The following is a 54,917-nucleotide window of genomic DNA, read 5'->3' on the forward strand; positions in this document are numbered from 1 at the left end:
CTGTGTTCACTTTGGGCGTTCAACCCGAAGTTGGCCCCCCCGCTGATCACCGCCAGGTCGGCCACTTCGGCCACGGTCTTGTTGGCCACCACGTTCACGCCCACCGACGCACCGACGCCCACTTTGGCGCTGTCGCCCGTGCCCTGAACCTCGGCGCCAGCGGTCACCGTGCTCGTCGAAGCGTTGCCCGCTTCGATCAGGATGTCGCCCGTTCCGGCGTCCACGCTCGCACCTGTGCCACCGCTGTCGCTGTCGCCCTGGATCAAGGCGGTGGTCGTGTTGGCCAGCGTGTTGATCGCCAGCGAGCCGGCCACGCCCACGTTGGCCGCCCCGGCGCCGCTCTTGCTGCTGGTCACGAAGGTGTTCGACTCGCCTGCGGGCACTGTGGCCTGCAAGGTCAGCCCGTTGGCCTGGACCTGGGCGTTGTCGCCGATCAGGGCCGTGTTGGTCAGCGCGCCGATATTGAGCGCAAAAGCGGCGCCAATACCGACATCCGCGCCGTCGCCCACCGTGCTGCCATCGGCATCCACGGTTGAAGCGTTGCTGGACACGCTGGACACCGTGGCCAGCCCGGTGGTGTTTTGCAGGGCGCTGGATCCAATCGAAGCCTGAGTCTGGCTGTTGAGACTGGCGATCGCCACGGCAGCGGCCACGTCGACGCTGCCCCCCGATGTCGACCCTTCGACCTTGTAGTCGTCGAGCGCCTTTTCGGTCTCGCTCGGGCCGTCCGCCACCTTCTCGGCCTCTGTCTGCTTGGTGGCCCCCTTGGCCGCTGCCTTGGACGTGTTGACCACCGTGTTCTTCGAAGCGGCGCTCACGTTCAGCGACGCCGAGCTGGTTTGTGCCGCGTCTTCGATCGACGCCTTGGTCACCGACGTCAGCACCGTCACGGCCACCGTGCCCCCCACGGCCGCGGAACCGCCCGACGTGGCATCGGCCACCGTCTCGGCGTTGACCTCGTTGGTGGCCGACAGGCTGAGCGAGCCGGTGGCGTCCACCTGCGATGTGCCGCCCACGCGGACGGTGGACGTGCTGCTGATCGTGGAAATCGCCACGGCGGCGTCCGCAGGCAAGGGAATGGCCGGGATGCCACCCGGCTTGACCGTGGCGTTGACCACCGACCCGGCGGTCAGGCTGGCGTCGCCACCCGAGCTCAGCGCCGATGTGCCACCAACATCGACGGTGGCGCTGGCATTGGCCACGCTGGTACCCAGGGGCGAGTTGCTGGCGGTGGTGGTGTCGATCGAGGCCTTGGAGCCGATGGTCAGCGGACCGCTGGCGGTGATCTGCGTATCGGTCAGGCTGATCGAAGCCGTGGCGGTCGGCAACGTGACCGGCGAGGGCAGCACGGCCGCCGAGTCGTCGTAGGTCGACTCGGCGCTGAGGGATACCGCAGCGCCCTGGATGGTCGCGCCGGTGGCGGTGATGCCAGCAGCGCCGCCACCCGAGGTCGGAATGCCCAGCACCGAACCCGGCGCCCGGGTGGCATTGATCGTGATGTCACCGCCGCTGAAGCCGTTGTCGGCAGATGCAATCAACGTGCTGCCGGTGTTGAGCGTGATGCTGCCGGCCTGCAGGTTCAGGCTACCGGAGTGGCCCACTGATGCAGCGGTGGTCTGATTGGCGGTATCACCCCCGTCCACATTCCGGGTCGACACCACCACGCCGGCGTTCACCGTGATCGTGTTGTCCGCCACGATGCTGTGGTTGGCGCCACCGGAGTAGTAGTCGGCGCTGACCGTGACCGTTTCCGGGTCGATCAGCACGGTGCCCATCGTTCCGGTGGTGGAAAGTGCGCGGAACTGGCCACCGGCCAGTTCGACATTCTTCCTGGCGCTGAACTCGATCGCGCCGCCATCGCCCGTCGCACCGGCCGACGTGTTGACCAGTGCGCCGGTCTGTGCCACGGCGCTGTTGGCGGCCATCATGTAGACGGACCCACCGCTGGAGTTGTTGCCCAGCCCGGCCGCAGAGATGTTGGCGCCCGATTCCAGCGTGATGTTGTTGCCGGCCTGGATGGCGATCTGGCCGCCGCTGACACCCTCGCTGCCCTCGTTCCGGATCACGCCCGACACCGATACGTCCTGGCTGGCCTGGATGTCGACGCTGCCGGTTGTGTTCTCGCTGTCCTCTTCGGTGGCGGACGCCACAGGAGCGGCGGCCGCTGCCGGATCGTCTTCGGCCACCACCTGGATCCGGCCATCCACCTCGACGATCTTGGTCCCTGCGGCCAGCCCGTTGACGTTGACCACATCGCTGAAATCGGGCGCCAGTCCGACGAACTTCGCGCCGCGATAGACCGTGCCGCTTATCCGGACACTGCCGCCCCGGAACTTCACGCCACCCATGGCATTGACCGTGCCATCGATCGTGATGGCGCCGCCTTCGTCCGGTGCGGAGCCATCCAGCAGCGCCCCGACGGACAGGGCATCGATGTCACCCGTGTCGGTAAAAAAGGTGTCGAGGAAAGAGCGTGTCGGCGTCGACACCGTGAGACTGCCCACGTTGACCACCCCGCCCGACCCCACCAGGAAGCCATGGGGGCTGGCGAAGAAGACGTTGCCACCGACCTTGTTGCCCTTGATCGAGTTGAGCATGCCATTGATCGTCACGCGCGAATCGGTGACCATGTTGATCAGGTTGGCGCTGCCCCCCGGGAGGTGCAAGTTGACCACCTGCCCGCCCCCCACCGAAAAAGTAGAAAACGAGTTGAAGGCGTTGGACCCGCTGGTGGTCGAGGTGTGTACGCTGGTTGCGCCCCCGCTGGAGCTGACCGTGGTCTGGGTCCGTCCGTCGGGCTGGATGTTGTTGGGGCCGGCTGTCGCGGGTGGCCCGAGCACGAAGCCCGCGTTGAGCGCCAGCAGCGCCGTCATCCTTCTGCGTCCGGTGCCCGATTTGCCTCGCCCTCTCGCGATCTCGGCGACCGCGGTCCAGATCATGAGGGCATCGTTCCAGACAAGGCGGTACAGACGGTTGACAGACGAATGGCGGTGCATGACTGGTTCCTTCAGATGCACCGGAGTGCCGTAATTTACATTTGGAGACAAAGCTCACGCTTTTGTTGCCCGCAGGATACATACCTTGGTCCTACGGCACAAGCACAACATCCCTCAAAAGAATGAACATTTGACGAATTGGCTTGTAACACCAGTCACATTCAGGTACGTGACGGCGGCGGAGGCACTCGGTGGGTTGGGCGATCAGATTGCAGGCGGCACGGCATAATTTGTCCCGTCCTGACCTGCGGTGACAATCAGGCAGGAACCCTCTTCCGATCGCCGGATGGCCGTGCCGGAACTCAAAGGGGGATGCCACTGGAAGTGGCACATGGACGCAGCGATTGCGAAACGGCGTCCTTTCGGCTTCGTGAAATCCCCAGGCCCCTTCAGGGCCACAACGGGGTCTGCCTCATGAAGCACCCAAACACCCCGCCAGGGACTGGCAGATATTTTTGTTGGATGAGCGGCGTTGATGCGCGAAAGCAAGAAACCTGAAGGAGACGGCGCAGCGCCATCCCAACACACCCCCATGATGCAGCAGTACCTCGCCATCAAGGCCGGGTACCCGCACACGCTGGTTTTCTACCGCATGGGTGACTTCTACGAGCTGTTTTTTGGCGACGCCGAGAAGGCCGCGCGCCTGCTCGATATCACGCTCACGCAACGCGGCCAGTCGGCCGGCGAGCCGGTGGTGATGGCTGGTGTGCCGTTCCACTCCATCGACAACTACCTCGCGCGGCTCATCAAGCTCGGTGAATCCGCCGCCATCTGCGAGCAGGTGGGCGACGTGGCCACGGCCAAGGGCCCGGTCGAGCGCAAGGTGGTGCGCGTGGTCACGCCCGGCACGCTGACCGACAGCGAGCTGCTCTCCGACAAGACCGAAGCCGTGCTCATGGCCGTGCACCCGGGTGCGCGCACCGGCGTCGGCCTGGCCTGGATGTCGGTCACGCAGGGCATCGTGTTCCTGGCCCAGTGCGCGAGCGACGGACTGGCCGACTGGATCGCCCGCATCGCACCCGGCGAACTGCTCTACAGCGCCGAAGTCACCCCCGCGTTTGAAAAAAGCGTGCAGGCGCTCGCGGCCCAGCCACTGGCCAGCGGCCAGCGGACCGTGGCCGTGCTGCGCCCGGCCTGGGCCTTTGACGGCACCCTGGGCGAACGCAAACTGCTCGAACAACTGGGTGCCGCGAGTCTGGCCGCCTGGGATGCGCAGGGCCTGACGGATGCGCACGCCGCTGCCGCCGCCCTGCTCGACTACGCCGAACACACGCAGGGTCGCGCGCTCAGCCACGTGAAGAGCCTGCACGTGGCGCGCAGCAACGAGCTGATCGACCTGCCGATCACCACGCGGCGCAACCTCGAACTCACCCACACCCTGCGCGGCGAAACCAGCCCCACGCTGTTCTCGCTGCTCGACGTCTGCCAGACCGGCATGGGCAGCCGTGCGCTGCGCAGCTGGCTGCTGGAACCGAAACGCGAGCGCTCGGAGGCGCGCGCACGGCTCGACGCCATCGGCCTGCTGCGCAGCGGTTTCGCCAACAGCCTGCGCAGCGCGCTCAAGGGCGCCAGCGACGTGGAACGCATCACCGCGCGCACCGCCCTGCGCCAGGTGCGCCCGCGCGAACTCGTCGGCCTGGGCCAGACGCTGGGCCGCGCACAGCAACTCGCCCAGGCCCTGCACCACGGCCTGCCCGCCGGTGGCCCGGCGCAGCTGCAGCAGATCGCCGCCGACCTGACACCGCCCGCCGGCTGCGCCGATCTGCTGCTGGCCGCGCTGCTGCCCGAGCCGGCCGCGCTGGTGCGCGACGGCGGGGTGATCAACGACGGCTTCGACGCCGATCTGGACGAGCTGCGCGGCATCCAGACCAACTGCGACGGCTTCCTGATTGACCTCGAAACACGCGAACGCGCGCGCACCGGCATCGCCAACCTGCGCGTGCAGTTCAACAAGGTGCACGGCTTCTACATCGAAGTCACGCAGGGCCAGGTGGACAAGGTGCCCGACGACTACCGCCGACGCCAGACGCTGAAGAACGCCGAGCGCTTCATCACCCCCGAGCTCAAGGCCTTCGAAGACAAGGCGCTGAGTGCCCAGGAGCGCGCGCTGGCGCGCGAGAAGTGGCTCTACGAACACCTGCTCGACGAGCTGCAGGCTTACATCGACCCGCTCACCCGCCTGGCCCGCGCACTGGCCGCTCTGGATGCGCTCTGCGCCCTGGCCGAACGCTCGCTCACGCTCAACTGGAGCGTGCCCCAGTTTGTGGCCGAGCCCTGCATCGAGATTCGCGGCGGTCGCCACCCGGTGGTGGAAGCGCGCCTGAATGAGACCACCGGCGGCAGCTTCATCGCCAACGACACCGTCATGGGACCCAAGCAGCGCATGCAGGTCATCACCGGCCCCAACATGGGCGGCAAGAGCACCTACATGCGCCAGGTCGCGGTGATCGTGCTGCTCGCCAGCATGGGCAGCTACGTGCCGGCCCAGGCCTGCAGGCTCGGCCCGATCGACGCCATCCACACCCGCATCGGCGCCGCCGACGACCTGGCCAACGCGCAATCGACCTTCATGGTCGAGATGACCGAGGCCGCGCAGATATTGAACGCTGCGACGCCCCAGAGCCTGGTGCTGATGGACGAGATCGGCCGCGGCACCTCCACCTTCGACGGCCTGGCGCTGGCCGGCGGCATCGCCGCGCACCTGCACGACAAGGCCAAGGCCTTCACCCTCTTCGCCACCCACTACTTCGAGCTCACCGAGTTCCCGGCCGGCCACCACGCGGCGGTGAACGTGCACGTGAGTGCGGTCGAAGGCGGTGGCAAGAGCGGCATCGTGTTCCTGCACCAGATCGAACCCGGTCCGGCCAGCCGCAGCTACGGCATACAAGTTGCAAGGCTCGCCGGCGTGCCGGCGGCGGTGGTGCAGCACGCGCGCCACGCGCTGGCCGCACTGGAAAGCCAGAGCGAACAGAGCCGCAGCCAGGTGGACCTGTTTGCGCCACCGCCGCCGAGCGCCGAACCCGAAACCCATCCCTTGCTGACCGCCCTGCGGGGCATCGACCCCGACGCTCTGAGCCCGCGCGAAGCGCTGGACCAGCTCTACCAACTCAAGAAACTCAGCCTGCAACCATGACTTATTGCGTCGCCGTCAAACTCAACGCCGGACTGGTCTTCCTGTCCGACTCGCGCACCAACGCGGGCCTGGACCAGATCAGCACCTTCCGCAAGATGATCGTCTACGAAAAGCCGGGCGAGCGCTTCATGTGCCTGCTCTCCGCCGGCAACCTGAGCATTTCGCAATCGGTGCGCGAGATCCTGCAGGTGGAACAGGTGGAGGACATCGACGGCGGTAAGCCTATCACCATCTGGAACGCCAGGAGCATGTTCGACGCCGCTCGCGTGCTGGGTTCGGCCGTGCGCCACGTGTACGAACGCGACGGCGAATCGCTCAAACGCGCCGGTGTGGAGTTCAACGTCTCCATGATCTTCGGCGGACAGATCCTGGGCGAGGGCATGCGCCTGTTCCAGGTCTATTCGGCGGGCAACTTCATCGAGGCCACGGCCGAAACGCCGTTCTTCCAGGTCGGGGAATCCAAATACGGCAAGCCGGTGCTGGACCGCGTGATCACACCCGAGACCCCACTGGACGAGGCCGCCAAGTGCGTGCTGGTGTCCATGGACTCCACGCTCAAGTCCAACCTCTCGGTGGGGCTGCCGCTGGACCTCGCGGTGTACGAGGTCGACAAGCTGCAGAGCGACAAGATCACCTGCATCGACGAAAACAACCCCTACTTCCGCATGGTGCACAACACCTGGGGCCAGAAGCTGCGCGAGGTGTTCGACAGCATCGAACACCCCACCTGGGACGGCGCCCACACCGAAGTGCCCCTGCTTTGCAGCAGCGCGCGCAACCAGCCGCTGAAGAAGATCTCCAACTCAAAAGAGAAACTTATCTAACCCCCGCGCCGCCTTCGGCGTCACCCCCTTCCAGGGGGCGACACTGACCGTCCGGCAAAGCCGGCCCGGCGGTGTCCTTGGTTGGACAATTCGCGCCGGTTGATCGGCGCTGAACACCTCTTCCAGATGTCCCTCATCATCTTCTCCCACGCCAACAGCTTCCCCGCCAGCACCTACGGCGTGCTGTTCAAGTCGCTGCGGGCGCGCGGCTTTTCCGTGCGTGCGCCCGAGAAGTTCGGTCACGACCCGGCCTACCCGGTCAGCAGCAACTGGCCGCACCTGGTGCAGCAGCTCGCCGATTTCGCGGCCCCGGAGATTGAACGCCACGGCCAGCCGGCCTGGCTGGTCGGTCATTCACTGGGCGGGTTCCTGAGCCTCATGTGTGCCGCGCGCCACCCGGCACTCGGCGGTCATGGCGTCAAAGGGGTGTTGCTGCTGGACTCGCCGGTGCTGGGCGGCTGGCGCGCCCGGGCGCTGGAGCTGGCCAAGCGCACGCAGCTGGTGGGCTCGATCTCGCCCGGCAAGATCAGCCGCAAGCGCCGCAACGCCTGGCCCGATGCACAAGCCGCGTTCGACCACTTCGCCCACAAGAAGGCCTTCGCCCGCTGGGAACCGCAGGTGTTGCGCGACTACATTGCCCACGCCACACACGACGAGACCACCGCGCAAGGCACGCGCCGGGTGCTGGGTTTCGAGCGCGATGTCGAAACCGCGATCTACAACACCTTGCCCCACAACCTCGACCGGCTGCTGCGCCGCCACCCCCTGCAGTGCCCGGTGGCCTTCATCGGCGGAACCGAATCGCTGGAGATGAAACAGGTCGGCATGGCCATGACGCACAGGCTGGTGGGGCGGAACCACCCCGAGCGCCTGCTCATGGTGGAAGGCAGCCACCTGTTTCCGATGGAAAAGCCCCAGGAAACGGCGGCGACCATCGACGCCGCCCTGCGCAGCCTGGGCGCCTGATTAGGGCCTGTTCACACTATTTTTCCAAGTGCGAATGGGCTGAAAACAGCGCCAATCTAGGCGCGCGACGACGGCCAGACTGGGCGTCTGGCCTAGGAGTGCAACAACGAGTGGCGCTGTTTTCAGCCCATTCCCTTCGGGTTGCGGCCAAAAAGGCCATGCGCGGCGTTGCGAAGCCTTGCCGGGGGGCGACCCCGGCTGCGTTTCGCGCCTTGCGCATGGCTTTTTTGATCCGCAACGCATCTTGGAACAATAGTGTGAACAGGCCCTGGGACAAACGGCGAAACTGCACCGGGTTTCCCCTGCTGTACCCGTCACCGTCCAAGCCCCGGCTCCGATATATATTGGACAGGCGTGTACCGCACGCTGGCACAGGCACACTCCACCCACTTCATGACGACCCCTGCGTCAAGCGCCACACCGCCCATCGCTGCCCTGCCGTGGCAGCGCCTGCTCGATTGGGACCCCCAATCCCGCAGCGCCTGGCAACGCTTCACGGTGGCCATCCTGCTCACCCTGCTGGCGGCCTGGCTGCGTGTTGCCCTGGCACCGGCGGAGTCGGGCGGGCGCTTCATCACGCTCTCGCTGGCCGCGGCACTGGCCGCGCTCTATGGCGGATTCGCCGCCGGCATGCTCAGCACCCTGCTGGGCATGGTGCTGGTCAATTTTTTCCTCGTCAAACCCTACCTGGCGTTCGCGTTCGACAACCCGGGCGAAGCCTTCTGGCTCAACCTCTGGCACCTGCTGACCCAGCTGGTCGTCGTGGGCGCCATCTGGCTCATGCAGCAGAGAAACCAGCATCTGCGGGAAGCCAGCGAGCTGGCCCGCATCAGCCAGCAGCGCTTTCTCGACACCTTCGAACACGCTTCCGCCGGCATCTCGCACGTGGCACTGGACGGCCGGCTGTTGCGGGTGAACGAGACCTTTTGCCGGATGGTCGGCTACACCGCCGACGAACTGTTGTCCCTGCGGTTCCAGGACCTCACCTACCCCGGCGACATCGACCCGGATGAAAAATTCATCAAACAGGCATTGGCAGGCACACGGGACAGCTACGCGCTGGAAAAGCGCTACATCCACAAAGACGGCCACACCGTGTGGGCACACCTGACCGTGGCGCTGATGCGCCAGAAGGCCGGACTGCCGGACTATTTCATCTCCGTGGTGCAGGACATCTCCAGTGTCAAGGCCGCCGATGAGGCCGTTCGAAAGAACGAGCGCCTGATGCGCCAGGCGCAGGCCCTGGCGGGTTTCGCCAGCTGGGAGGCAGACATCGCCGCCGACCGCTTCCGCGCGCTGAGCGGTTCGTTCCAGCGCCTGGGCCTGCCCGTTGCGGAGCTCAGTGGCGCGGAGCTGCACAGCTTCACCCACCCCAAAGACCAGCAGCGCCTGGTCCAGGAGTGGATGGACGCGGTTAAAAACACGGGGGCCTACAACTCGACCTACCGCGCCCGCATCGACGGCGCAGACCGCTGGTTCAGCGTGCGTGCCGAATTCGAGCGCGACGTTGAGGGCCGGGCCGTGCGTGCCTTTGGCGTCACGCAGGACATCACCGAGCGCAAGCGCGCCGAACAACAGGTGCGTCGCCTCAACGCTTCGCTGGAGCAACGCATCCAGGAGCGCACGCGCGATCTCAAGGCTGCCTACGACGAACTGGAGAGCTACTCCTACGCCGTCGCCCACGACCTGCGTTCGCCGCTGCGCATCATCAACGGTTTCGCCCAGGCGTTGGGCGAAGACAATCCCGGGCTCGATGCCGCCAGCCACAACCACCTGCAGCGCATCATGGGAGCCAGCAAAAAGATGGGCCTGCTCATCGACGGCCTGCTGCAACTCTCGCAGATCGGGCGCGGTGAAGTGCAGCACCAACCGGTCAACCTCAGCGCCATCGCCACGCGTCTGCTGGAAGAACTGGCCGCCGAATCACCGCAGCGATCGGTCACATGGGCGGTGGAACCCGATCTGCACGCCTCGGCCGATCCCTCGTTGATCGATGCCCTGCTGCAGAACCTGCTGCACAACGCCTGGAAATACACCGTGGTCACACCGCAGGCGCACATCCGGGTGTTCGCCCGCGAGATGGAGGGTCAGACCCATTTCTGTGTGAGCGACAACGGAGCGGGTTTCGACATGGCCCGCGCTGAAAAGTTGTTCCAGCCCTTCCAGCGCCTGCACCAGCCGCACGAGTTTGAGGGTCTGGGCATCGGGCTGGCCACCGCACAACGCATCGTGCTGCGCCACGGCGGGCGGCTGCAGGCCAAGGCCTCGCCCGGCGAAGGCGCCACCTTCTGCTTCACCCTGCCACCGCCCGAAGCCTCCGACCCCTATCCGCCGGGCTGAAGACCGCGAGACGGCGCACGGGTTGCCCCGTTCAACCGCCCGAATCCCGCCGGTCGTGCGCTGCTTCGGTGCCGTCATCGGCGGGCCGTGCATCCGCGGCCGCCGGGGCATCGGCCAGGCTGCGCGGGTCCATCTGCAGCACGGCCTGCGAACCGCCCCCCATCAGCACAAAGCTGGCCTTGTCTTCGGTCGGCACGGCCGACGCCGCCGGCAGCCGCTTGAGCGTGTAGAGCGCCAACGCGCCGAGCACCGCCGCAAAATACAGCATGAGGCTCGAAGAACCGGCCACGTCCATCACCACCCCGGCCAGCGTCGGGCCGAGCGCGGCCCCGATGCCATGGATCAACAGCAGCCCGCCCGTGAACTCGACCAGCCGGGTCGAGTCGATCACGTCGTTCACGTGGGCCACCGCCAGGCCGTACACCGCAAAGATCAGGCCGCCAAACACCAGGGCCAGGGGCACCAGCGCATCGCCCGAAAACTGCGCCAGCGCGTAGCCCAGCCCGGCCACCCCCGCGCCCAACAGGCAAACCCAGAACAGCACCAGGCGGCGGTCGTGGCTGTCCGAGTAGTGGCCCACCGGCCACTGGAACAACGCGCCACCCAGGATCGCCGCCGCCATGAACGTCGCCACCGAGCCGTCCGCCAGCCCCACGCCCTGGGCGAACGCCGCCGCCAGGCCGTAGAAGGCGCCCGTGATCAGGCCCGAGGCCAGCGCGGCGGCCATGCCCATGGGCGATGCCTCGTACAGGTTGCGCAGGCTCAGGCGCGGCGCATCGACCGGCTCGGGCTCGTCCACCGGCGTCATGGTGATCGGCAGCAGCGCAAACGAGAACATCACAGACACCATGGCAAACGGCACAAAGCCGAGCCGGTCGCCCACCAGGATCAGCCACTGCCCGAGCGCCAGCGCCACGAAGTTGACTGCCATGTACACCGCAAACAACCGACCGCGGTGTTCATTTGGCGCGAGCGCGTTGAGCCAGCTCTCCACCACGATGTAGAGCCCCACCATGCACACGCCCGTGACCAGCCGCAGCAGCCCCCAGAACCATGGATCGACCCACAGCGCGTGCAGGATCGGCATGGTCGAAGCCAGCGAGGCCATGGCGGCAAAGGCGCGGATGTGGCCCACGCGCCGGATCACCGCCGGGCAGAAGAAGGTGCCCACCACGAAGCCGGCGAAATAGGCCGAGGTCACCAGCCCCAGCGTGAGACTGGAGAACTCGGCCAGACCGGCGCGCAGGCCGAGCACGGAAAACAGCAGGCCCACGCCCACCACCAGCAGACCCACGCCACTGAGCAGGGTGGACAGGCGCCAGAGCAGCGGTCCCATGCGGGCTTTCTATCGCCGAAAGTGGCGGAGCGTCAACCGCGTCATGCCACCCAGTCGACCCAGCCGAAATGGGCGGTCAGCAGGATCAGCGCACCGAAGGCGATGCGGTACCAGGCGAACGGCACGAAGCTGTGGCTGGCCACATAACGCAGCAGCCAGCGGATACAGACCCAGGCGCTCAGAAACGCAAACAGCAGGCCCACGGCAAACAGCGGCAGATCGGCCATCGAAAGCATGTCGCGCGCCTTGTAGAGGCTGTAGGCGCCGGCGCCGATCAGGATCGGAATGCCCAGGAAGAAGCTGAAATCGGTCGCCACCTTGCGCGACAGGCCGAACAGCATGCCGCCGATGATGGTGGAGCCTGAACGGCTGGTGCCGGGGATCAGGCCGAAACACTGCGCCAGTCCCACCTTCAGCGCGTCCAGCGCGGTGAGATCGTCCAGATCGTGCACACGCACGCTGGCCTGCTGGCGCCGCTCCGCCCAGAGGATGACGAAGGCCCCCAGGATGAACGCGGTGGCCACCACGGTCGGGGTGAACAGGTGGGCCTTGATGGCCTTGCCGAGCAACAGGCCCAGCACGACCGCGGGCACACAGCCAATGACCACGTTCAGCGTGAAGCGCTGCGCCGTGGGCTGCGAGGTCAGGCCCAGCAGCGTGGCGCGCAGGCGTTGCCAGTACACGATGATCACCGCGAAGATCGCGCCGGTCTGGATCGCGATCTCGAACACCTTGGCCCGCTCGTCGTGAAAGCCCAGCAGGCTGCCCGCCAGGATCAGGTGACCGGTGGAAGAAATCGGCAGGAATTCGGTCAGGCCCTCCACAATGCCCATCAGGGCGGCCTTGATCAGCAACACAACATCCATACACGCCCGCGCTTGCGCGGCCCACAAAAAAAGAACAGGCCAACCGCTGGCCTGTTCCGGTCTGTCAATCGTACCCGCTGGCGCTGCGGCGTCCGTGCGTCAGCGCGGCAAGGGATCGAGCTGCAGTTCCAGCCCGCCGGGCACCACGCGCAGCGCACCAGGCTGGTAGCCCCGGCGCCCGACCGCCTCCAGGTCTTCGGGCTTGAGCCGGTGGACCACCAGATCGGGCAGCAGTCCCTCGACCAGCGCGCCGCCCAGGCGCTTGAAACGCGCCGCATGGGTCGGTGCCATATCGGACAGGAGCATGTTCTCCAGGCGCACATCGGTGAGCCGCACCGTGTTGTCACCCGGCTCCAGACGCAGCCCGTAGCTCAGGCTGAGCGTGCCCCGCTGTGTGCGCGTTTCAACCAGCGGCATGCCCACGGTGAAATCCAGCTGGGTGCCGATGCGGTTCTCCGCCGGCATCAGCCGCAGCCGGGGCGTGTCCAGCGTGACGTCGAACAGCTCCAGGTAACGGTTGCTGCGCGGGAACTGGCGCGCGATCGCCTCCATCAGCTTCTTCTCGGAAATCTTGACGGTGCGCGGGCCGGTTGGCAGTGCCGCGCAGCCGGTCAGTGCCCAGGCAGACAGCGCACCGGCCACGAGCACGCCGGTTTGAAGCAGGTGTCGTCGGGCGGTGTCGGGCATGCGATGTTCCTTTGCAATGGATGGGTCGCGCCCATTGTAGAAACACCACAGCCCGCCCCCGAACCGGTCGCGCGGCACCGTCGCGCCACGGGCCCTGCAACGACCGGTCAACCCAGGAGCCCCCCATGAGCGCCAGCACCCCTTTCTCGCTCTCGCCCGACCAGGAGCACCTCGCTCACCGGCGCGTCAAGGCCCGACTGGGCTGGTACACCCACGCCTATATTTCAATGCCTGTGTCATCAGCGGCCTGACCGTGCCGGGCTGGTGGCAAGGTTGCCTGTGGCACCGGCCCAGTGAAACGCACACCAGCAAACTCACGGGAAAGGAAAAGAACGAAGCAGACTAAAAACTGCCGGTAAACCGGTACCGCGCCGCTGGGTGCCACATCGCCGCCACCGACGCCACCTGGCCCTGCGAATGGGTCTGCCGACGCAGCACCAGACAAGGCTCCTCGGGTGCCATGTGCAGCATCTCGGCCACGTCGCGCGGCGGCAGGCAGGCCTCGATGACGAAACGCACGCCCTGTAGCGGCGCCACGCGCATCAGGTAGGCATTGGGCGTCTGGCTCGCGAAGTCTTGCCCAAGGTAATCGGGCGCCACCGACGGGTTGACGTAGCGGTCTTCCACCTGGATCGGCTCGCCGTCCTCGAAGTGCACCACCACCGAATGGAACAGTGGCTGCTCGGCCTTCAGCCCGAACTGCCGCCCCAGCGCCTCGCCGGCCTTGGTGCGTTCGAGCTTGTGCAGCTCGCTGCGGTGCACGTGGCCGCGCGCGGCGATCTCCTCGGCGATGTTGCGGATCTCGACCAGCGTGGCCTGGTACTTCTGCTGCGCCACGTAGGTGCCCGAGCCCTGCACCCGCTCCACGATCTGCTCGTCGCTCAGCTCACGGATCGCGCGGTTCACCGTCATGCGCGACACGCCGAAGGCGCGTGCCAGCGCCTCTTCGCCCGGGATCGCCTCGCCCTCCTGCCAGGTGCCGCTCTGGATCTGCGCCAGCACATGCTGCTTCACCCGCAGATAGGCGGGCTTGCGGTCGTCGGCGGGCGCGGCGGGCAAGGGGGTGGAACCGTTGGTCATAGGGTTTCTACCGAGGTGCAAACCGATGAAGTGGTATTGACAGGTGGGATTATGGCCAGATAAAGTTGTATATACATTTCGAAGACAACAATTTCGATATGTACAGACATACCATCGAAACCGCCCCGAGGAAACCGCCCATGAACACCCGCACCGCCACGGCGTCCAGCCCGCCCGTCCCCGCCGCCGCCTTCCTGCGCCTGCTGGCCTACAGCAGCATCGGGCTGGTGATGTTTTTCCTGCCGCTGGAGATCGCCGGCAAGACCACCATCCTGTTCGACCACGCCGCCACCTACCTCGCGCAGCAGCAGCGCAGCCTGTCGATCGCGCTGGTGCTGGCGCTCATGGCCTGGGGCGCGGCCGCGCCCTTCGTCAAGGGCAGCTGGCGTGCGAACACCACCACCGCCGTGTTCAGCGTGCTCAAGGTCCTGGGCCTGGTGCTGGCGCTGATGTATCTGTTGAAACTCGGGCCCGCACCGCTGTTCGAAAAAGACATGCTGCCCTTCCTGTTCGACAAGCTCGCGCTCACCGTCGGCCTGATCGTGCCGCTGGGCGCGGTGGCGCTGGCCTTCCTGGTGGGCTTCGGTCTGCTGGAGCTGGTGGGCGTGCTGATGCAGCCGGTCATGCGGCCGATCTGGCGCACGCCGGGCCACTCCGCCATCGACGCCGTCGCCTCCTTCGTCGGCAGCTACTCGGTCGGCCTGCTGATCACCAACCGCGTCTACGGCGAAGGCAAATACACGGCGCGCGAAGCCGCCATCATCGCCACCGGCTTCTCCACCGTCTCGGCCGCCTTCATGGTCATCGTCGCCAAGACGCTGGGGTTGATGGAAGCCTGGAACTTCTACTTCTGGTCCACCTTCGTGATCGCGTTCGCCGTCACCGCCATCACCACCTGGCTGCCGCCGATCTCGCGCATGGACAACACCGGCGGCGTGAGCGGCGCCCTGCCCACCGGCCGCAACCGCTGGCAAGCCGCCTGGGACGCCGGCCTCGTCCAGGCCAGCAACGCGCCTCCGCTGTGGCGCGTGCTGCGCGACAACCTGCGCGATGGCCTGGCCATGGCCAGCGCGGTGGTACCCACCATCCTTGCCGTCGGTCTCATCGGCCTGCTGCTGGCGCGCTACACCCCGGTGTTCGACGTACTGGGCCTGTTGCTGCTGCCCTTCGTGTGGCTCGGCGGCCTGGCCGAACCGGTGGCCACCAGCAAGGCCCTGGCCTCGGGCCTGGCCGAGATGTTCCTGCCAGCCCTGATGCTCAAGGGCGCCGACCCGGTGGTGCGCTACGTCGCCGCCGTGGTCTCGGTCAGCTCGGTGCTGTTTTTCTCCGGATCGATTCCCTGCGTGCTGGCCACGCGCATCCCGATCTCGCTGCGCCAGATGGTCGGCGTCTGGTTCGTGCGCACGGCGCTGAGCATCCTGCTCGCCGCCGGCGCCGGCCACATCGCGTTTGCCCAAGGCTGGATCGCCTGACCTCGTTCCTTCTTCCCACCGATTTCTTCAAGGAGTTCCCCATGAACACCAACACCGACCCCCGCCTCGACCCCACCCGCGTCATCCGCGCCCCGCGCGGCAACACGCTGACCTGCAAGAACTGGATCGCCGAAGCCGCCTACCGCATGATCCAGAACAACCTCGACCCCGAGGTCGCCGAGAACCCGCAGCACCTCGTGGTCTACGGCGGCATCGGCCGCGCGGCGCGCGACTGGGCCTGTTTCGACCAGATCCTCGCGTCGCTGAAAGACCTGAACGACGACGAGACCCTGCTGGTGCAGTCGGGCAAGCCGGTCGGCGTGTTCAAGACCCACAGCAACGCCCCGCGCGTGCTGATCGCCAACAGCAACCTGGTGCCCAAGTGGGCCAACTGGGAACACTTCAACGAGCTCGACCGCAAGGGCCTGTTCATGTACGGCCAGATGACCGCCGGCAGCTGGATCTACATCGGCAGCCAGGGCATCGTGCAGGGCACGTTCGAGACCTTCGTCGAAGCCGGCAAGCAGCACTACAAGAACGATCTGTCCGGCCGCTGGATCCTCACTGCTGGCCTGGGCGGCATGGGCGGCGCGCAGCCCCTGGCCGCCACGCTGGCCGGCGCCTGCTCGCTCAACATCGAGTGCCAGCAGAGCAGCATCGACTTCCGCCTGCGCACGCGCTACGTGGACCAGCAGGCGCGCGACATCGACCACGCGCTGGAACTGATCAAAGAGCACACGGCCAAGAAGGAAGCCGTCTCCATCGCCCTGCTCGGCAACGCCGCCGAGGTGCTGCCCGAGCTGGTGAAGCGTGCGAAGGCCGGTGGCATCAAGCCCGACCTCGTGACCGACCAGACCTCGGCGCACGACCTCATCAACGGCTACCTGCCGGTGGGCTGGAGCGTGGCGCAGTGGAAGGCCGCGCAGAAGGACCCGGCGCAACACGCCCGCCTGAGCGCCGAGGCCGCCCAGGGCTGCGCGGTGCACGTGCAGGCCATGCTGGATTTCCAGGCCATGGGCATTCCCACGGTGGATTACGGCAACAACATCCGCCAGGTCGCATTCGACCAGGGCGTGAAGAACGCGTTTGACTTTCCCGGCTTCGTGCCGGCCTACATCCGCCCCATGTTCTGCGAGGGCAAGGGCCCGTTCCGCTGGGTCGCGCTCTCGGGCGACCCAGAGGACATCTACAAGACCGACGCCAAGATCAAGGAACTGTTCCCGAACAACCACCACACCCACCGCTGGCTCGACATGGCGCGCGAGCGCATCGCCTTCCAGGGCCTGCCCGCGCGCATCTGCTGGCTCGGCCTGGGCGAGCGCCACATCGCCGGCCTGGCCTTCAACGAGATGGTGAAGAACGGCGAGCTGAAAGCCCCGATCGTGATCGGCCGCGACCACCTCGACACCGGCTCGGTCGCCAGCCCCAACCGCGAGACCGAGGCCATGAAAGACGGCACCGATGCCGTGAGCGACTGGCCGCTGCTCAACGCCCTGCTCAACACCGCCGGCGGCGCCAGCTGGGTCAGCCTGCACCATGGGGGCGGTGTGGGCATGGGTTACTCGCAACACTCGGGCATGGTGATCGTGGCCGACGGCACCGACGCCGCCGCCGAGCGCCTGGCGCGTGTGCTGGTCAACGACTGCGGCTCGGGCGTGATGCGCCATGCCGATGCGGGCTACGAACTGGCGATCGCCACCGCAAAGAAGCAGGGCTTGAAGCTGCCCATGATCGCCTGACCCGGCGGCAGAGAGAGACACTCACCACATGACCACAACCCTCACCCTGCAACCCGGCCAGATGGGCCTGGCCGATCTGCGCACCGTCTGGCAACAGGCCGTGCGCGTCCAGCTCAGCGACGACGCGCAAGCCGGCATCGCGGCCTCGGCCGCGGCGATCCACGCCATCGTGCACAAAGGCGACGCCGCCTACGGCATCAACACCGGCTTCGGCAAGCTCGCCAAGACGCGCATCCCCGACGACCAGCTCGAGCTGCTGCAGCGCAACCTGATCCTGTCGCACTCGGTCGGCACCGGCGAACCCATGAGCGACGCCACCGTGCGCCTCGTGGTGCTGATGAAGGCCGCGAGTCTCGCGCGCGGTTATTCGGGCGTGCGCCCGGTCGTCATCGACACGCTGCTCGCCCTGCTCAACGCCGGCATCACGCCGCGCATCCCCGTCAAGGGCTCGGTCGGTGCCTCGGGCGACCTCGCGCCGCTGTCGCACATGACGCTGGCCCTGATGGGCGAAGGCGAGGTGCGCATGAACGGTGAATGGGTACCCGCCGCTGCGGCGCTCAAAGCCGCCGGCATCGCCCCGCTCACGCTCGCGGCCAAGGAAGGCCTGGCCCTGATCAACGGCACCCAGGTCTCCACCGCGCTCGCGCTGCATGGCCTGTTCATGGCCGAGCGCCTGCTCGAAGCCGGCACGGTGACCGGTGCGCTCAGCGTGGACGCGGCCAAGGGCAGCGACGCGCCCTTCGATCCGCGCATCCACGCGGTGCGCGGCCAGCCCGGCCAGGTCGCCGTGGCCGCCGCCACGCGCGCGTTGCTCTCGGGCAGCCAGATCCGCCTCTCGCACGTGGTGGACGACGAGCGCGTGCAAGATCCCTACAGCCTGCGCTGCCAGCCGCAGGTCATGGGCGCCTGCCGCGACCTCATCGCCAACGCCGCGCGCACCCTGCTCATCGAAGCCAACGCTGTCACCGACAACCCGCTGGTGTTCACCGACACCAACGAGGTGCTCTCAGGCGGCAACTTCCACGCCGAGCCGGTCGCCTTCGCGGCCGACACGCTGGCGCTGGCCATCGCCGAAATCGGCGCCATTTCGGAGCGCCGCATCGCGCTGCTGATCGACAGCACGCTCTCGGGCCTGCCGCCCTTCCTGGTGGACAACCCGGGCCTCAACAGCGGCTTCATGATCGCCCACGTGACGGCCGCCGCGCTGGCCTCTGAAAACAAGTCGCACGCGCATCCCGCCAGCGTCGACAGCCTGCCCACCAGCGCCAACCAGGAAGACCACGTGAGCATGGCCACCTACGCCGGGCGCCGCCTGGCCGAAATGGCCGACAACACCGCCACCATCCTCGGCATCGAGTGGCTGGCCGCCGCGCAGGGCGTGGACTTCCACCGCCCGCTCGCCACCTCGCCACGCCTGGCCCAGGCACACACCACGCTGCGCGCCGAGGTCCCGTTCTACGACAAGGACCGCCTGTTCGCGCCCGATATCGAGGCCGCCCGCCGGCTGGTGCTGGAGGGTGCGGCCGGTGCAGCGCACCAGGACCTCTTCGCTTCCGTCTGGGCGGGCTGAACACGCGATGACCTCCGCGCGCAGCATCACCGTGGACAGCGCCCCGGCCACGCCGTGGCGCAACGGCGGCGGTGTCACGCGCGAGCTGCTGGCCTGGCCGAGCCCGGGGGACTGGCGGCTGCGCATCAGCGTGGCCGACATCGCCGCCGACGGCCCGTTTTCGGCCTTTCCCGGCGTGCGCCGCTGGTTCACGCTGCTCTCGGGTAAAGGCGTCGTTCTCGACCTTCCGGACCACCCGTTGACGCTGTGCCCCGGCGATGCGCCGCTGGCCTTCGACGGCGTTGCGGCGCCCGACTGCCGCCTGCTGGGCGGCCCGGTGCGTGACCTCAACCTCATGATCCGTGGCGGCACGGGCGGCATGGTCACCGTGTCGCCCGGCACCGCCTGGTCGGCCCCCACCGGTGCGCAGGCCGGCTTGTTCGCGCACGTGGCCGGCCGCTGGCGCAACGGCGATCAGCAGCGCTCCCTGCCTGCCCTCAGCCTGCTCTGGTTCGACGCACCGCCGCCCGGCGACTGGCACTTCGAACCCGACATCCCTGCACCAACCGCCGGCTGGTGGCTGCACCACATTCCCGAAGGCCTGAGCCCATGACCACCACCCTCTGGCACAACGCCCGCATCGCCACGCTCGACCCCACCCACGGCGCCGACGGCTGGGGCCTGATCGAGGACGGCGCCGTGCTCACCGCAGGCGACCAGATCGCCTGGGTCGGCCGCAACCGCGCCCTGCCGTCCCACGCCCGGCCCACGCAAGACATCGACCTCGGCGGCGCGCTGCTCACCCCCGGACTGGTGGACTGTCACACCCACCTGGTCTACGGCGGCCAGCGCGCGGCCGAGTTCGAGCAACGCCTGCAGGGTGCGAGCTACGAAGCCATTGCGCGCGCGGGCGGCGGCATCCGCTCCACCGTCGCCGCCACCCGAAACGCGAGCGAGGACACCCTGCTGGCCAGCGCCACGCAACGCGCAAAAAGCCTCATGGCCGAAGGCGTGACCACGCTGGAAATCAAGTCGGGCTATGGCCTTTCGCTGGCGGCCGAAGCGCGTTGCCTGCGCGTGGCGCGCCGGCTCGGCGCTGAACAACACCTGGATGTGCGAACCACCTTCCTCGGCGCCCACGCCCTGCCGCCCGAATTCGAAGGCCGACCCGATGACTACATCGACGCCGTCTGCGCCTGGCTGCCCGAGTTGCACGCCCAGGGCCTGGTGGACGCGGTCGATGCCTTCTGCGAACACATCGGCTTCAGCCCCGCACAGACGCGCCGCGTCTTTGAAGCCGCCAAGGCCCTCGGCCTGCCCGTCAAGCTGCACGCCGAGCAACTGTCAGACCAGGGCGGCGCCGCGCTCGCGGCCTCGTTCGGCGCGCTCTCCTGCGACCACCTGGAACACCTGAGCGACGCCGGCATCGCGGCCATGAAGGTCGCCGGCACCGTGGCCGTGCTGCTGCCCGGCGCGTATTACTTCCTGCGCGAGACCAAGCTGCCGCCCATCGCTGCGCTGCGCGCGGCCGGCGTGCCCATGGCCGTGTCCACCGACCACAACCCCGGCACCTCGCCGGGCCTGTCGCTGCTGCTCATGGCCAGCATGGCCTGCACCCTGTTCCGGCTCACGCCGCTCGAAGCGGTGCAGGGCATCACGCTGCACGCTGCGCGCGCCCTCGGCCTGCGCGACCGCGGCCAGCTCGCCGCCGGCCAGCGCGCCGATTTCGTGGCCTGGGACCTCGACCACCCGAACGAACTGGCCTACTGGTTTGGCCGCAACCCCTGCCGCCGCGTGATCGCGGCGGGACTGGAGCGAACATGAATCCGAATCAAACCTTTGAATGGCGCGGCCGTGACGACGCCGAAGAAACCGGTGTCAGCACCCGCTGGCACCACCGCGTGCAGCCCGCCGCTGCACACAGCACCGGCGGCGTCACGTTGATCGGCTTTGCCGTGGACGAAGGCGTGCGCCGCAACGCCGGGCGCACCGGCGCCGCCGCCGGGCCGCTGGCACTGCGCGGTGCGCTGGCCAACCTGCCGGTGCTGGGCGAACCGGCGCTGTGGGACGCAGGCGATGTGGGCTGCGCCGGCAGCGCGCTCGAAACCGCACAGGCGCAACTGGGCGAGCGCGTGGCCGAGGCCATGGCGCGCGGCAGCCTGCCGCTGGTGCTCGGCGGTGGACATGAAATGGCCTGGGGCACCTTCCAGGGCATCGTGCAGGCCCGCCCCGACGCCAGCCGCGTGCTGGTGGTCAACCTCGACGCGCACTTCGACCTGCGCGTGGCCGCCCAGGCCAACTCGGGCACGCCGTTCCGCCAGATGCACGACTGGTGCGCCGAGCGCGGCCAGCCCTTCAACTACCGTGTCTTCGGCATCAGCCGCTTCGCCAACACCCAGGCCCTGTTCGACCGCGCCCACGCCATGGGCGTGCGCTACTGGCTCGACGACAGCCTGCAGGACGCCGCCGGCCTTCGCGACACGCAGCAGGCGCTGGCGATCGACCTCGCGCGCAGCGACGCGGTCTACCTCACGGTGTGTCTGGATGTCTTGCCCGGCGGGCAGGCCCCTGGCGTGTCGGCACCGGCGCCGCTGGGCGTGCCGCTCGCACAGGTGGAGCGGCTGATCGACCAGGTGCTGGCGTCGGGCCGCGTGGTGGCGGCCGACATCGCCGAACTCAACCCGTCGCTGGACCGCGACGGCCTCACCGCCCGGGTCGCGGCGCGGCTGGCGGCGCGCATCGCCCGCAGCCGCGGCGCCTGATCGACAGAAGCCGCTGGTATCTATTCAAGAAACGGAACCAAGCACATATATGAAGAGTGAAATATGATATTCACATATCTATTCACTTTTTCATTCAATGACCACCGGATCCCCGCCTGAAAACGCCGCACTCACCCGCCTGCGCGAACTCGGCGGCGTGGCCAGCAGCGCCGAGCTGCAGGCCCGGCTGGGCGTGAGCCAGGCCACCGTGTCGCGGCTGCTCGCGCCGCTGCTGCGCAGTGGCCGGGTGCTGAAAGTGGGGGCCGCGCGCTCGCAACGCTACCTGCTGCCGCGCGCCATCGACGGCGTGGGCAGCGCCGTGCCCATGATGCGGGTGGACGCGCAAGGCCGGGCCAGCCCCTTCGGCCGCATGGTGCCGCTGCCCGGCGGGCGCTTCTGGGTCGATGAGGCCGACGGCCTGAGCCAGCTGCACGACGGCCTGCCCTGGTTCCTGAATGACATGCGCCCGCAGGGCTTCATGGGCCGCACCTTCGCGCTCGCCCACCCCGAGCTGCGCCTGCCGGGCGACCTGCGCTACTGGAGCGATGACGACGTATTGAAGGCGCTGGTGCAGGCCGGCGACGACCTGCCCGGCAACCTGATCGTCGGCCAGCCCGCGTTCGAGCGCTTCCACACGCTCGCGCAGCGCGCCTCGCGCGTGAGCGACCCCGAGCTTGAGTACCCAGCGCTCGCCGAGCAGGCCATGCAGGGCACGCTGCCCGGCTCGTCGGCCGGCGGCGAACAGCCCAAGTTCTGCACCGTGTTCAACGGGCAGGCGGTGATCGTGAAGTTTTCGCCCGCGGGCGACGCCCCGGCCGACCAGCGGATGCGCGACCTGCTGGTCTGTGAACACCTGGCGCTGCACACGCTGGCGCAGGCTGGCCTGCCGGCGGCGCAGACGCGCATCGTGGCGGCGGGTGGTCGGGTGTTTCTGGAAGCGCAGCGTTTCGACCGCACGGCGCACGGCCGCATCGGCATGGTCTCGCTGCTGGTCTACGACTCGGAATACGTGGGCCAGATCGACGACTGGGCCGCCACCTCGCTGCGCATGGTGCAGCGGGGCCTGCTCACCGAAGAAGACGCCAGCCACCTGCGCCTGCTCGAAGCCTATGGCGCGCTGATCGCGAACACAGACCGTCACTACGGCAACATATCTTTGCTTCTGGACAACGACGACTGGCGCCTCTCGCCCACCTACGACATGCTGCCCATGCTGTACGCACCGGTGAACGGCGAGCTGGTCGAGCGCCGCTTCAGCGAGCGGCCCCTGCACCCCACGGCCAATACCCTGGCCGAATGGCCGCAGGCCCGTGAACTGGCTTTGAGGTTCTGGGCTGCGGCGGCGAGCGACGCCCGCATTTCAGAGGGCTTTCGCGCCACCGCCCAGGCCAACCACGGCACGCTGCGCCAGCTCTGAGTGGCTGGGCGCAGCGGGCCGGTCAGTCTTCAGCGGCGGCGGTCGTCGTCGTCCCAGCGACCATCACGGTGGTCGTGGCGGTCATGGCGCCAATCGCGGCGGTCGTGGCGGCGGTCATGGCGCCAGTGTCGGCGGTCATCCCAGCGCGGACCGTAGCCCCGGCCCGGGTGGCCCGGGTAGTAATACACCGGCGCTGGCGCCACCACCACCGGCCGCACGTAAGGGTACGGATACGGCTGGTGCTGGATCACATAGGGCTGGTAATACACCGGCGGTGCGTTCGTCACACCCACGGCCACACCGGGGGCGTGCAACCCGATCGAGAATTGAACGTTGTCGCGCGCTTGCGCGGTACCGGTGGTGGCGGCCCAGCCGGCGGCAGCCAGCGCCAACAGCGCCAGACCCTTGGCCAGTCCCGAGCTGCGGCCCCATGGCGTTTTGAAAGTCATCGTGTTCATCGTGGTTGCTCCTGTTGACGGTGCCTGTCTGGTCACCGTGTGCCTATTACAGGAGAATCATCCGTGTTCTGTACCGCATGCACAGTCAAAGACGTTGCCAAAAGTAACGCACGACGATTTCAAAGGGAGGTAAAACATGACGAACATCGCCACACAGCCGCAGGAAGTGCTCGACTTCTGGTTCGGCGACGGCCTGCTCCACGACTGGCCCACCGGCGACCAAAACACGCTGTGGTTCGGTGGTCGCGCCGAGCAGGACGCCCTGATCACCCAGCGCTTCGGCCCGCTGGTCGAGATCGCCCTCAGCGCAGGGCTCTGCGACTGGGAGGCGCGGCTGGAGTCTCGCCTGGCGCTCATCGTGCTGCTCGACCAGCTCACCCGCAACGTCTTCCGCGGCCAGGCGCGCGCCTTTGCCGGCGACCGCCGTGCGCAGCAGCTCGTGCTGCAGTCCGTCGCTCTGGCGCAGGACGCCGAACTTCCGCGCGTGGGCCGCGTGTTCCTCTACATGCCGCTCATGCACGCCGAGAGCCGGGCCCTGCAAGATGAATGCGTTGCCCGTTTCACACGCCTGTTCGAGAGCACCACGCCCGAACTGCGCGACACGCTGGCTGGCAACCTGCGCTATGCCTACCAGCACCACGACATCATCAAGAAGTTCGGCCGCTTCCCGCACCGCAACGCCGCCCTCGGCCGCGTCAGCACGCCCGAAGAAGAAGCCTTCCTGAAAGACGGCCCGCGCTTCGGCCAATGACGGCGCGCGGTGCTATCGTGGCGAGCCCCCTGGCCCACGCAACCGACGCCATGCCGAACACCCTGGTCATCCACGCCCACCCGCACCCGCGCCGCTCGCTCGTCACGCAGCGGCTCCGGCGCGTCTTTGACAACGCGCCCGACACCGCCGTGCGTTCGCTCTACGAGCTCTACCCCGACTTCGACATCGACGCCACCGCCGAGCGCGAGGCGCTGGCGGACGCGCAGCTCGTGGTGTGGCTCACGCCGATCCACTGGTACAGCGTGCCCTCGCTGATGAAGCACTGGTTCGACCAGGTGCTGGTGCACGGCTGGGCCTATGGCGACGGCGGCAACGCGCTGCGCGGCAAGACCGTCTGGTGGGTCGCCAGTGCAGGTGCCAGCGCGTCGGCTTACGCACCCGGCGGTGAACACGGCCGCCCCTTCGCCGACTTCATCGCGCCCATCGAGCAGACCGCGCGCTACTGCGGCATGCACTGGCTGCCGCCCTATGTCGTGCACGCCGGCCACATGGTCAGCGACGCCGAACGCGAGGCCAGCTGCGCCCCGCTGGTGCAGCACCTGCAAGCCCACCGCAGCGCGCTCGCCCTGTCCACCGCCGAAGGGGCCGCAGCATGACCCAGGGCATCCTGTTCCTGCTCGCCGCGCTGGTGTTCGTGCCACTCGCGGTGAAGCTCGGCCTGGGCTCGGTGCTCGGTTATCTGGTGGCCGGCATCGTGATCGGGCCGGTGGGTTTTGCGCTGGTGAGCGACCCGGCCGCCATCCTGCATGTGTCCGAACTCGGCGTGGTGCTGATGCTCTTCGTCATCGGGCTGGAACTGGAACCCAAGCGCCTGTGGGCCATGCGCGCGGCCGTGTTCGGCGGCGGCACGCTGCAGATGCTGCTCTGCGCCGCGCTGCTGTTCCCGCTCGGCCTGCTGATGGGCTGGACCTGGCAGGCCGCGCTGGTGGGCGGCCTGGCGATGGCGCTCTCCAGCACCGCCATCGTCGTCGGCCTGCTGCAGGAGCGCCACCTCATGGCCGTGCCCGTGGGCCGCAACGGCTTTTCGATGCTGCTGTTCCAGGACATCGCCGCCATCCCGCTGCTGGGCCTGGCCGCTGCGCTGGGCACGCAGGCCGCCCCCGACGTGAACGCGGGCCATGGAAGCGGCGGGCCGTTGCTGCAGATCGCCGCGGTGCTCGGCGTCGTGCTGGCGGGCCGCTACGTGGCCTACCCCGCCATGCGTTTCATCGCCCGCATGCAGGTGCGCGAGCTGTTCACCGGCTTCGCGCTGCTGCTGGTGCTGGGCGTGGCCCTGCTGATGCAGACCGTGGGCCTGTCCATGGGCCTGGGCGCCTTCCTGGCCGGTGTGTTGCTGGCCAGCTCCGAATACCGCCACGCGCTGGAGAGCGACATCCTGCCGTTCAAGGGCCTGCTGCTCGGCCTGTTTTTCATCGCGGTGGGCATGAGCATGCAGCTCGGCCTGGTGCTCACGGCGCCGCTGCAGGTGGGTCTGGGGCTGGTGCTGGTGGTGGCGCTGAAAGCGCTGGGCCTGTGGCTGCTCGGCCGCGCGGTGGGCCTGCACGGCAGCCAGCGCACGCTGCTCGCGGTGCTGCTCTCTCAGGTGGGTGAATTCGCGTTCGTGGTGCTGGCCGCGGCCAAGGCCTCACAGGTCATGCCCGCAGCCGATGCCGACCTGCTCACGCTCATTGCCGCGCTGTCCATGGTGAGCACGCCGCTGCTGCTGATCGCCTACGACCGCTGGGGCTGCCCCGAGAGCGAGACCCGCCCCGCCGACGCCATCGAAGACGAACACCCGCCCGTGTTGCTGGCCGGTTTCGGCCGCTACGGCCAGATCGTGGCGCGCGTGCTGCTGAGCGCGGGCATCAGGCCCACCGTGATCGACCACGACGCCGACACGGTGGATTCCGCGCGGCGCTTCGGCTTCAAGGTGTATTTCGGCGATGCCACCCAGCCCGACCTGCTGCACGCGGCCGGCATCGCCCACGCGCAGGCGGTGGTGATCGCCATCGACGACCCGGTGCAGTCCAACCAGCTGGTGCACGAGCTGCGCCAGTCACACCCGAACCTGCCCATCCTCGCCCGCGCCTACGACGCCGTGCACGCCATGGAGCTGGAAGAAGCCGAGGTGCACCACGTGCAGCGCGAAGTGTTCGAAAGCTCGCTGCGCAGCGCGCGTGCCACGCTGGAGCTGCTGGGTTTTGACCGCTTTCACGCGCGCGAACTGGCCGACGACTTCCGCCGCTATTCGAACCACTTCCTGAAGAGCGCGCGCGCCAGCCGGCACGACGAAGACGACTTCGTGCAGCGGGTGCGCGAGTCGCGGGAACAGTTTGAAAAACAGATGCAGCAGGACCTGCAACGCCAGGCCGGCCAACGCGCCGGGACCGGCTGGATCCAAAGTGACTAGGGCCTGTTCACCCTGCTTTCCCTAGGCGTGGCCGAGCACCAGCAGCGTCAGCGCCGCCCCCACCAAGGCGGCTATCACCAGCGCCAGCACCTGCATCGGCACCGAACGCTCGACCGGCGCCGGAGCGAGCTCCGCGGCCGTCGAGATGTTCGGGGAATGGCCCTCCACGTCCGTGCGCCCGGACCGTGCCTCACCCGAGCCCACCCGCGTGGCGCTGCCGGGCAAGGCCCAGCTCGCCCACAACGCATGGGCCTGCGCCGGCACGATGGCGCCCTGGTCGACCGCGTTCTCCACATCGGCCCAGCCCAGCTGCACACGCACCGACGGCAGGAACACGTCCTCCATCTGGGTCGTTTCCCAATGCGACTGCTCGTCAATCATCACGGTGTCCGGGTTGTCTGTGTTCATTTTTTTGTACCCTTTTTCATTCGTTCTCAGGCCAGTCGCCAACGATAGCGGAAAACGCCCGCCACTGGCGCCCGGATGAGAGCCCCTCGTCGGCTGTCACGGAGCGCAGGCGCGGCATATTGCACACCGCAACCGATTGCGGCTCCCAAAAGCCGGCTGTATGCGACGCCTGCATGGCACCCGCCGCGAGCGGCATAACCTGCGGCGCGCCCTTTCTAGAATGCGCCATGACCTTGCCCCTGCCCGCCCTGCTCGACCAGATCCACGCCGAAGCCCAGGCCCTGTACGGGAAGGGCCGTGTGGCCGACTACATCCCCGCGCTGGGCGAAGTGCCGCCGCGCCAGTTCGGCATGGCCGTGGCCCTGGTCAACGGCGAAAGCCACGCGATCGGTGACGCGCTGGTGCCCTTCTCGCTGCAGAGCATCACCAAACTCTTCACCTTCGTCATCGCCCTCAAGCTCATGGGCGAAGGCCTCTGGCAGCGCGTGGGCCGCGAGCCCTCGGGCGCGGCGTTCAACTCCATCGTGCAGCTTGAAACCGAAAACGGCATCCCGCGCAACCCCTTCATCAACGCCGGCGCGCTGGTGATCACCGACATCCTCACCAGCCGCTACGCCCACCTCGACTACGCCCTGCTCGGCGCCCTGCGCCGCCTGGCCGACGAGCCCAACCTGCACTGGAACCCGCGCGTGGCCCAGAGCGAACGGCAGACGGCCCACCGCAACATGGCCATGGCCTACTTCATGAAGAGCCACGGCAACTTCCAGAACGAGCCCGAGCTCGTGCTCGACAACTACTGCCGCCAGTGCGCCACCGAGATGAACTGCCAGCAGCTCGCCCAGGCCACGCTCTTCCTCGCCAACGGCGGGCGCGACCTCGCCATGGACGGCCAGCCCGACGAACTGTTCCTGGGCGCCGACGACACCCGCCGCGTCAACGCCCTGCTGCTCACCTGCGGTGCCTACGACGCCGCGGGCGACTTCGCCTACCGCATCGGCCTGCCGGTGAAAACCGGCGTGGGCGGCGGCATCGTGGCGGTGGTGCCCGACGTGGGCACGGTGGCCGTGTGGTCGCCCGAACTCGACGCCAAAGGCAACTCGGTGCTCGGCGCCTTCGCGCTGGAGCGCCTGGTGGCACTCACCGGCTGGGGCCACACCACGCTCTGACGTCGGCGCGGCCTGGCCCGGGGCGAAGCGGGGGGTTCTGAACTTCATTCACGGCTTTATGAAGCAGAATGAACTACAAAATTTCAAAACCCTTCGCCATGCAAAGCCCCATCCACCCGACCCTTGCCCGCCTTTCTGCGCTGCCTGTCACCGCGCTGTTGACCCTGACCCTGAGCGCCTGCGCCGCCGGCCCGGGCGAGCCCAAGAAGCTGCAGAGCGCCACACCGGTGACCCACAACTGCAAGCCCCAGGAAACCGTGGGTTTCTCCTGCGAGCTGCGCGATCACCGCCTGCTGTCGTTGTGCGCCTCGCCAGGATTTGAAAAGTTCAAAGGCTTGCCCAAAGACAACCCAGGCTACGCTTACCTGGCCGTCGGAACACAGAAGGGCGAAGTGCAATACAGCTACCCGCCCAATCCCCGCGACTACAAAAAGCACTTTTTCAAAGGCGTGCCTACCAATGGCATTCCGTACATGTTCGTGGCTTCCAGCAAAGGAAAATTCTTCTTCCTGGCCGAGCAAGACGACACCGATCCAGAGGGTGTCGGTAGCCTGGATCCTGAAAACCTGCCAGACGGTTGGGACATCGACACGCGCGGTGCACCATCGCCTTGCCTGCGTTTGCTCAACTTTGAGAACTTCAGCGAACTCGGCATGACGCACGAGACAGCCTGGTTCAAAGAGCGAGACCGACTCAAGGCTGAAAAGGCCAAGGCAAAACAGCCATGAGCGCCACACCCCCCACCATCCCCGGCCTCAGCACCACACAGCAGCGGGAGCGCGCCGAGTCCCTGTTGGCCACGGCCTACCGAAGCGGCATGACCGATCCCAAGGAGCTCGCCAACTTCATGGGGCAGACGCAACATGAAAGCCAGAACTTCACGCGCCTGGAAGAAAACCTCAACTACCGAGGTTCCGTGCTGTGGGACACCTTCAAGGGAAACAGCAAAACACCTCCCCGCAACGGCTTGACCGAAAAGGAAGCCAACGATCTGGCCAGCATTCCAGACCGCGCCGAAAGACGCATGGCCATCGCTGACAAGATCTATGGCGGTACCTGGGGCGAAAGGAACCTGGCGAACACCGAAGAACACGACGGGCATGCCTACCGTGGACGCGGCTACATCCAACTCACCGGGCGAGGCAACTACGACCACTACAGCAGCAGCACGGGCCTGGATTTGATCAACAACCCCGATCTGGCTGCGCTCCAGAACAACGCCGAAACGCTGGCGGTCAGCTACTGGAATGGCAACATTCAGGCTAAACAGGGTGCCAGCACAGATGTGAAGATGGCGGGGTCCATCATCAACACCGGCAAGACCTACAACACCCCCAAAGGTCTCGCCGACCGCCTGGCCAACGCCGCAGCCTGGGAAGCCGCTATTGGAAAAGAAGGGTACCTGGAGAGCGTTCTGGAACGCCACCCTGCAGAGGCCACACAACCACCACCCGCCATAGAAAAAGAAGAAGCGCTCAACCAGCCCCTGCAACTCAAACCCACCCACCAACTCTCCCCTCAAAGCCTGCAACTGATCCAGCAGAGCGAGCAACAAGTCCGCGCCATCGCCGACCGCCACCAGTTGCCCTGGAACCCCGGCCTGGACAACACCGTGCACGCCGTGGCCCAACAGGCCCGCGAGCAGGGCCTGACCGGCATCACCCACCTGAAAGTCCAAAACGGCCAGATCCGGTTCGCCCAGCACGACGGCTACGCCCTCCGGGAGGGCCAGCTGGACGCCCGCTCGGCCGCCAACACCGACGCGCGCGCGTCCCTCACCCGCATGGCGCAGGCCGACCAAAGCCCGGCCCAGGGCAGTGCCTTCAGCGCCACACCGGCCCGCGCGGCAGAATCGCCCACCATGACTGTGTGACGGCGCCCCTAGAATGGGCGAATGAGCTCCAACACACCTCCATCCCCGTCTAAAAACAACGCTGCCGCCCCCAATGCCGAGGGCGAGCACAAGGTCAGCAACTTCCTGCGCCAGATCATCGAAAACGATCTGGAAAAAGGCACTTACGCAGGCCGCCGCTGGGCCGGCACCCCGGGCGACGCCGCCCACCACGCCGCCGGCCAGCCCGACCCGGCCAAGATCCGCACCCGCTTCCCCCCCGAGCCCAACGGCTACCTGCACATCGGCCACGCCAAGAGCATCTGCCTCAACTTTGGCCTGGCGCGCGACTATGGCGGCGTCTGCCACATGCGCTTTGACGACACCAACCCCGAGAAGGAAGACACCGAATACGTCAACTCCATCCTCGACGCGGTGCAGTGGCTCGGCTTCAACTGGGAAGCCAACGGCCAGAGCCACCTGTTCCAGGCCAGCGACTACTTCGACTTCATGTACCGCGCGGCGGAATACCTGATCGAAGCCGGCCACGCCTATGTGGACGAACAGACCGCCGAACAGATGCGCGCCGCCCGCGGCGACTTCGGCAAACCCGGCGTGGACAGCCCGTTCCGCAGCCGCACGCCCGCCGAGAACCTGGCCCGCTTCCGCGAAATGCGCGACGGCGCGCACGAAGACGGCAGCATGGTGCTGCGCGCCAAGATCGACATGGCCTCGCCCAACATCAACATGCGCGACCCGGCCATCTACCGCATCCGCCGCGCCACGCACCACAACACCGGCGACAAGTGGTGCATCTACCCCATGTACACCTTCGCGCACCCCATCGAGGACGCGCTGGAGCAGATCACCCACAGCATCTGCACGCTGGAGTTTGAAGACCAGCGCCCGTTCTACGACTGGCTGATGGACCGCCTGTGCGAAGGCGGCCTGCTCGCCCACCCCGCGCCGCACCAGTACGAATTTGCCCGCCTCAACCTCACCTATGTGATCACCAGCAAGCGCAAGCTCGCGCAGCTCGTGTACGACCACAAGGTCAGCGGCTGGGACGACCCGCGCATGCCAACAATAGTCGGCCTGCGCCGCCGCGGCTACACGCCCGAGAGCATCCAGCTCTTTGCCGAACGCATCGGCGTCACCAAGAGCGACAGTTGGATCGACTACAGCACGCTCGAAGGCTGCCTGCGCGAAGACCTGGAAAACAAGGCCCACCGCGGCATGGCCGTGCTCGACCCCGTCAAGTTGGTGCTCACCAACTGGGCCGAGGCCTTTGGCGCTGACGACTACACCGAAGACTGCACCCAGCCCGCCCTGCCCCACCACGCCGTGCCCGAAGGCCAGACCCCGCCGCCCGACCGGGTGTTCAAGATCGGCAAAGCCGTGTGGATCGAACGCGAAGACTTTGAAGAAGTGCCGCCCAAGGGCTACAAGCGCCTGTTCCCGGGCAACGTCGTCCGCCTCAAAGGCGGCTACGTCATCGAATGCACCGGCTGCGCCAAAGATGCGAACGGCACCGTGACCAAAGTGCACGCCAAAGTGATCCCCGGCACCAAGAGCGGCACCCCCGGCGCCGACAGCGTGAAAGCCAAAGCCGCCATCACCTGGGTCAGCGTGGCCAGCGGCGTGAGCGCCGAAGTGCGCCTGTACGACCGCCTGTTCAGCGACCCCAACCCCGACGCCGGCGGCAAAGACTTCATCGAAGCCCTGAACCCCAACAGCCTGAAAGTCGTCACCGCCTACGTGGAGCCCTCACTGGCCGCCGCCCAGCCAGATCAGAAATTCCAGTTCGAGCGGTTTGGGTACTTTGTGGCGGATCGGGTGGATCACGTTGCTGGGACAAAGCCGGTTTTTAATCGGGTTACGGGGTTGAAGGATTCTTGGGGCAAGTAAATGAAATCAAACAACAGGGAGGAATTATTGATGTCGAAAATCAAGGCATTTCGCATAAAAAATTTCAGATCAATCGTTGATACCAAATGGGTTCAATTTTCGCCTGACGGGATTACCGTTCTTGTCGGTCAAAATGAAAGCGGAAAGACATCAATATTGCAAGCACTTTATAGTGTATTAGCCTCAGCCTCCATAACCGATGACGATAAACGAATTGGCGCCCCTGAGCCCGAAGTATACTTAAAAACAAAAATTCTCTACTCCGATATAAAAGATGAACTATCAAAATATAGTTTTGAAGAAACATTAGTATTTGAGGAATACTTCAAAAAAGTAAATGGCGAATTTGAAATTAAGTTTTACTGGGATAAAGAAAAGCAAAAAGACGGAAAACTTCTTCTGGCACTTCACATCGACTTAATTGGAATAGAAGATTTACTTCAAGATTTGGCCTCAGCAAAGCCATCAGCGGAACCGCCAACAACTCCTAAAACTGCAGCCATCACCAAGATTGGCGAGGAAGAGGAAGAAGATGAAGATGCATACAGCACACTTGACGGTGACAAGATCGTTCATATAATTTATGATGTTCTGCCATCTTGCGTTCTTTTCAACGCTGACTCTGGTCTCTTACCTACATCAGTTGATATTGACACAAAAGGAAATCCTACCGGTCCAGGATTTGTCGCAGCAACCAACTTCCTGAAAATCGCAGAAATTGATCTTCCCAGCTTAATTCGAGGCGATCGCAGAGTCAGATTAAATCAACTCACACGTGCGAATGAGCGCGTCACCAAAGATTTCACTGACTTCTGGAGCCAAGTTATTGGTTCAAACTCGAAACTCAGTTTGAAATGCGAAATTGCCAACTATGACCAGAGTGCCGGAGAAAAAGCTGGCAAGGAACACCTCGTGTTCTGGGTTTCAGACGGTAATACTCAACTCTATCCCAAGCAACGAAGCTTGGGAGTTCGATGGTTTGTCTCGTTTTATCTTCAACTGAGGGCAACAGAAAAAACAAAAGTGCGGAGAATCTTCTTACTTGATGAACCAGGGGCAAACCTTCATTCAAAAGCACAAGCAGATGTGCTTAAGCTAATAAATGAAATAAGGACAGATGTTTCAATAATCTACTCAACCCATTCGCCGGATTTAATTGAGTATGAAAAGCTGTTCAGGGTTAGAGCAGTACAACGAAATGGAGAGCATGAAGACAGCCCAACTATTGTGATAGATGCAACACATCTTGGAGCAGCTTCGTCCGACACGCTTTCACCAATACTCTCAGCCATGGGCTCCGATATGAGCAATCAATCGGTAATAAAAAAGTCGAGAAACGTCCTACTGGAGGAGATGAGTGGCTACTACTACATAAAAGCTTTCTGGAAACTAACCAATACAAAAGAAGTTGCTCATTTTATTGCCGCCACCGGGGTTAATAAACTTCCTATTCTTGTAAATATGTTTATTGGATGGGGGCTTGATTTCATCGTCGCCATAGACGATGACAAACAAGGTCGCGAAGTTTATAATCAGTTGAAAAAAGAGATTTTTGGCGATGAAGATACTTTGGCAAGAAAGCAACTTTTAAAACTCCCTTCTTGCACAAGTATCGAAGAAATCTTCTCCGCCAATGATTTCAAGAGGTATGTGCTAAACAACACGGATGCGGCAATAGGAAACACCAACTCTGAGTACCTCAAAGAGAATCAAATCTCGAAACCAGTTACAGCTTTTCAGTTTTTCCTCAATGTCAACGATAACAAAATTCGGATTGAAAATTTCGATGCAATAACAACGCAAAAAATTACTACTCTCGTTACCTCGATATCGGATCTCGTAAAAAATCGAGCAACCGCGTAGTAGTCACCCATACATTTAAAGAAACCTGAGTTATTCAGTCGGCGTGGAGTTTTAAGCATATACATATTTGTGGTCAGGGGGGTCACGCAACGGGGTCACGTCTTGCCTTTTGCCCACAAGCCGGTAATCTGCCGCGATTGCAAGACCACTTCGCATTGAATTGCCGGCGCGGTCTATCACTTGACCTCGCGCGGAGACCGGCGTGAGCCGATCTTTGTGGATAACACAAGTGTGTCAACGGGGTCTCAACGAAGTCTTGCTTTTTGCCCATAAGCGTGCAGCAAACCGCCCTTCCCCGCTCGCCCCAATCACCAACCACAGCGTCGCTCGCGTAGCCCACACATAGAACCGCCTCGCTTCCTCGCGCTCGTCTTCGCCTTTGGCGGGCAAGTGGCCCACGGCCACCACAGGGAACGCCAGCCTCTTGCTCACCTGCAGGGTCATCACCTTGATGCTGTCTTGGCAGGGGTCGAACTGCTCGGTCTTCTTGGAATGACACGCACCTGGGCTAGGCGCCCACCGACCGGCAAGTTCTCTCAATCACGGCTAGACGAGAGCACCGCTGATGACTCTTTACACGTCGGAAGGCTGTTTCGTCTGGGGCGGTCTTGCCTGAACAGCCGGTTGCAGATAAATTTCGCATTGCTCAGGAAAAACACACCTGACCGCTGTGGCTTGTGGCCCAGCATCGTCGATAGGGATGACCCACGACGCCCGCTCTGACGCCTGTGCGCACCGGGGACTTGTTTAACTAACAGGCCCTAACCGTGCACACACATTTCGAGCACTTCATTGTCAAAAAACTCCGCATTCAGGCCTACAAGCGGCAAAACTGTCGCTGCTATTACTGCAACCGGCTGATGTGGGAGGGTCGCCCTGACCGGGTCATTCGCAACAACGCGATACCTGCAAGTGAGGTGGAACAGCGAAGATGCACAGCCGAGCATTTGCATGCACGACAAGACGGTGGAAAGAACAGCAAACGCAACATCGTCGCGGCCTGCCGTGAATGCAACCATGGTCGACACGCGGGCCGCTCAGGCGCGGCACCAGAACCCGAGGTCTACAAGCAAGAGGTACGTAGCCGGATGGGCGCGCGAGCAGACTCTGCCTGAGTCCTATTTCAGAGCACCTCGGGGCCTTGTCGGGAGCCTGTTTGGAGGCGCATGACCCGAGACCCCTTATCGCGCAAAAGGTACAGGTTCTTGCCCTTGGGCTACAGACGGGCGGCGAACCGCCCGCTCCCACTCGCCCCAATCACGAACCACTGCGTGGCCCGCGTGGCGCCCACATAAAACAGCTTGGCTTCTTCGCGCTCGTCTTCGCCCGGGGCGGGCATGTGGCCCGCGCTCACCAGCGCCACCACCGGGAATTCCAGCCCTTTGCTGGCGTGGAGGGTCAACACCTTAATGGTGTCGGCGACCGTCTGAAACACTGAGCCTGGAGACTGCCCCCAGAAGCATCGCGGTGCCTTTAAGTTCAAGGCAGCCATTGCGCTGCCGGGTTTCACCCGGCGGCACTCAAGGCTTGGTGCGCCCCTGGTTCGCAGTCGGGCTGACCCGGGCCTCGTAGGCGCCTGGCCCGCCGGTGACGGTGTAGGTCATGTAACGGATATTGCCGTTGATGGAGACGGTCAAAGTGCTGTCTGTTCTCTCAACAATGGTGCCCTTGAACCCTTCGCAGTAGCCCGACGTGCAATAGGTTTCCCAAGCTTGGTTCACCGCCTGTTCACGGGGATCGGGCGGCGCGGCTGATACATAGCCAGCGAACAAAAAGGCACTTAGAGTCGCAAGCGAAAACCAAGTAGACGTTGTTTGCATGATCAGTACTCCAGATGGGTGTGAACTCACGGGATGACAACTGCACCCTGATCATTATGGACACGAGAGGCACCGGATTCAGACACCGTCTTCTCGTATGCCCCCCAGGCAAACCATCAGCAGCGAGCTGCTGATGCGGGAGGCAGGCGCACGACCTCAGCGTGAGTCACCCGCCAAAAAGCCCCGTACACCACTGCTGCTCACACGGAATGCCATCGCCGTCCCCGTCCATTTCCATGCCGGGGCAGTTCTTCAGGTACAGCTTGGCTTCGCTGCATGAGGTCATTTGGTTGCAGTACCTACGGCCGTCGCACAGGAAGGCGGGGGCGTTGTATTGGGGCATCGCGCGCATCGCCTCGACCCGCGCGTTGTAGCGGGTGTAGCCGAACCATCCCACGCCAGACGCCAGCAGCAAGAGCACGACAACTGCTGGAACCAAGGAACCTGAACTTGCGCGTTCACGCGCTTGGCCAGAAGCCCCGCCCACCTGATCCTTGAACTGCTCCTCTTTGGTAAGCGGGGAGCCCTCCCGTCGCACCCCCACCGCCCGCTTGCGGCCTTCCTTGTCCAGCTCCATCTCAAACGTCAGCGACTCGCCGACGACGGGTGGCCGCCCACCGCGCGGGAAAGCGGACACATGCACAAAGAGCTCCTGGTCGCCATGGTCGGCCACCACGAAGCCAAAGCCCCGCTCGGCGTTCCATTTCTTGAGCGTTCCGTTGAATCGGGTTGCGACTGCTTCCATGGGCCTTCTCGCTTATGAACGCTTTTTCTACTTCCGGCACCAGGTTCTCAGCAACCCAGTTCGCGAAACTGCCTTCGACTCAGGAACAACTGAACCTCCGCCTCGGCCCTCGCAGCTTGTGCGCTGTTTCGCACCGTCTGTTCCTGATCGGGTAGTCGCATATCAAGCAGCTTGCATTCGGCCTGCACGCCGGCCGGAAGCTTCATGCGCCGCTCAAACGCCTTGGTCTGTTCGTGCGACATGCCGGTCAGCGGGCGCATGGCTTCGTTGAGCGATCGCTTGAACTCTTCGCGCCGCACGTCGTGCCCCTTGCGGCTTGCGCCAGTCGACTTGTCCAATCCCTGCGTGGGGGTGGTGTCAACGACCTTTGCACCAACGCACGGTTCATGGGAGTAGCCGACGCGGCCATGGGTCTCGCAACGGTAGACCGACTGGGCCTGCACCAACGCGCTGGCCAGCAAGCCTGTCGTCAAAACAATGGCCCATCGGGACCAGGCAGCAGCGTGCCGGTTCGCACGCAATTGGTTATGCATCTTTTCCTCCCTGTTCCAGGCTGCGGCATCATGCGTGCCTGACTGATGCAGGGAGGATATCAATGGGCCGCCGACAACAACCCGGTAGAAATTCACGAAAACGCCGTTCAAAGCCGTTTCTGGAGAAGGGCATTCTGATGCTGGTCCTGGCTGGAGGGTTCTGGCTCGCCAGCGTGATGCTGACGGGCAGCCCCATGCTCGCAGCCGTCGGGACTGCTTTGCGGTCCATCCTCTGGTTGCCATTGGCCATCGGTCTCGGCTTGCTGGGCGTGCATGTCATTTTGAAGAAGGTGGTTGCTTCTAAAGAGTCTCAATCAGTAGCGCACCCCGCAGCCCCGCCTCCCGCCGTCGGGAAGGAGCCAACGCTGGAGACACCGAGCGACCGCGTCGCATCGGTCACGCCACGTAGCGTTGAATCGCAGCGGGATCAGCAGGTGAAGGCAGACCAATGGAGTTCAGACGTGTTCGCGGCCATCGAGTGGCGGCGGTTTGAGGCGGTGGTGGAGGCGCTGTTCGCGCAGGCCGGCTTTGAGACGCGCTCGCAGTCACACGGCGCGGACGGCGGGGTCGATATCTGGCTGCACTCGAAGAACGCCAAGGGACCGGTGTCGGTGGTGCAGTGCAAGCACTGGCAAGGCAAGCCCGTCACGGTCAAGGAGATGCGCGAGTTCCTGGGCGTGATGGCATCGCACTGCCTGAAGCGCGGCACTTACGCAACAACGTCCACCTTCACGACCGACGCACAAGCCTTTGCCCAGGCAAACGGCATCAACGCGCTGAACGGCAAAGGTCTGCTGGACTTGATCGGCAAACGGACGACGGAACAACAAAGCTCACTGCTCGAGGTGGCTTACGAAGGCGAATACTGGCGCCCCACCTGCGCGAGCTGCGGCATCAAAATGGTGGAGCGGACGCCGGCCAAGGGCGGCGCCACCTTCTGGGGCTGCACCAACTTCCCGCGCTGCAAAGCGCGCATTTACAAGCCTGCTTCGGTATAGAAACCGCCCGGGTTTGGGCTGAGCCGCTCCACCCAACAGGGCCCGCCGCCCTCACCAACCCGTCGACGTGATCGATCCGTACTCAGTGCAGCGTATTCGCCATGATCTGGTGCATTTCCTGCTCCAGACCCTGCGACGGAATGACCACCATCTGCTTGCCGCCGAATTCGGCCGAGTAGCGCGGCGTTTCGCTGGCGTGCTGATAGGCCTCGCCGAGCCGCACAATCATCTTGCCGACTTCGACTTGCGTCAGGTGGTGTTCTTCGGCGAACTCCTTGAGGCCGGTGACCTTGCCATCGTGAATCCAGGCAACGCCAAAATTCCTGGGTGGCTTGCCGAGGAAGACAAAGGCTTCATGCTCTGCCGGCACCACTTCCAGGTGGTCATGCACCTTGTGCGCCAGCTCTTCCAGCGGTGCTTTCATTTCATCGAGCTGGGCCAGCGCCTCGTTGCCAGCCGGCAGCGGCGGATAGTCCACCTTGCCGCCAAAGAACTTGTCCAGTAGTCCCATGTTGTTCTCCTTTCAGAAGAAAAAAAGAGAGCCTGACAACTGCCCGCGGGCGCGGAACGGGAGGGCACAGAGAGGGCGGAGAGGTCGCCAGACGGTTTCACCATAGACCATCAGGGCGATTTTTTCAAACCGGATCGATGAAATGGTTTTTCAAAGGCCCGCCGGTCGGCCCGGTATGTTGGCGCTGTAGATCAACTCCACCGTGGTGCCGTCGACCATCTGGAGCTGCACCGTCATGCGCCGGAACGCCCACTTGAGGTCGACCGTACCGGGCGCCGCATTTTCCCGTGCTTTGGTGCTGATGGGCAGGCCGTAGCGCGCGCGCAGCGAGGTCTGCAAGGCTCGCAGCAGCGCCTGGGTGCGCTCGCGGGTGCCGGGCTGGGCGCGCAGGTGAATGCGCTGCAGGCGCTCGGACTCGAAATGGAAGGTGGCGGCGAAGTCCTCGTCCGCAATCGGCGTGCTCGGGATTTCGAGCAAGGCGCTGCGGTCCGCCGCGCGCTGGCTGGGTGAGGTTTCGCGGGCGTCGGGCATCAGGGCGCGGATCTCGGCCGGGCTGGCGAGCATCGGTGCGTCGCGCCACAGGGTCTGGGCCGACACACCCAGAGCCATGCCGGCCAGCGCAAGAAAGGTCAGGAAGTGCTTCATGGCGCCAAGTGTGACGCAATCGCCCGGCTCCGTTCAGGTCAGAGCTTGAGTACCTGTCGGATGGTGGTGGCCAGTTCGCTGGCCACGAATTTGGCCACGTAGGCGTCGGCGCCCACGGAGCTCACGTGCGCTTCGTTGGCCGTGCCCGTCAGGGACGAATGGATCACCACCGGGATCGATTTGAAGCGCGGGTCCTGCTTGATATTGCGTGTCAGCGTGAAGCCGTCCATCACCGGCATTTCCAGATCGGTCAGCACCAGCGCCACTTTGTCGTGGGCGGTTTTGCCTTCGGCACGGGCCTCTTCTTCAATCGCCTGCAGGCGGTCCCAGGCTTCCTGGCCGGTCTTGGTCATGACGTAGGGCGCGCCCATCGCGCCCAGCCCTTGTTCGATCATCATGCGCGCCACCGGCGAGTCGTCGGCCGCGAGGATGATCGAGCCCTCGGGCAGGTGCACCGCTGCGCCAACCGACTGCGGGGTGATGGCTTCCTGCGCGGTGGGCATGACGTTGCGCAGGATCTGCTCCACGTCCAGCACCTGGACCAGGCGGCCCTTTTCAGTATCGCCGTCGAGCTTGGCGATGCTGGTCACCAGACCGCCGCCATTGCCTTCTGCGGCCAGCACGTTGCCCCATTCCAGCCGCACGATCTCGGCCACTTCTTCAACGGCAAAGGCCTGGGTGGTCCGGGCGAACTCGGTCACCATCAGGATCGTGAGCCCGCGTCGGGGTACGCAGCCCACCACAGCGGGCAGGTCGATCACGGGGATGATCTGCCCGCGAATGTTGGCAACGCCGAGCACGTGGGCCGGTGCGTTTGCGATGGCGGTGATGGTGGGCATGACCAGTATTTCGCGCACCTTGAAGACGTTGATGCCAAACAGTTCGCGGCGGTCCGTACCCGGCGCTTCGCCCAGACGGAACAGCATCAGTTCAAACCTGTTGCTGCCTGTGAGGTTGGTGCGCTCTTCGATGTCGTGCAACGCGGTGGTCATGTGGGGGGATGCTCCAGTTTTAGGTTCTCACAGGATAGGTGCCGAAGCCATTTTCCAAAGCGCACATGAGCCCCGCAAATGCTCCGCAGTTCGGGTTTTAGCTGGCCGGGCGACAATGTGTCCATCAACCGCGTGACGCCTCAAGCTGGAGCCTGCATGCCCCGCCCCCACCACCACGTCTACGTGGTCGAACTCTCCAAAGACGTGCTGCAGGAACGCAGATTCCGCAAGTGCAACCCCGGCTATGTGGACGGCAAACCCTGCGTCTATGTCGGCATGACCGGGCTGGACCCGGACGTGCGCTTTGACAAACACAAGGCCGGCATCCAGGCGAACGCCTACGTTCAGAAGTACGGCCTGCGCCTGCTGCCCGACCTGTACGAGGGCTTCAACCCGATGCGCTACGAGGACGCGCAGGAGCGCGAGGTGGAGATCGGCATCGACCTGCGCTCGGTCGGGTTTGGGGTGTGGCAGGCCTGACGGCTGACGCAGGTTTTCTGCCTGATGGATACTCCCGGGTGTAGCCGCGTGTGGATCTCATGCCACCGAGCCGGCTTTCCAACCCAAGGAGATGTATGGACTTTTCAGGATTTTTTCAGCAGTACTGGCCACTCTTGCTGGTGGCGCTGTGGTTTGGCTACAAGTGGTGGAGCGCGCGAAGGGTGATGGCCCTGTTGCCGGAGCTCAAGCGAAATGGCGCCATGCTGGTCGACGTCCGTTCCGAGGCGGAGTTCGCTGGCGGGAACGCCCCGGGGTCGGTCAACATCCCGCTGCCGGCGCTGGGCAGCAGGCTCAAGGAAATCCCCAGCTCGGCGCCCGTGGTGCTGTGCTGCGCCAGCGGAACGCGCAGCGGGATGGCGAAGATGATGTTGAAGAAGAACGGCTATGGCCAGGTCTTCAACATCGGCAAGTGGACCAACCTGTTGCGCTGAGGGCTTGGCCCCGGGGGTCCGCTGGAAGTCAGGCCCTGTGTCTGCTGCCCGACTGACCCCATCTGCATGCACCAAGGGCATGGATGCGCTTCGCTCGCTTGACGGTTCGCAAGGTGCATGGAGCGCCTGAGGGCCATCCTGCAGGTTCCCCCTTCAGGAGCACACCATGAAACTGTCTTATATGGCCAGCCTGGCCGCCTTGTTCATAGCCTTGCCCGCAGCGGCCCAGCCATCCACGCGCCCCATGGGGCCGGGACCCATGCCCGTCTTCGCCGACTTCGATGGCAACGGCGACGGCCGCATCACCGAACAGGAGTTCATCGACGCCCGCAGCCAGCGCATCGCCGAGCGCGCCAGCGAGGGCCGCGCCATGCGCGGTCTGAGCCAGGCGCTGGACTTCAAGGAGATCGACACCAATGGCGACGGTGGTCTCAACCGCGAAGAGTTCGATGCGAACCAGAGCCGTCACTTCCAGAATCGCCCCATGCCGCCTGCACGCTGAGTCACTGCGGGGGCTGCAGCGCTGAATGCCACCGCCCGTGACGAGCCGATCGTTTCAGTGCGTGGCGCCACCAGCCAGCAGTGTGTCTTGCTGGGTCCCCAGTGCGGCGCGCACCGCCACGCGCAGACCCCGCACCAGGTCATCCAGCGCCATGTTGGGTGTGCCCTGCTCGGGCAGCCAGGGCACGTGCACGAAGCCGCCGCGCGTGTGGCGCAGTTCGGGGTTGGCGGCGATGGTGTGCATGAGGCCAAAGAACACGTGGTTGCAGACGAAGGTGCCCGCGGTCTGTGACACCTCAGTGGGCAGGCCTTCGCGCTGCAGCGCGGCGAGCATGGCCTTGATGGGCAGGGTGCTGAAATAGGCGGCGGGTGCGCCGGGCGCCACGGGTGCGTCGATGGGCTGGGCCCCGGCGTTGTCGGGGATGGGGGCGTCGTCCACGTTGATGGCGATGCGCTCCAGCGAGAGGGCGCTGCGGCCACCGGCCTGCCCCACGCAGATCACCAGCGCGGGCTGGTGCTTGACCAGCAGCACGTGCAGCGCGCGCAGGGCTTCACCAAACACGGTGGGCAACTGGGCCGCCACCACCGCATGCCCTGCCATCTGCCGGCCATGCAGCGCACGCACGGCGAGCCAGCTGGGGTTGATGGCATCGCCACCGAAGGCATCGAAGCCCGTGAGCAGCACGCGGGGCCGGGAGGGGCGGGTTGGGGTGTACATGCGCGGCAGGGTGTGTCAGGCTGGCAAGGATATGCTGATCAGGCAGGAGCGCCAGGGGCGCGTCACCCGAAGGAGTTTTCATGGCAACCCGCAAGAAACCGGCCACCAAGGTCGAACCGCCCGAGGATTCGGGCTCCCACCTGATCAGCCAGGCGATCCTGTCGCTGGTGGGCCAGGTGCCCAGCTCGAAGGAGCGCAAGAGCCAGACGCCCGCGGACGATGCGCGCAAGAAAGCCAACGCCGCGGCGGCCAAGGCGGCGCTGGCGGCCGGCGCGCTGGCGCTGCCGCCGGGCCCACTGGGCTGGCTGACGCTGTTGCCCGAGATGGTGGGGGTCTGGAAGATCCAGAAGCAGCTGGTGGCCGACCTGGCGGCCCTGTACGGCCAGCGCTCCACGCTGACGTCCGAGCAGGTGGTGTATTGCCTGTTCCAGCACACGGCGGCGCAGGGCGTGCGCGATCTGGTGGTGCGCGTGGGCCAGCGCACGCTGGTGCGGCGCGCCTCGCCGATGCTGATCCGCGCGATCACGCGGCGCATCGGCACGAAGCTGGCGCAACGGCTGCTGGGCAAGGGCGCGGCACGCTGGGTGCCGATCGTGGGCGCGGTGGGCGTGGGCGCGTATGCCTACCTCGACACGGCGCAGGTGGCGGCCACGGCGATCGACCTGTTTGAGGGGGTGATCGAGGTCGAGGCGGTGGAGGTCTGACCGATTGGACCCTAGGCCCGAAGGCTGTGGCGCGTCAGTGCTGGGCGAGCACGAAGTCGATGGCCGCGCACACCGCCGCGGCCTGCGCAGCGTTGCACTGCTCGGGCGTCGCCCGAGGACTATCGGGGTAGACCTCGGTGGTCGTGGTGTAGCGGGCGCCCGTGATGCCGGCGCACAGGCCGAGCGACTTCAACGGGTAGCGGATCACGCCGCGCTCAGACAGGGGCGATCCGATGAGGCCGCCCTGGGCATCGGACGGCGCGATGTGCGTGACGCGCTCCACCGCCGCGATGATGGCCTGCTGGAATTCGGGCTGCGGGTTCTCGGTGTCGTCCACGAGGTAGAAGCCGTCGGGGATGTGCACGGGCGTGTACGGCACACCGTCGCGCGCCGCCTTCGCCGGGCTGAACTCCGACGCGTCGGTGTCGGTGGTTTCGTGCAGGTCGATGTGCACGGCAAACTGGCCCAGCAAGGGCGCCACCAGCCGCATCAGCGCAGCGGATTCCTGCGCCGCGCTGGGTTCCTTGAACGAGCGGTTCGGGTCGATGGCGTCGAAGTTCCAGCGGTGGATGCGCTCGTAGCCCCACGGGCTCACGCAGGGCGCCACCAGCAGGTTCACCCGGCCCGCGTAGGCCTCGGCGTGCTGGTCCAGGAAGCGCAGCGCACCGTGCACGCCGCTGGTCTCGTAGCCGTGCACGCCACCCGTCACGAGCACACCCGGCAGGCCGGCTTGCCATTCAAGGCTCTGCAGGGCGAAGAGCGGATACGCATCGCTTTCGTACAACACCTCCCCATAGGGCAAGACCTCGAAGCGCGAGCGCAGCCGCTCGAACACGGTCAGCACGTCCTCGGCGTAGCTGCGCTGGTGCACCAGCTGCGCGCGCCAGGCGGCCACTTCAGCGGGGCCCCAGGCCTGGCCAGGGGTGCCGATGGGATAGAAGGCTGGATGGGTCATGGGTGGTGTTTCCGTCTGTGGCCGGGGCGCTCAGGGCTTGGCCACACGCTGGCGGATGTCTTTGAGCTTGGCCTGCAAACGCCGCTGGTTGTCCGGACCGGTGCGCAGCAGCATCTTGCGCCCGGCCGACAGGGACTCCAGGGCCGGGTCGGCCAGTTCGTAGCGCACCCAGGGGCGCGTTGAAGGGACGGTGCCTTTGACGTCCACGAGGGTGACGGCCAGCGGCTCGGTGGGCACCGGTGTGGCGATCAGGTGGTCGAGCACCTGGACCAGCCGGTCGTTGAAATAGCGGCCCGGAAAGCCCAGCTCTTCGTAGGCCTGCTGAAACAGAGGGTAGAGGCTGCGGTACATATCGACGGCTTTGGCCGTGTCCACCGATTCGATCATCAGCACCAGCGGCACATAGCGCTGGCTGTTGCCGGGGTGGATGGTTTCAACGCCGTTCTCACCGCGTTGCGTGGTGAAACGCTGGGGCGTGGGGATGACGGGCCAGACCATCACCGGCGCCTGCGAGCGCGCGAGGTTGTCCACCGTGGCCACCGAGCGCCGCACGAAGCCGTCGAGCTGCAGGAAGGTCAGCAGGTTCTTGCGGCTGAGCAAGCCCGAGAGCAACCCGCTGACGTGTGCGTCGGACCCGTCCAGCGCGGGCAGCGCGGTGGACTCGCCGGCGGCACCGGCCACCGGCGCCTCGACGGGGTGCTCAACGGCGGGGGGGCTGGGCTCGGGGACCGCCGGCGCAGGCGGCGCTTCCGGAGCGGCGGCGGCCGAGGGCGCAGCGACCGGGGTGGCCGGTGCCTGCACGGGTTTGAAGCGCTGCCAGCCGAAGTAGCCCGCCACGGCGAGCGCGACCAGGGCAGCGATGAGTACGGGGAGCCGGGATGTCGGTGGGTTCATGCCTCGTCACCTGGTTGCTGGTTGGGAGGCTGCCCATCCTACACCGCGGTTTTCATGAGCCAGCGCTGGCGCGCAAGCTTGCACACATCGGCCGTCTATGGGCAGCACAACAAAATTTCGCATGGTTTACATGAATCGGGAAGAATCGGAGCCACTGCGAAGACCCCGGAACCAGCATGAACTTCACCGAGCGACTCAAGACCCTGCCCGCCACCCACCACCTCGCCGCGCTGCAACTGCTGGACGCCCACGGCGCGGTGTTGGCCACGATTGAAAACAGGCCAGGCCAGACCGGTTCGCTGGCGGTGTACGCCGCCCTGGCCGCGATGCACGGCGGCCGCATCACGCCCGAGGCCGCGGCGCTGGGGCTGGACTGGTACGCCGAGCACACCGCCGATGCGCGCACGCACCCGGGCAAACACCCGAACATCGACCGCCTGCTGGTCTGGGCGCAAGGCTCGGTGAGCTACGCGGTGCGGCCGGTGCCAGCGGCAAGCGCCTGAGGTTGCGTTCAGTCGGCCCAGCTCACCACGGGGCCGAGCCTGCGCTCGGCCAGGAACACGGCCTCGCGCAGCGAGAGGGCTGCGCCGCCGTCCAACCAGGGCACGGGCGTGTGGGGTTTGTCGAAGCGGATGTAGAAACACTCCACCGCGTGATCGGTGGCGAGCTCGGGCGGGTCGTCGGCGTTGCCGGTGCCGTACAGGGTGTGGTGGCGCACGATGCGCACATGGCAGGTGGTCACGCCGCCGTAAAACCACAGCCCTTGCTTGACGGGTGAAAGTTGGTCAACGTCGTTCATGTCGCCTGCCCCCATGAGAGTGAACACCCGGGACGCCGGCCGTGCAGCTCCACGGGCGGCCATGCCGTGAAGACCATGATAGGCACAGGCGGTCGTTGCGCCAAGGTGGGTAACACGGGGTTGTCGAAACCGGCCAGCCTGGTTCGTCGTACGCTGGTGGACGCGCGAGCTGACTGCAGCACCGTCCCGCATCCATCGAACCGCCACCCAGGAGATTCCCCATGACCACAGGCACCGTCACCCTGCACCGCGTCTTGACCGCACCGCCCGAACGCGTCTACCGCGCCTTCCTCGACCCCGACGCGATGGCCAAATGGCTGCCGCCGCACGGCTTCACCGGCCGCGTGCTGGAGATGGACGCCAAGGTGGGCGGCATCTACCGCATGCAGTTCACCAACCTGGGCAGCGGCCACGTGCACGCCTTCGGCGGCAAGTACCTGGAGCTGGTGCCCAACGAGCGCATCGTGAACACCGATGTGTTCGACGACCCGAACCTGCCCGGCCAGATGATCACCACCATCACGCTGAAAGCGGTGTCGGTGGGCACGGAGCTGACGGCGGTGCAGCAAGGCATTCCGGCCATGATCCCCACCGAGGCCTGCTACCTGGGCTGGCAGCAGTCGCTGCAGTTGCTGGCGCTGCTGGTGGAACCGGAAATTCCGGGCTGAGCACGGTCCCGCCCGCGTGTCAGCGCGCGGGCGTCGCCAGGGCCTGCAGGCGCTGGTGCGGCTCGCTGGCCCAGTCCAGCGGCAGCTGCCGTTTGATGCTGAGGTAGTGGTCGGTGAACACGTCGAGCCAGGCGGCGAGCGTGTCGGCGGCACGCTGTTCCCCGGCCAGCTCAAAACACAGCGCGGCCACTTCGGAGGTACAGAAGTGGTGTTCGTGCGTGGAGCGGCGCAGCCGGTAGTTGGACACCTGTTCGGGGTGCAGGCTGAGCACCGGCAGGCGGTCCAGATACGGGCTCTTGCGAAACATCTTGCGCGCCTCGGACCAGGTACCGTCGAGCAGGATGAACAGCGGGCGCTTGCCACCCTGCCCGGCTTCCTGGTCTTCAGCCGGTGGCAGCGCGGTCAGCACGCGCCCGGGCTCCACATAGTCGCCGGGAAACACCACATAGGGTTGCCACTGCGGATCGGCCAGCAGCGCCAGCAAGGCCGGGTCCACCGCGGTGCGCGCCCAGCCGAAGGCCCAGGTGTCGGCCACCACGTCGGCGATCAGCCAGCCGGTGTTGCTGGGTTTGAGTGCTTCGATGTCGCCCATGATCAGGCACACCCCCGCGCGCGTGGCCACCTGCGGGCGCAGTGCGCAGATGCAGTGGCTGGCAATGAGGCGGCAGCTGGGGCAGCGCCCCAGGCCGGAGCCGCGGGCCACGTAGGGCTTGGAACTGACGGCCAGGCGCGCGGCGCGCAGGCGCGAGACGGCATGAGCGTTCACTGGAGTACCTTCGCCCTGCGGGCTGCGGTGCGAGCTGGCTTGTGAACGGCCCGGCGCGGCGCTCACTGGAGTACCTTCGCCCTGCGGGCTGCGGTGCGAGCTTGCTTGGGAACGGCCCGGCGCGGCGCTCATGCCAGATACCCGGGCAGGGTGAATGTGTGTGGGCGGGACATGCAGGGACTGTATGCCAGCCGGAGCGGCCATGCCCGGTGGCGTCTCTCGCCTTCTCAGGCCCTGGCTCTTTCGCGCGCGGCCACCAGCAGACCCGTGAGCAGGCACACGCCACCGGCCAGCTGGCTGGCGCTGAGCGTGCGGCCGTAGACGAGGGCGTCGAAAGCCACGGCGCTGGCCGGGTACACGAACTGCAGCACGGCCATGCGCCCGGCCGACAGGCGCGCCACGCCGCCATACACCAGCACATAGGCCAGACCGGTGTGCACCACCCCCATGCCCGCCAGCCAGCCCCACGCGGGGCCGGGCGCCGGCCAGCCTTGTGTGAGCGGCCACCAAAGCAGCGCCACGGTTCCGGCCACGCATTGCCACCAGGCCATGACCAATGCGCTGGCGCCGGTGGCACGGCGCAGCAGCAAGGGGGCCACGGCGTAGGCCAGCGCGGCGCCGAGCGCGAGCGCGATGCCCTGCAGGTAGCGCGCGTTGGCGCTCTGGTGCCCGAACGCGTGGTCCAGACCGCCGGTGGCCAGGCCCAGACCGAGCAGCGCCACCAGCGCGGCGCCCCACTGGCGGCGGCTCACACGCTCGCCCAGCCAGAGCGTGCCCGCCACCATGATGAGGAAGGGCTGCACATGCACCACCAGCGTGGCCACCGACATGGACGTGCGCGGCACGGCCTCGAAGAACAGGGTCCAGCTGAGCACCATGAACAGGCCGCCCGAGATGGCCAGGGCGGCATCGCGTCGGCTCAGGCGCAGTTCACCCCAGCGGCGCGAGAGCGCGAACCACAGGGTGAGCGCGAGCAGCCCGAAGGCGCAGCGGAACCACACGGCGGTGAGCGCGGGCTGGCCGGCTTCTTCGATGAAGATGCCGAGCGTGCCCAGCAGCAGGCCACCGACGATCATGAACCACTGACCCTGGGCTTCACGCTCGCGACGCGTGGCCGTGAAGGTAGGGGGGCCGGTGAAGGCCGGGGCGTTTTGCAAATTCATGGGCCGATGTTCCCGGGATCGCATGAACGGGTAAAGCGGATAATTCACAATCCATTCATTCGATAATCGAATTCAATCAAAACGCCCATGGCCCGCACCGACCTGCAGATGGACTGGCTCCGCGCCTTTGTGGCGGTGGTGGACAACGGTTCGCTTTCGGCGGCGGCGCCGCAGGTGCACCGCTCGCAATCGGCGGTGAGCATGCAGCTGCTGAAGCTGGAAGAAGCCGTGGGCGGCGCGGTGTTGCGCCGCGGACCGCGGCACCTGAGCCTCACACCGCTGGGCACCGAGCTGCTGGGCTATGCGCGGCGCATCCTGGCGCTGCACGGCGAGGCGCTGACGGCGCTCACCGGCCCCACGCTGTCGGGCCAGGTGCGCCTGGGTGTGCCCGACGACTACGCCGCCAGCTACCTCACGCCCGTGCTGCGCAGTTACGCGGCACGCCACGCGGCGGTGGAGATCGTGCTGGACTGCGAACAGTCCACCTCGCTCATCCCCAAGGTGCAACGCGGCGAGCTGGACCTGGCGCTGGTCTCGCGCGACCACCTGCGCCGCGGCACCCTGCTCTTTCACGAGCCGCTGGTGTGGATCGGGGCGCCCCAGTTCGAGGTCTGGCGCAACACGCCGCTGCCGATCGCGGTGTACGAGCCCAGCAGCCTGGCGCGGCGCTCGACCATCGCGGCGCTGGAGGCGCAGGGGCGCGCCTACCGGGTGGTCTACAACAGCTCCAGCCTGCCCGGTCAGCTGGCGGCGGTGGAAAGTGGTCTGGCGATCGCGGTGCTCACGCGCTGCAGCGCGCCACCGCACCTGGTGATCCTGGGGGAGCGCCAGGGCCTGCCGCCGCTCGACGCCATGGCGGTGGCGGTCTACCGCAGCAAGGCGTCGCGCACGAACCCGGCGGTGGATGCGCTCCACGAGCTGGTGTTGCAGACCCTGAGCAAGCCGGCCTGAGCGGCGCTGGGGCCTCCTGCGCGTCGCGTGCGCAAACAAGCCGGATCTGCCATCATGCCGCGCATGAACGACGCCACCACCCCTCCACCCGACACCGTCATCCACGGCTGGCACGCCCACGTGTACTTCAACGCCGACACGCTGGCGCAGGCGCGCACGCTGTGCGAAGCGGCCGCCACCCGGTTCCCGCTGAAGATGGGCCGCGTGCACGAGAAGCCGGTGGGCCCGCACCCGGACTGGAGCTGCCAGCTGGCCTTCAAGGCCGCCCTGTTCGCCGACGTGATCCCCTGGCTGACGCTGCACCGCGGCGGCCTGGTGGTGTTCATCCACCCGATCACCGGCAACGACCTGGTGGACCACCGCGACCGCGCGCTGTGGATGGGCGCGGTGCGCCCGTTGGACCTGAGCGTGTTGCCCGAGCGTTCGGTGACCTACGACCTGTAAGCCCCGAAACCCATGAACATCACCTCGCTTGAAGCGCTGCGCGCGCTGTACGACCCGGTGCGCGAGCGCTCGGCCCTGAAAGAACTGCCGCAGCTGGACGTGCACGCCACGCGCTTCATCGGCCTCTCGCCGCTGGTGGTGCTGTCGAGCGCGGGGGCGAACGGCGCGCTGGACGCTTCGCCGCGCGGCGGTGAGCCGGGCTTCGTGAAGGTGCTGGATCCGCAGACGCTGCTGATCCCCGACGCGCCGGGCAACAACCGGCTCGACACGCTGGAAAACATCGTGCAGACCGGGCAGATCGGCCTGCTGTTTCTGGTGCCCGGCATGGACGAGACGCTGCGCGTGAACGGCCGCGCGCTGCTCACCACCGACGACGCCGACCGCACGCGTTGCACCGACGCGCGCCGTGTGCCCAAACTCGTGATCCGCGTGACGGTGCAGGCGTCTTACCTGCACTGCGCCAAGGCGCTGATGCGTTCGTCCCTCTGGGACGCGGGCCGCCAGGTGGAGCGCTCGGTGATGCCCAGCATGGGCGAGATGCTGCGCGACCAGATCGGCGACCGCCTGAGCGCGGACGCGCCGGTGGAGACACAGGCGCAGATGCTGGAGCGCTACCGGCAGACCTTGTGAGACTGCTCCACCCGATCCCGCGGCCCCCTTGTCCACCTGTTCCGCCTGTTCCGTTCACGGACACCTGCGGTGGAACGGCACAGGTGCCTGGCGACCCCGCAACGCGCACCCGCAGATAAAAAGCGCCATCAAATCAGGGACGTTCTCATATTGAGAAAAACCTTGGCGAAGCCGTGCGCGATGGCATGGAAATTGACTCGTTGGCCACGCCTGTCCTTTTTGGGGACGGGCGTTTTTTTATTCCACCAACGAGGAGACATCAATGACTTTGTTATTTGCACTGGCCATTTCCATCGGCCTGCTGGCCGTCGCCGCCACCTGGCTGTTTTTTGGGCCACTGGCCGCTTTTCAGATGCAGGTGTGGCAAGCCTTCGTGGCCTGGGCCAGCTTCTTTCACAACGGCGGCAAATCCGATGGCCTGGTGAAGACCGTGGTCTGCATGTCGTTTGGTGCGCTGGTGGGCATGGCCTCGGTGATGCTGATCGGGTCGCTGGGCGCGCTGGGTGGCCTCGCGGCGCCCGTGGCAGTGGGCCTGGGCGCGGCGGTGATCGTGCTGGCGGCGCACCTGCCGTTTCTGTCGACCATCCCGTCCAGCGTGTACGGCTTCGCCAGCGTGGCCGGCCTGATCCTGCTGGGCAAGGACATGTCGCCCACGGCCGCGATCCTGCCCACCATCCTGTCGATCGCCGTGGGTGCGGGTTTTGGCTGGCTGTCTGAGCAACTGGCCGGCAAAATGACCAAGGCCGCCTGAACGGGCACGCACAGACCCCGGGCGGGGGAAGGCGATCCCGCCCAACGTGAATAACGTGACGAAACGGGGGGGCACATCCCCCCCGAGCTCCACGGGCGGCGCCGCCATAATCGGCCGCATGCCTGTTTCTGAAATCGCCATCTGGTCGGCCATGCTCGGGGGTCTGTTGACGCTGGCGGCGCTGGCGCTGGGCGACGCGCTGGGCAGCCGCAGCCGGGGCTCGATGCGCAACCTGCTGTTCGTGGTGCTCACCGGCGCGAGCTGCGTGGTCATGACGGGTTTGCCCGAGGCCTTGTTTCCGTTCCTGCCCGGGCGCCCGCTGATGGTGCTCAAGGCCAGCCTGGGGCCGCTGGCGGGCGGGGTGGCCCTGTATTACCTGGGCAACTGGCTGGGCGGGGAGCGCGAAGACCTGCTGGTGCACCGCCTGACCGCCTGGGGAGGCGCTGCCGTGTTCCTGGCCGCGGTGGTGCTGGCGCTGCTGGCCAGCCAGGTGTCCAGCGGCCAGTTCCGCCCGGTGCTGCTGGCGGCGGCGGTGGTCAACATGGTGCCGGTGTTGCTGGCGATGGTCGCGGTTATCCGCGCCACCCGCCGGGGCGACCCGCTGGCGCGCTGGATGTTGCTGGCGATCGTGTGCCTGGCGGCCATGGTGAGCGGCCTGTACCTGCGCGGCCTGGACGCACCGGGCCTGGGTTCGGGCTTCTGGTTGTTCACGGCCGTGATCACCATGGTGTATTTTCTCGCGGCCACGATGCTGGGCATTTTGCGCAACCGGCAAAACCGCAAACTGGCCCGCCTTTCACGCGTGCAACAGGGCGCCGACCCGGTCACCGGGCTCTACACCGGTTCGGCCCTGCTCGCCGAGGTGGAACACGTGTTCTGGCGCACCGCCCGCCAGCAGGGCGAGTGCTCGGTGATCTGTGTGAACGTGAGCAACCTCTACGAGCTGACCGATTCGGCCGGGCCGGGGGTGGAACACCAGATCCTGGTGACGCTGGCGGCGCGCGTGCGCCGTGCCGCCGGTTTTCGCTGTGTGGTGGGTCAATACCACCCGCGCTGTTTTGTGGTGGTGATGTTCACCGACAAACACGCCGCACCGCTGAACGAAACGCTGGCCCATCTGCGGTTCATGGTCGGTGAGTCGCTGTCGGTGGTGGATGAAAAGCAGGTGCACCACACGTTCCAGCCGCGCCTGGGCATCGGGGTGGTCACGCACGCGCCCGCACACGCCAAGCCGATGGACATCCTCAACGAGGCCGAGCGCCTGGCGCTGGCGCAAATCGCCAACTGGTCCCGCCCTCACGGACCCGGTGCGACCACCGAGCACGAGATCGTGACCGCGCCGCAACCGCTGCGCTGAGGCGCGCGGAACGCTATTTTTTCTCGACCGGGTTCGCCGTCAGCCAGTTGGCCGGGTAGGCGCGCAGGAACTCGCGCGCCTTCTCGGGGTGGGCGGCGTTGAGCCAGGCGTCGTAACCCCCTTCGTTCAAGACCGCGGGCATGCGTTTTTCGCTGCCGGGCTGCTGGTAGCGGTGCATCAGGGCGTGGCTGTTGGCGTTGACGGTGAGCAGGGTGTAGCTGACGATGGTTTCGCCACCGGCGCCGGTCCAGCTCTCCCACAGACCCGCCACGCCCATGGGCTGGCCGTCGACACGGCTGATGCGCGTGGGCACGGCCTTGCCGCTGCGAAAGTCGTCTTCAAAAAACGCCATCATCGGCACGATGCAGCGCTGCCCGGCGAGCCAGGCTTCACGCAGGTTGTTGGACGTGGTCACGGTTTCCGAGCGCGCATTGACCAGCTTGGGCGAACGCAGCTTGGCGTCGGACGCCGACTTCACCCAGCGCGGCACCAGGCCGAACTGGCCGATCACGAGCTCGCGCACCAGCGGGGGCGGTGGCTGTGGTTCCTGCGTTTCCGCCGGTTCCACAGGTTCCACAGGTTCCACGGGTTCGGCCACGGCAGCGGCCGCCTTGCGGATGAACACCCCGGGCATGCGCGGCCAGAGTTCGTGCCCCACAGGCGCATCGGGGGCCTCGACATGGAAAACATCGGGGAAAAAGGAGGCGAGCCGCAGGCTCTCGGTATGAACGGTCATGCGGCCATGCTAGCCGACCACGGACCCGCACATGCCGAGGACCACCCGCGGTGCACCACCGGCCCGATCGGTGGCATGCTCGGCGTGCCAGCCACGCCCTGCCCCTTCATTCAACCAGCGCACCCGCCTCCCATGCTTCAGAACCCCTTTGTGCCACCTGCTCTGTCGACCCGCTCCCGCCGCTCCGTGGTGCGGGCCGGGGGCGCACTGGCACTTCTGTTGCTGGGGAACTGGCGCCTGGCCTCAGGGGCCGGGGAAGCGGCGACAGCGGCGCTCCTGCCCCAGGTGGCGCCGGTGCCGGGCGGCATCGTTCGCCTTTCGCTGGGGCCATCGCAGGAGCGTCCCCGGGCCTGGGCGGGCGAGGTCCCGCTGCTGGTGCTGGGCGACCCGATCGAATGGTCCGCACTGGTCGGCATTCCGCTGTCGGCCACGCCGGGCGAAGCGCGCATCGTGGTGCAGATCGACGGCCAGGCGCCGCGTGAACAGGCCTACACGGTGGCGCCCAAGCGCTACGCCGAGCAACGCCTGAAGGTCGAACCGAAGACGGTGGACCTCTCACCCGAAGACCTGGCGCGTTTCGAGCGCGAGCGCGACCACCAGCAGACGGTGGTGGCCACGTTCAGCGAACCGTTGCCGGCGAGCCTGCGCATGCAGGTGCCCACGCCAGGGCGGCGCTCCAGTTCCTTCGGGCTGCGGCGTGTGTTCAATGGCCAGTCGCGCAATCCGCACAGTGGCATGGACATCGCCGCACCCACCGGCACCCCGGTGGTGGCGCCGCTGGCGGGCCGGGTGATCGACACCGGCGACTACTTCTTCAACGGACAGACCGTCTGGCTCGACCACGGCGGCGGGCTGTTGAGCATGGTGTGCCACCTGAGCGCGATCGACGTGACGACCGGCGATGTGCTGGACGCGGGCCAGCGCCTGGGCGCCGTGGGCGCCACCGGCCGCGTCACCGGGCCGCACCTGCACTGGGGCGTGATGCTCAACCGGGCCATGGTGGACCCGGCGCTGCTGCTCGCCGAATGATGGACCGCGCCCGACCATGCTGATCCGCTTCAACAAGCCCTACGGGGTGCTCAGCCAGTTCACGCCCGAGGGGCGCTGGCGCGGGCTCAAAGACTTCATCGACCGGCCTGGCGTGTACGTGGCCGGCCGGCTGGACGCCGACAGCGAAGGCCTGCTGCTGCTCACCGACGACGGCCAGGAACAGGCGCGCATCGCCGACCCGCGCCACAAGATGGAAAAGACCTACTGGGTGCAGGTGGAAGGTGTGCCCGACGAAGCCGCGCTGGCCGCCCTGCGCCAAGGCGTGACGCTCAACGACGGCCCCACCCTGCCGGCGCGCGCCCGCGCCATGCCGGAGCCGCCCGGGCTGTGGGAACGCAATCCGCCGATACGGGTGCGCAAGGCGGTGCCCACGGCCTGGATCGAACTGGTGATCCGCGAAGGCCGCAACCGGCAGGTGCGCCGCATGACGGCGGCGGTGGGCTTTCCCACGCTGCGCCTGATCCGCGCCGCCATCGGGCCCCACAGCCTCGACGACCTGGCACCGGGCACCTGGCGCTGAATCGCCGGCCGGCGACCCGCCAGGAGCCCGGTCTGGCCACAAACACCCGCGGTCAGGTACCCTGCACCATCCCCCGGTATGTTCGACAGCGGACAGATCGCACCGGGTTGGCCCCCTACACTGGGGCCCGACGAAAAACCGCAAAGGACTGCCCATGCCCTCCCGCTGGCGA

The 54,917-nt window shown here is 66.1% G+C and carries 56 protein-coding genes and 1 pseudogene (2 of these 57 only partly in view); 36 read left to right on the top strand and 21 right to left on the bottom strand.

Annotation, left to right across the window (positions count from 1 at the left end; genetic code table 11):
• Window positions 1-2,996 carry the 5' end (the start) of an ESPR-type extended signal peptide-containing protein gene (locus ACN5W5_RS13730; RefSeq protein ID WP_420049053.1) on the bottom strand. Its footprint begins 18,781 nt before the window's first position, so the window shows 2,996 of its 21,777 coding nt (coding positions 1-2,996); its start codon is at window positions 2,994-2,996; its stop codon lies beyond the left edge, outside the window.
• Window positions 2,997-3,528: 532 nt separating this feature from the next.
• On the opposite strand from ACN5W5_RS13730, the gene mutS reads away from it, so the two are divergent.
• From mutS to ACN5W5_RS13750, 4 genes are all read left to right on the top strand, one after another.
• Entirely contained in the window at window positions 3,529-6,129 is a 2,601-nt protein-coding gene (mutS, locus tag ACN5W5_RS13735) for a DNA mismatch repair protein MutS (RefSeq protein WP_420049054.1), read from the top strand.
• Entirely contained in the window at window positions 6,126-6,953 is an 828-nt protein-coding gene (locus ACN5W5_RS13740; protein WP_420049055.1) for a peptidase, read from the top strand. Before mutS ends, ACN5W5_RS13740 begins: the two co-directional genes overlap by 4 nt.
• A 126-nt stretch (window positions 6,954-7,079) precedes the next feature.
• Entirely contained in the window at window positions 7,080-7,919 is an 840-nt protein-coding gene (locus tag ACN5W5_RS13745) for an alpha/beta fold hydrolase (protein WP_420049056.1), read from the top strand.
• Window positions 7,920-8,273: 354 nt separating this feature from the next.
• Window positions 8,274-10,259 carry a PAS domain S-box protein gene (locus ACN5W5_RS13750; protein WP_420049057.1) on the top strand — a complete coding sequence of 662 codons (1,986 nt, stop codon included), beginning with the start codon at window positions 8,274-8,276 and terminating at the stop codon, window positions 10,257-10,259.
• Window positions 10,260-10,290: 31 nt separating this feature from the next.
• Here ACN5W5_RS13750 and ACN5W5_RS13755 read toward each other — a convergent pair whose 3' ends face one another.
• The 3 genes from ACN5W5_RS13755 to ACN5W5_RS13765 all read right to left on the bottom strand — a co-directional run bounded on the left by ACN5W5_RS13755 (window position 10,291) and on the right by ACN5W5_RS13765 (window position 13,148).
• The gene (locus ACN5W5_RS13755; RefSeq protein WP_420049058.1) at window positions 10,291-11,595 is read right to left on the bottom strand and encodes an MFS transporter; all 1,305 of its coding nucleotides are present in this window, start codon (window positions 11,593-11,595) and stop codon (window positions 10,291-10,293) included.
• 41 nt (window positions 11,596-11,636) lie between these two features.
• Window positions 11,637-12,461: an undecaprenyl-diphosphate phosphatase gene (locus ACN5W5_RS13760; protein ID WP_420049059.1), complete on the bottom strand. Its 825-nt coding sequence runs from the start codon at window positions 12,459-12,461 to the stop codon at window positions 11,637-11,639.
• A 99-nt stretch (window positions 12,462-12,560) separates the two neighbouring features.
• Complete coding sequence (locus tag ACN5W5_RS13765; protein ID WP_420049060.1) at window positions 12,561-13,148, bottom strand: hypothetical protein; 588 nt, start codon at window positions 13,146-13,148, stop codon at window positions 12,561-12,563.
• A gap of 125 nt (window positions 13,149-13,273) precedes the next feature.
• Between ACN5W5_RS13765 and ACN5W5_RS13770 the strand changes: the two genes are divergently transcribed.
• Window positions 13,274-13,399, top strand: coding sequence for a hypothetical protein (locus tag ACN5W5_RS13770; protein ID WP_420049061.1), 126 nt, complete (start codon window positions 13,274-13,276; stop codon window positions 13,397-13,399).
• A gap of 91 nt (window positions 13,400-13,490) precedes the next feature.
• Here the strand turns inward: ACN5W5_RS13770 and hutC are convergent, their stop codons facing one another.
• Window positions 13,491-14,228 (bottom strand): histidine utilization repressor, encoded by a 738-nt coding sequence (hutC, locus tag ACN5W5_RS13775; RefSeq protein ID WP_420049062.1) that lies wholly within the window; start codon window positions 14,226-14,228, stop codon window positions 13,491-13,493.
• Between the two features lie 140 nt (window positions 14,229-14,368).
• On the opposite strand from hutC, the gene ACN5W5_RS13780 reads away from it, so the two are divergent.
• The 7 genes from ACN5W5_RS13780 to yjjJ all read left to right on the top strand — a co-directional run bounded on the left by ACN5W5_RS13780 (window position 14,369) and on the right by yjjJ (window position 23,167).
• Window positions 14,369-15,700, top strand: coding sequence for a YjiH family protein (locus tag ACN5W5_RS13780; protein ID WP_420049063.1), 1,332 nt, complete (start codon window positions 14,369-14,371; stop codon window positions 15,698-15,700).
• Window positions 15,701-15,741: 41 nt separating this feature from the next.
• The gene (gene hutU / locus ACN5W5_RS13785) at window positions 15,742-17,439 is read left to right on the top strand and encodes a urocanate hydratase (protein ID WP_420049064.1); all 1,698 of its coding nucleotides are present in this window, start codon (window positions 15,742-15,744) and stop codon (window positions 17,437-17,439) included.
• Between the two features lie 28 nt (window positions 17,440-17,467).
• Window positions 17,468-19,009 (top strand): histidine ammonia-lyase, encoded by a 1,542-nt coding sequence (hutH, locus tag ACN5W5_RS13790; protein ID WP_420049065.1) that lies wholly within the window; start codon window positions 17,468-17,470, stop codon window positions 19,007-19,009.
• 7 nt (window positions 19,010-19,016) lie between these two features.
• Window positions 19,017-19,601: a HutD family protein gene (locus ACN5W5_RS13795; RefSeq protein ID WP_420049066.1), complete on the top strand. Its 585-nt coding sequence runs from the start codon at window positions 19,017-19,019 to the stop codon at window positions 19,599-19,601.
• Window positions 19,598-20,812 carry an imidazolonepropionase gene (hutI, locus tag ACN5W5_RS13800; protein WP_420049067.1) on the top strand — a complete coding sequence of 405 codons (1,215 nt, stop codon included), beginning with the start codon at window positions 19,598-19,600 and terminating at the stop codon, window positions 20,810-20,812. The genes ACN5W5_RS13795 and hutI overlap by 4 nt, the downstream gene beginning before the upstream one ends.
• Window positions 20,809-21,750, top strand: coding sequence for a formimidoylglutamase (hutG, locus tag ACN5W5_RS13805; protein ID WP_420049068.1), 942 nt, complete (start codon window positions 20,809-20,811; stop codon window positions 21,748-21,750). Before hutI ends, hutG begins: the two co-directional genes overlap by 4 nt.
• Before the next feature lie 97 nt (window positions 21,751-21,847).
• On the top strand, window positions 21,848-23,167 hold the full coding sequence (yjjJ, locus tag ACN5W5_RS13810) for a type II toxin-antitoxin system HipA family toxin YjjJ (RefSeq protein ID WP_420049069.1): 1,320 nt from the start codon (window positions 21,848-21,850) through the stop codon (window positions 23,165-23,167).
• Between the two features lie 29 nt (window positions 23,168-23,196).
• Here the strand turns inward: yjjJ and ACN5W5_RS13815 are convergent, their stop codons facing one another.
• Entirely contained in the window at window positions 23,197-23,625 is a 429-nt protein-coding gene (locus tag ACN5W5_RS13815; protein ID WP_177135731.1) for a hypothetical protein, read from the bottom strand.
• A 136-nt stretch (window positions 23,626-23,761) separates the two neighbouring features.
• On the opposite strand from ACN5W5_RS13815, the gene ACN5W5_RS13820 reads away from it, so the two are divergent.
• From ACN5W5_RS13820 to ACN5W5_RS13830, 3 genes are read left to right on the top strand one after another with little or no spacing between them, the layout of a single operon-like run.
• The gene (locus ACN5W5_RS13820) at window positions 23,762-24,376 is read left to right on the top strand and encodes a DUF924 family protein (RefSeq protein ID WP_420049070.1); all 615 of its coding nucleotides are present in this window, start codon (window positions 23,762-23,764) and stop codon (window positions 24,374-24,376) included.
• Window positions 24,377-24,426: 50 nt separating this feature from the next.
• Window positions 24,427-24,993, top strand: a complete 567-nt coding sequence (locus tag ACN5W5_RS13825) for an NAD(P)H-dependent oxidoreductase (protein WP_420049071.1) — start codon at window positions 24,427-24,429, stop codon at window positions 24,991-24,993.
• Window positions 24,990-26,786 (top strand): monovalent cation:proton antiporter-2 (CPA2) family protein, encoded by a 1,797-nt coding sequence (locus ACN5W5_RS13830; protein WP_420049072.1) that lies wholly within the window; start codon window positions 24,990-24,992, stop codon window positions 26,784-26,786. The genes ACN5W5_RS13825 and ACN5W5_RS13830 overlap by 4 nt, the downstream gene beginning before the upstream one ends.
• Before the next feature lie 21 nt (window positions 26,787-26,807).
• On the opposite strand, the gene ACN5W5_RS13835 is transcribed toward ACN5W5_RS13830, so the two are convergent.
• Entirely contained in the window at window positions 26,808-27,194 is a 387-nt protein-coding gene (locus tag ACN5W5_RS13835; RefSeq protein ID WP_420049073.1) for a hypothetical protein, read from the bottom strand.
• A 233-nt stretch (window positions 27,195-27,427) separates the two neighbouring features.
• Here ACN5W5_RS13835 and ACN5W5_RS13840 point away from each other — a divergent pair, with 233 nt between their 5' ends.
• The 6 genes from ACN5W5_RS13840 (at window position 27,428) to ACN5W5_RS13865 (ending at window position 35,077) form a co-directional block, all read left to right on the top strand.
• Complete coding sequence (locus ACN5W5_RS13840; protein WP_420049270.1) at window positions 27,428-28,360, top strand: glutaminase; 933 nt, start codon at window positions 27,428-27,430, stop codon at window positions 28,358-28,360.
• Window positions 28,361-28,428: 68 nt separating this feature from the next.
• A complete protein-coding gene (locus ACN5W5_RS13845) occupies window positions 28,429-29,088 on the top strand; it encodes a hypothetical protein (RefSeq protein ID WP_420049074.1) in 660 nt (219 codons plus the stop codon).
• A complete protein-coding gene (locus ACN5W5_RS13850; RefSeq protein WP_420049075.1) occupies window positions 29,085-30,233 on the top strand; it encodes a glycoside hydrolase family 19 protein in 1,149 nt (382 codons plus the stop codon). Before ACN5W5_RS13845 ends, ACN5W5_RS13850 begins: the two co-directional genes overlap by 4 nt.
• A gap of 21 nt (window positions 30,234-30,254) precedes the next feature.
• Window positions 30,255-32,099, top strand: coding sequence for a glutamine--tRNA ligase/YqeY domain fusion protein (locus tag ACN5W5_RS13855; protein ID WP_420049076.1), 1,845 nt, complete (start codon window positions 30,255-30,257; stop codon window positions 32,097-32,099).
• A 30-nt stretch (window positions 32,100-32,129) separates the two neighbouring features.
• Complete coding sequence (locus ACN5W5_RS13860) at window positions 32,130-33,962, top strand: ATP-dependent nuclease (protein ID WP_420049077.1); 1,833 nt, start codon at window positions 32,130-32,132, stop codon at window positions 33,960-33,962.
• A gap of 860 nt (window positions 33,963-34,822) precedes the next feature.
• A complete protein-coding gene (locus tag ACN5W5_RS13865) occupies window positions 34,823-35,077 on the top strand; it encodes an HNH endonuclease (protein ID WP_420049271.1) in 255 nt (84 codons plus the stop codon).
• Window positions 35,078-35,178: 101 nt separating this feature from the next.
• Here the strand turns inward: ACN5W5_RS13865 and ACN5W5_RS13870 are convergent.
• The 4 genes and pseudogenes from ACN5W5_RS13870 to ACN5W5_RS13885 form a co-directional block, all read right to left on the bottom strand.
• Window positions 35,179-35,379, bottom strand: a pseudogene (locus tag ACN5W5_RS13870) (3'-5' exonuclease); the annotation flags it as partial.
• A gap of 103 nt (window positions 35,380-35,482) precedes the next feature.
• Window positions 35,483-35,782, bottom strand: a complete 300-nt coding sequence (locus ACN5W5_RS13875) for a hypothetical protein (RefSeq protein ID WP_420049078.1) — start codon at window positions 35,780-35,782, stop codon at window positions 35,483-35,485.
• A gap of 166 nt (window positions 35,783-35,948) precedes the next feature.
• The gene (locus ACN5W5_RS13880; RefSeq protein ID WP_420049079.1) at window positions 35,949-36,527 is read right to left on the bottom strand and encodes a cold shock domain-containing protein; all 579 of its coding nucleotides are present in this window, start codon (window positions 36,525-36,527) and stop codon (window positions 35,949-35,951) included.
• 47 nt (window positions 36,528-36,574) lie between these two features.
• The gene (locus ACN5W5_RS13885; RefSeq protein WP_420049080.1) at window positions 36,575-37,171 is read right to left on the bottom strand and encodes a DUF4124 domain-containing protein; all 597 of its coding nucleotides are present in this window, start codon (window positions 37,169-37,171) and stop codon (window positions 36,575-36,577) included.
• 26 nt (window positions 37,172-37,197) lie between these two features.
• Between ACN5W5_RS13885 and ACN5W5_RS13890 the strand changes: the two genes are divergently transcribed.
• Entirely contained in the window at window positions 37,198-38,058 is an 861-nt protein-coding gene (locus ACN5W5_RS13890; protein WP_420049081.1) for a restriction endonuclease, read from the top strand.
• 82 nt (window positions 38,059-38,140) lie between these two features.
• On the opposite strand, the gene ACN5W5_RS13895 is transcribed toward ACN5W5_RS13890, so the two are convergent.
• From ACN5W5_RS13895 to ACN5W5_RS13905, 3 genes are all read right to left on the bottom strand, one after another.
• On the bottom strand, window positions 38,141-38,569 hold the full coding sequence (locus ACN5W5_RS13895; protein ID WP_420049082.1) for a hypothetical protein: 429 nt from the start codon (window positions 38,567-38,569) through the stop codon (window positions 38,141-38,143).
• A gap of 150 nt (window positions 38,570-38,719) precedes the next feature.
• A complete protein-coding gene (locus ACN5W5_RS13900) occupies window positions 38,720-39,214 on the bottom strand; it encodes a hypothetical protein (protein ID WP_420049083.1) in 495 nt (164 codons plus the stop codon).
• 38 nt (window positions 39,215-39,252) lie between these two features.
• Complete coding sequence (locus tag ACN5W5_RS13905; RefSeq protein WP_420049084.1) at window positions 39,253-40,206, bottom strand: chemotaxis protein; 954 nt, start codon at window positions 40,204-40,206, stop codon at window positions 39,253-39,255.
• Window positions 40,207-40,362: 156 nt separating this feature from the next.
• On the opposite strand from ACN5W5_RS13905, the gene ACN5W5_RS13910 reads away from it, so the two are divergent.
• The 3 genes from ACN5W5_RS13910 (at window position 40,363) to ACN5W5_RS13920 (ending at window position 41,640) form a co-directional block, all read left to right on the top strand.
• On the top strand, window positions 40,363-40,686 hold the full coding sequence (locus tag ACN5W5_RS13910) for a hypothetical protein (RefSeq protein WP_420049085.1): 324 nt from the start codon (window positions 40,363-40,365) through the stop codon (window positions 40,684-40,686).
• Window positions 40,687-40,781: 95 nt separating this feature from the next.
• Window positions 40,782-41,138: a rhodanese-like domain-containing protein gene (locus ACN5W5_RS13915; protein ID WP_420049086.1), complete on the top strand. Its 357-nt coding sequence runs from the start codon at window positions 40,782-40,784 to the stop codon at window positions 41,136-41,138.
• A gap of 166 nt (window positions 41,139-41,304) precedes the next feature.
• On the top strand, window positions 41,305-41,640 hold the full coding sequence (locus tag ACN5W5_RS13920; protein WP_420049087.1) for an EF-hand domain-containing protein: 336 nt from the start codon (window positions 41,305-41,307) through the stop codon (window positions 41,638-41,640).
• 54 nt (window positions 41,641-41,694) lie between these two features.
• On the opposite strand, the gene pcp is transcribed toward ACN5W5_RS13920, so the two are convergent.
• Window positions 41,695-42,357: a pyroglutamyl-peptidase I gene (gene pcp, locus ACN5W5_RS13925; RefSeq protein WP_420049088.1), complete on the bottom strand. Its 663-nt coding sequence runs from the start codon at window positions 42,355-42,357 to the stop codon at window positions 41,695-41,697.
• An 80-nt stretch (window positions 42,358-42,437) separates the two neighbouring features.
• On the opposite strand from pcp, the gene ACN5W5_RS13930 reads away from it, so the two are divergent.
• Entirely contained in the window at window positions 42,438-43,061 is a 624-nt protein-coding gene (locus tag ACN5W5_RS13930; protein WP_420049089.1) for a hypothetical protein, read from the top strand.
• A 34-nt stretch (window positions 43,062-43,095) separates the two neighbouring features.
• Here the strand turns inward: ACN5W5_RS13930 and ACN5W5_RS13935 are convergent, their stop codons facing one another.
• Window positions 43,096-44,016, bottom strand: coding sequence for a M14 family metallopeptidase (locus ACN5W5_RS13935; protein WP_420049090.1), 921 nt, complete (start codon window positions 44,014-44,016; stop codon window positions 43,096-43,098).
• A 30-nt stretch (window positions 44,017-44,046) separates the two neighbouring features.
• Window positions 44,047-44,910, bottom strand: a complete 864-nt coding sequence (locus tag ACN5W5_RS13940) for a DUF3014 domain-containing protein (protein ID WP_420049091.1) — start codon at window positions 44,908-44,910, stop codon at window positions 44,047-44,049.
• A 176-nt stretch (window positions 44,911-45,086) separates the two neighbouring features.
• On the opposite strand from ACN5W5_RS13940, the gene ACN5W5_RS13945 reads away from it, so the two are divergent.
• On the top strand, window positions 45,087-45,413 hold the full coding sequence (locus tag ACN5W5_RS13945) for a DUF2322 family protein (protein ID WP_420049092.1): 327 nt from the start codon (window positions 45,087-45,089) through the stop codon (window positions 45,411-45,413).
• 8 nt (window positions 45,414-45,421) lie between these two features.
• Here the strand turns inward: ACN5W5_RS13945 and ACN5W5_RS13950 are convergent, their stop codons facing one another.
• Window positions 45,422-45,709, bottom strand: coding sequence for a hypothetical protein (locus tag ACN5W5_RS13950; protein ID WP_226462951.1), 288 nt, complete (start codon window positions 45,707-45,709; stop codon window positions 45,422-45,424).
• A gap of 221 nt (window positions 45,710-45,930) precedes the next feature.
• Between ACN5W5_RS13950 and ACN5W5_RS13955 the strand changes: the two genes are divergently transcribed.
• Entirely contained in the window at window positions 45,931-46,377 is a 447-nt protein-coding gene (locus ACN5W5_RS13955; RefSeq protein ID WP_420049093.1) for an SRPBCC family protein, read from the top strand.
• Between the two features lie 19 nt (window positions 46,378-46,396).
• Here ACN5W5_RS13955 and ACN5W5_RS13960 read toward each other — a convergent pair whose 3' ends face one another.
• Both ACN5W5_RS13960 and ACN5W5_RS13965 read right to left on the bottom strand, forming a co-directional pair.
• Window positions 46,397-47,275, bottom strand: a complete 879-nt coding sequence (locus ACN5W5_RS13960; RefSeq protein ID WP_420049094.1) for a tRNA-uridine aminocarboxypropyltransferase — start codon at window positions 47,273-47,275, stop codon at window positions 46,397-46,399.
• A gap of 95 nt (window positions 47,276-47,370) precedes the next feature.
• On the bottom strand, window positions 47,371-48,306 hold the full coding sequence (locus tag ACN5W5_RS13965; RefSeq protein WP_420049095.1) for a DMT family transporter: 936 nt from the start codon (window positions 48,304-48,306) through the stop codon (window positions 47,371-47,373).
• Between the two features lie 87 nt (window positions 48,307-48,393).
• On the opposite strand from ACN5W5_RS13965, the gene ACN5W5_RS13970 reads away from it, so the two are divergent.
• The 5 genes from ACN5W5_RS13970 to ACN5W5_RS13990 all read left to right on the top strand — a co-directional run bounded on the left by ACN5W5_RS13970 (window position 48,394) and on the right by ACN5W5_RS13990 (window position 52,439).
• Window positions 48,394-49,257, top strand: a complete 864-nt coding sequence (locus tag ACN5W5_RS13970; RefSeq protein ID WP_420049096.1) for a LysR substrate-binding domain-containing protein — start codon at window positions 48,394-48,396, stop codon at window positions 49,255-49,257.
• A gap of 54 nt (window positions 49,258-49,311) precedes the next feature.
• Complete coding sequence (locus ACN5W5_RS13975; RefSeq protein ID WP_420049097.1) at window positions 49,312-49,701, top strand: DOPA 4,5-dioxygenase family protein; 390 nt, start codon at window positions 49,312-49,314, stop codon at window positions 49,699-49,701.
• 12 nt (window positions 49,702-49,713) lie between these two features.
• On the top strand, window positions 49,714-50,331 hold the full coding sequence (locus ACN5W5_RS13980; protein WP_420049098.1) for a pyridoxamine 5'-phosphate oxidase family protein: 618 nt from the start codon (window positions 49,714-49,716) through the stop codon (window positions 50,329-50,331).
• Between the two features lie 262 nt (window positions 50,332-50,593).
• The gene (locus ACN5W5_RS13985) at window positions 50,594-51,082 is read left to right on the top strand and encodes a DUF1097 domain-containing protein (protein ID WP_420049099.1); all 489 of its coding nucleotides are present in this window, start codon (window positions 50,594-50,596) and stop codon (window positions 51,080-51,082) included.
• A gap of 118 nt (window positions 51,083-51,200) precedes the next feature.
• Window positions 51,201-52,439 carry a GGDEF domain-containing protein gene (locus ACN5W5_RS13990; RefSeq protein WP_420049100.1) on the top strand — a complete coding sequence of 413 codons (1,239 nt, stop codon included), beginning with the start codon at window positions 51,201-51,203 and terminating at the stop codon, window positions 52,437-52,439.
• A gap of 13 nt (window positions 52,440-52,452) precedes the next feature.
• On the opposite strand, the gene ACN5W5_RS13995 is transcribed toward ACN5W5_RS13990, so the two are convergent.
• Window positions 52,453-53,175: an SOS response-associated peptidase gene (locus ACN5W5_RS13995; protein WP_420049101.1), complete on the bottom strand. Its 723-nt coding sequence runs from the start codon at window positions 53,173-53,175 to the stop codon at window positions 52,453-52,455.
• 132 nt (window positions 53,176-53,307) lie between these two features.
• Between ACN5W5_RS13995 and ACN5W5_RS14000 the strand changes: the two genes are divergently transcribed.
• The 3 genes from ACN5W5_RS14000 to ACN5W5_RS14010 form a co-directional block, all read left to right on the top strand.
• Complete coding sequence (locus ACN5W5_RS14000) at window positions 53,308-54,204, top strand: peptidoglycan DD-metalloendopeptidase family protein (protein ID WP_420049272.1); 897 nt, start codon at window positions 53,308-53,310, stop codon at window positions 54,202-54,204.
• 16 nt (window positions 54,205-54,220) lie between these two features.
• Window positions 54,221-54,745, top strand: coding sequence for a pseudouridine synthase (locus ACN5W5_RS14005; protein WP_420049102.1), 525 nt, complete (start codon window positions 54,221-54,223; stop codon window positions 54,743-54,745).
• A gap of 154 nt (window positions 54,746-54,899) precedes the next feature.
• Window positions 54,900-54,917, top strand: the start of a protein-coding gene (locus ACN5W5_RS14010; RefSeq protein ID WP_420049103.1) for a VIT1/CCC1 transporter family protein. The gene runs 684 nt beyond the window's last position; only the first 18 of its 702 coding nucleotides appear in the window; it begins with the start codon at window positions 54,900-54,902; its stop codon lies beyond the right edge, outside the window.

Source organism: Hydrogenophaga sp. ZJX-1 (assembly GCF_048590325.1).
GTDB lineage: Bacteria > Pseudomonadota > Gammaproteobacteria > Burkholderiales > Burkholderiaceae_C > Hydrogenophaga.

Coding starts and splice junctions, on each gene's coding strand:
- mutS (WP_420049054.1), top strand. CDS start 3,529: ATGATGCAGCAGTACCTCGCCATCAAGGCCGGGTACCCGCACACGCTG.
- ACN5W5_RS13740 (WP_420049055.1), top strand. CDS start 6,126: ATGACTTATTGCGTCGCCGTCAAACTCAACGCCGGACTGGTCTTCCTG.
- ACN5W5_RS13745 (WP_420049056.1), top strand. CDS start 7,080: ATGTCCCTCATCATCTTCTCCCACGCCAACAGCTTCCCCGCCAGCACC.
- ACN5W5_RS13755 (WP_420049058.1), bottom strand. CDS start 11,595: ATGGGACCGCTGCTCTGGCGCCTGTCCACCCTGCTCAGTGGCGTGGGT.
- ACN5W5_RS13760 (WP_420049059.1), bottom strand. CDS start 12,461: ATGGATGTTGTGTTGCTGATCAAGGCCGCCCTGATGGGCATTGTGGAG.
- ACN5W5_RS13765 (WP_420049060.1), bottom strand. CDS start 13,148: ATGCCCGACACCGCCCGACGACACCTGCTTCAAACCGGCGTGCTCGTG.
- ACN5W5_RS13770 (WP_420049061.1), top strand. CDS start 13,274: ATGAGCGCCAGCACCCCTTTCTCGCTCTCGCCCGACCAGGAGCACCTC.
- hutC (WP_420049062.1), bottom strand. CDS start 14,228: ATGACCAACGGTTCCACCCCCTTGCCCGCCGCGCCCGCCGACGACCGC.
- ACN5W5_RS13780 (WP_420049063.1), top strand. CDS start 14,369: ATGAACACCCGCACCGCCACGGCGTCCAGCCCGCCCGTCCCCGCCGCC.
- hutU (WP_420049064.1), top strand. CDS start 15,742: ATGAACACCAACACCGACCCCCGCCTCGACCCCACCCGCGTCATCCGC.
- hutH (WP_420049065.1), top strand. CDS start 17,468: ATGACCACAACCCTCACCCTGCAACCCGGCCAGATGGGCCTGGCCGAT.
- ACN5W5_RS13795 (WP_420049066.1), top strand. CDS start 19,017: ATGACCTCCGCGCGCAGCATCACCGTGGACAGCGCCCCGGCCACGCCG.
- hutI (WP_420049067.1), top strand. CDS start 19,598: ATGACCACCACCCTCTGGCACAACGCCCGCATCGCCACGCTCGACCCC.
- hutG (WP_420049068.1), top strand. CDS start 20,809: ATGAATCCGAATCAAACCTTTGAATGGCGCGGCCGTGACGACGCCGAA.
- yjjJ (WP_420049069.1), top strand. CDS start 21,848: ATGACCACCGGATCCCCGCCTGAAAACGCCGCACTCACCCGCCTGCGC.
- ACN5W5_RS13815 (WP_177135731.1), bottom strand. CDS start 23,625: ATGAACACGATGACTTTCAAAACGCCATGGGGCCGCAGCTCGGGACTG.
- ACN5W5_RS13820 (WP_420049070.1), top strand. CDS start 23,762: ATGACGAACATCGCCACACAGCCGCAGGAAGTGCTCGACTTCTGGTTC.
- ACN5W5_RS13825 (WP_420049071.1), top strand. CDS start 24,427: ATGCCGAACACCCTGGTCATCCACGCCCACCCGCACCCGCGCCGCTCG.
- ACN5W5_RS13830 (WP_420049072.1), top strand. CDS start 24,990: ATGACCCAGGGCATCCTGTTCCTGCTCGCCGCGCTGGTGTTCGTGCCA.
- ACN5W5_RS13835 (WP_420049073.1), bottom strand. CDS start 27,194: ATGAACACAGACAACCCGGACACCGTGATGATTGACGAGCAGTCGCAT.
- ACN5W5_RS13845 (WP_420049074.1), top strand. CDS start 28,429: ATGAACTACAAAATTTCAAAACCCTTCGCCATGCAAAGCCCCATCCAC.
- ACN5W5_RS13850 (WP_420049075.1), top strand. CDS start 29,085: ATGAGCGCCACACCCCCCACCATCCCCGGCCTCAGCACCACACAGCAG.
- ACN5W5_RS13855 (WP_420049076.1), top strand. CDS start 30,255: ATGAGCTCCAACACACCTCCATCCCCGTCTAAAAACAACGCTGCCGCC.
- ACN5W5_RS13860 (WP_420049077.1), top strand. CDS start 32,130: ATGTCGAAAATCAAGGCATTTCGCATAAAAAATTTCAGATCAATCGTT.
- ACN5W5_RS13865 (WP_420049271.1), top strand. CDS start 34,823: ATGTGGGAGGGTCGCCCTGACCGGGTCATTCGCAACAACGCGATACCT.
- ACN5W5_RS13875 (WP_420049078.1), bottom strand. CDS start 35,782: ATGCAAACAACGTCTACTTGGTTTTCGCTTGCGACTCTAAGTGCCTTT.
- ACN5W5_RS13880 (WP_420049079.1), bottom strand. CDS start 36,527: ATGGAAGCAGTCGCAACCCGATTCAACGGAACGCTCAAGAAATGGAAC.
- ACN5W5_RS13890 (WP_420049081.1), top strand. CDS start 37,198: ATGCTGGTCCTGGCTGGAGGGTTCTGGCTCGCCAGCGTGATGCTGACG.
- ACN5W5_RS13895 (WP_420049082.1), bottom strand. CDS start 38,569: ATGGGACTACTGGACAAGTTCTTTGGCGGCAAGGTGGACTATCCGCCG.
- ACN5W5_RS13900 (WP_420049083.1), bottom strand. CDS start 39,214: ATGAAGCACTTCCTGACCTTTCTTGCGCTGGCCGGCATGGCTCTGGGT.
- ACN5W5_RS13905 (WP_420049084.1), bottom strand. CDS start 40,206: ATGACCACCGCGTTGCACGACATCGAAGAGCGCACCAACCTCACAGGC.
- ACN5W5_RS13910 (WP_420049085.1), top strand. CDS start 40,363: ATGCCCCGCCCCCACCACCACGTCTACGTGGTCGAACTCTCCAAAGAC.
- ACN5W5_RS13915 (WP_420049086.1), top strand. CDS start 40,782: ATGGACTTTTCAGGATTTTTTCAGCAGTACTGGCCACTCTTGCTGGTG.
- ACN5W5_RS13920 (WP_420049087.1), top strand. CDS start 41,305: ATGAAACTGTCTTATATGGCCAGCCTGGCCGCCTTGTTCATAGCCTTG.
- pcp (WP_420049088.1), bottom strand. CDS start 42,357: ATGTACACCCCAACCCGCCCCTCCCGGCCCCGCGTGCTGCTCACGGGC.
- ACN5W5_RS13930 (WP_420049089.1), top strand. CDS start 42,438: ATGGCAACCCGCAAGAAACCGGCCACCAAGGTCGAACCGCCCGAGGAT.
- ACN5W5_RS13935 (WP_420049090.1), bottom strand. CDS start 44,016: ATGACCCATCCAGCCTTCTATCCCATCGGCACCCCTGGCCAGGCCTGG.
- ACN5W5_RS13940 (WP_420049091.1), bottom strand. CDS start 44,910: ATGAACCCACCGACATCCCGGCTCCCCGTACTCATCGCTGCCCTGGTC.
- ACN5W5_RS13945 (WP_420049092.1), top strand. CDS start 45,087: ATGAACTTCACCGAGCGACTCAAGACCCTGCCCGCCACCCACCACCTC.
- ACN5W5_RS13950 (WP_226462951.1), bottom strand. CDS start 45,709: ATGAACGACGTTGACCAACTTTCACCCGTCAAGCAAGGGCTGTGGTTT.
- ACN5W5_RS13955 (WP_420049093.1), top strand. CDS start 45,931: ATGACCACAGGCACCGTCACCCTGCACCGCGTCTTGACCGCACCGCCC.
- ACN5W5_RS13960 (WP_420049094.1), bottom strand. CDS start 47,275: ATGAGCGCCGCGCCGGGCCGTTCCCAAGCAAGCTCGCACCGCAGCCCG.
- ACN5W5_RS13965 (WP_420049095.1), bottom strand. CDS start 48,306: ATGAATTTGCAAAACGCCCCGGCCTTCACCGGCCCCCCTACCTTCACG.
- ACN5W5_RS13970 (WP_420049096.1), top strand. CDS start 48,394: ATGGCCCGCACCGACCTGCAGATGGACTGGCTCCGCGCCTTTGTGGCG.
- ACN5W5_RS13975 (WP_420049097.1), top strand. CDS start 49,312: ATGCCGCGCATGAACGACGCCACCACCCCTCCACCCGACACCGTCATC.
- ACN5W5_RS13980 (WP_420049098.1), top strand. CDS start 49,714: ATGAACATCACCTCGCTTGAAGCGCTGCGCGCGCTGTACGACCCGGTG.
- ACN5W5_RS13985 (WP_420049099.1), top strand. CDS start 50,594: ATGACTTTGTTATTTGCACTGGCCATTTCCATCGGCCTGCTGGCCGTC.
- ACN5W5_RS13990 (WP_420049100.1), top strand. CDS start 51,201: ATGCCTGTTTCTGAAATCGCCATCTGGTCGGCCATGCTCGGGGGTCTG.
- ACN5W5_RS13995 (WP_420049101.1), bottom strand. CDS start 53,175: ATGACCGTTCATACCGAGAGCCTGCGGCTCGCCTCCTTTTTCCCCGAT.
- ACN5W5_RS14000 (WP_420049272.1), top strand. CDS start 53,308: ATGCTTCAGAACCCCTTTGTGCCACCTGCTCTGTCGACCCGCTCCCGC.
- ACN5W5_RS14005 (WP_420049102.1), top strand. CDS start 54,221: ATGCTGATCCGCTTCAACAAGCCCTACGGGGTGCTCAGCCAGTTCACG.